At 73.7% G+C, this 54,490-nt stretch carries 56 protein-coding genes (2 of these 56 running past the window's edge); 18 read left to right on the top strand and 38 right to left on the bottom strand.

The window, feature by feature from the left end; translation table 11 throughout:
- On the bottom strand, positions 1-472 hold the start of the coding sequence (locus ACWCPN_RS24445; protein WP_451209830.1) for a DUF885 domain-containing protein. The gene continues 1,220 nt to the left of window position 1, outside the view; 472 of the gene's 1,692 nt are visible here — the first part of the coding sequence; it begins with the start codon at positions 470-472; its stop codon lies beyond the left edge, outside the window.
- A gap of 33 nt (positions 473-505) precedes the next feature.
- Positions 506-997, bottom strand: a complete 492-nt coding sequence (locus ACWCPN_RS24440; RefSeq protein WP_199209677.1) for an Lrp/AsnC family transcriptional regulator — start codon at positions 995-997, stop codon at positions 506-508.
- 60 nt (positions 998-1,057) lie between these two features.
- Here ACWCPN_RS24440 and ACWCPN_RS24435 point away from each other — a divergent pair, with 60 nt between their 5' ends.
- Positions 1,058-2,275 (top strand): trans-sulfuration enzyme family protein, encoded by a 1,218-nt coding sequence (locus ACWCPN_RS24435; RefSeq protein ID WP_451209826.1) that lies wholly within the window; start codon positions 1,058-1,060, stop codon positions 2,273-2,275.
- Positions 2,276-2,338: 63 nt separating this feature from the next.
- Here ACWCPN_RS24435 and ACWCPN_RS24430 read toward each other — a convergent pair whose 3' ends face one another.
- From ACWCPN_RS24430 to ACWCPN_RS24410, 5 genes are all read right to left on the bottom strand, one after another.
- A complete protein-coding gene (locus ACWCPN_RS24430; protein WP_451209822.1) occupies positions 2,339-3,775 on the bottom strand; it encodes a GNAT family N-acetyltransferase in 1,437 nt (478 codons plus the stop codon).
- Positions 3,776-3,893: 118 nt separating this feature from the next.
- The gene (locus tag ACWCPN_RS24425; RefSeq protein WP_451209819.1) at positions 3,894-6,590 is read right to left on the bottom strand and encodes a DUF7824 domain-containing protein; all 2,697 of its coding nucleotides are present in this window, start codon (positions 6,588-6,590) and stop codon (positions 3,894-3,896) included.
- Positions 6,587-8,002 carry an SWIM zinc finger family protein gene (locus ACWCPN_RS24420; RefSeq protein ID WP_451209815.1) on the bottom strand — a complete coding sequence of 472 codons (1,416 nt, stop codon included), beginning with the start codon at positions 8,000-8,002 and terminating at the stop codon, positions 6,587-6,589. Before ACWCPN_RS24420 ends, ACWCPN_RS24425 begins: the two co-directional genes overlap by 4 nt.
- Positions 8,003-8,162: 160 nt before the next feature.
- Entirely contained in the window at positions 8,163-9,749 is a 1,587-nt protein-coding gene (locus ACWCPN_RS24415; protein ID WP_451209812.1) for an alkaline phosphatase D family protein, read from the bottom strand.
- A gap of 116 nt (positions 9,750-9,865) precedes the next feature.
- Positions 9,866-10,696, bottom strand: a complete 831-nt coding sequence (locus ACWCPN_RS24410) for an alpha/beta fold hydrolase (RefSeq protein ID WP_392293845.1) — start codon at positions 10,694-10,696, stop codon at positions 9,866-9,868.
- A 331-nt stretch (positions 10,697-11,027) separates the two neighbouring features.
- Between ACWCPN_RS24410 and ACWCPN_RS24405 the strand changes: the two genes are divergently transcribed.
- Positions 11,028-11,786, top strand: a complete 759-nt coding sequence (locus ACWCPN_RS24405) for a GntR family transcriptional regulator (protein WP_451209808.1) — start codon at positions 11,028-11,030, stop codon at positions 11,784-11,786.
- Between the two features lie 99 nt (positions 11,787-11,885).
- Here the strand turns inward: ACWCPN_RS24405 and ACWCPN_RS24400 are convergent, their stop codons facing one another.
- The 3 genes from ACWCPN_RS24400 to ACWCPN_RS24390 form a co-directional block, all read right to left on the bottom strand.
- Entirely contained in the window at positions 11,886-13,043 is a 1,158-nt protein-coding gene (locus ACWCPN_RS24400; RefSeq protein ID WP_392293843.1) for an ROK family transcriptional regulator, read from the bottom strand.
- 101 nt (positions 13,044-13,144) lie between these two features.
- Positions 13,145-13,798 (bottom strand): response regulator, encoded by a 654-nt coding sequence (locus ACWCPN_RS24395; RefSeq protein WP_451209805.1) that lies wholly within the window; start codon positions 13,796-13,798, stop codon positions 13,145-13,147.
- A 14-nt stretch (positions 13,799-13,812) separates the two neighbouring features.
- Positions 13,813-14,967 (bottom strand): sensor histidine kinase, encoded by a 1,155-nt coding sequence (locus ACWCPN_RS24390; RefSeq protein ID WP_451209802.1) that lies wholly within the window; start codon positions 14,965-14,967, stop codon positions 13,813-13,815.
- A gap of 107 nt (positions 14,968-15,074) precedes the next feature.
- On the opposite strand from ACWCPN_RS24390, the gene ACWCPN_RS24385 reads away from it, so the two are divergent.
- The 3 genes from ACWCPN_RS24385 to ACWCPN_RS24375 are packed head-to-tail and all read left to right on the top strand — an operon-like array spanning position 15,075 to position 17,190.
- The gene (locus ACWCPN_RS24385; protein ID WP_451209799.1) at positions 15,075-15,995 is read left to right on the top strand and encodes an ABC transporter ATP-binding protein; all 921 of its coding nucleotides are present in this window, start codon (positions 15,075-15,077) and stop codon (positions 15,993-15,995) included.
- A gap of 2 nt (positions 15,996-15,997) precedes the next feature.
- On the top strand, positions 15,998-16,708 hold the full coding sequence (locus ACWCPN_RS24380) for an ABC transporter permease (RefSeq protein WP_451209797.1): 711 nt from the start codon (positions 15,998-16,000) through the stop codon (positions 16,706-16,708).
- A 41-nt stretch (positions 16,709-16,749) separates the two neighbouring features.
- Positions 16,750-17,190: a hypothetical protein gene (locus tag ACWCPN_RS24375; RefSeq protein WP_451209794.1), complete on the top strand. Its 441-nt coding sequence runs from the start codon at positions 16,750-16,752 to the stop codon at positions 17,188-17,190.
- Positions 17,191-17,194: 4 nt separating this feature from the next.
- Here the strand turns inward: ACWCPN_RS24375 and mug are convergent, their stop codons facing one another.
- The 13 genes from mug to bioB all read right to left on the bottom strand — a co-directional run bounded on the left by mug (position 17,195) and on the right by bioB (position 31,976).
- Positions 17,195-17,746: a G/U mismatch-specific DNA glycosylase gene (gene mug / locus ACWCPN_RS24370; RefSeq protein WP_451209966.1), complete on the bottom strand. Its 552-nt coding sequence runs from the start codon at positions 17,744-17,746 to the stop codon at positions 17,195-17,197.
- A complete protein-coding gene (purB, locus tag ACWCPN_RS24365) occupies positions 17,743-19,185 on the bottom strand; it encodes an adenylosuccinate lyase (protein WP_199209665.1) in 1,443 nt (480 codons plus the stop codon). The genes mug and purB overlap by 4 nt, the downstream gene beginning before the upstream one ends.
- A gap of 138 nt (positions 19,186-19,323) precedes the next feature.
- Entirely contained in the window at positions 19,324-20,106 is a 783-nt protein-coding gene (locus ACWCPN_RS24360; protein ID WP_451209791.1) for an SGNH/GDSL hydrolase family protein, read from the bottom strand.
- Positions 20,107-20,197: 91 nt separating this feature from the next.
- Positions 20,198-21,211, bottom strand: coding sequence for a hemolysin family protein (locus tag ACWCPN_RS24355; protein ID WP_451209788.1), 1,014 nt, complete (start codon positions 21,209-21,211; stop codon positions 20,198-20,200).
- Positions 21,208-22,551: a hemolysin family protein gene (locus ACWCPN_RS24350; RefSeq protein WP_451209785.1), complete on the bottom strand. Its 1,344-nt coding sequence runs from the start codon at positions 22,549-22,551 to the stop codon at positions 21,208-21,210. Before ACWCPN_RS24350 ends, ACWCPN_RS24355 begins: the two co-directional genes overlap by 4 nt.
- Before the next feature lie 216 nt (positions 22,552-22,767).
- Positions 22,768-23,193, bottom strand: coding sequence for a GNAT family N-acetyltransferase (locus ACWCPN_RS24345; protein WP_451209782.1), 426 nt, complete (start codon positions 23,191-23,193; stop codon positions 22,768-22,770).
- 44 nt (positions 23,194-23,237) lie between these two features.
- Positions 23,238-24,125: an LLM class F420-dependent oxidoreductase gene (locus ACWCPN_RS24340; protein WP_451209779.1), complete on the bottom strand. Its 888-nt coding sequence runs from the start codon at positions 24,123-24,125 to the stop codon at positions 23,238-23,240.
- Positions 24,126-24,326: 201 nt separating this feature from the next.
- The gene (locus tag ACWCPN_RS24335) at positions 24,327-26,894 is read right to left on the bottom strand and encodes an ABC transporter permease (RefSeq protein ID WP_451209776.1); all 2,568 of its coding nucleotides are present in this window, start codon (positions 26,892-26,894) and stop codon (positions 24,327-24,329) included.
- A gap of 4 nt (positions 26,895-26,898) precedes the next feature.
- Positions 26,899-27,711, bottom strand: coding sequence for an ABC transporter ATP-binding protein (locus ACWCPN_RS24330; protein WP_451209773.1), 813 nt, complete (start codon positions 27,709-27,711; stop codon positions 26,899-26,901).
- A 235-nt stretch (positions 27,712-27,946) separates the two neighbouring features.
- Entirely contained in the window at positions 27,947-28,645 is a 699-nt protein-coding gene (locus ACWCPN_RS24325; RefSeq protein WP_451209770.1) for a class I SAM-dependent methyltransferase, read from the bottom strand.
- Positions 28,646-28,752: 107 nt separating this feature from the next.
- Positions 28,753-29,469, bottom strand: a complete 717-nt coding sequence (bioD, locus tag ACWCPN_RS24320; protein WP_451209767.1) for a dethiobiotin synthase — start codon at positions 29,467-29,469, stop codon at positions 28,753-28,755.
- A 1-nt stretch (position 29,470) separates the two neighbouring features.
- Positions 29,471-30,760, bottom strand: coding sequence for an adenosylmethionine--8-amino-7-oxononanoate transaminase (locus tag ACWCPN_RS24315; protein WP_451209764.1), 1,290 nt, complete (start codon positions 30,758-30,760; stop codon positions 29,471-29,473).
- The gene (gene bioB, locus ACWCPN_RS24310; protein WP_451209760.1) at positions 30,753-31,976 is read right to left on the bottom strand and encodes a biotin synthase BioB; all 1,224 of its coding nucleotides are present in this window, start codon (positions 31,974-31,976) and stop codon (positions 30,753-30,755) included. The genes ACWCPN_RS24315 and bioB overlap by 8 nt, the downstream gene beginning before the upstream one ends.
- Positions 31,977-32,123: 147 nt before the next feature.
- Here bioB and ACWCPN_RS24305 point away from each other — a divergent pair, with 147 nt between their 5' ends.
- Complete coding sequence (locus ACWCPN_RS24305) at positions 32,124-33,251, top strand: 8-amino-7-oxononanoate synthase (RefSeq protein WP_451209757.1); 1,128 nt, start codon at positions 32,124-32,126, stop codon at positions 33,249-33,251.
- A gap of 95 nt (positions 33,252-33,346) precedes the next feature.
- Here ACWCPN_RS24305 and ACWCPN_RS24300 read toward each other — a convergent pair whose 3' ends face one another.
- Together ACWCPN_RS24300 and ACWCPN_RS24295 are read right to left on the bottom strand one after the other, a co-directional pair.
- Positions 33,347-33,571 (bottom strand): DUF397 domain-containing protein, encoded by a 225-nt coding sequence (locus ACWCPN_RS24300; protein ID WP_199209657.1) that lies wholly within the window; start codon positions 33,569-33,571, stop codon positions 33,347-33,349.
- A 9-nt stretch (positions 33,572-33,580) separates the two neighbouring features.
- On the bottom strand, positions 33,581-34,441 hold the full coding sequence (locus ACWCPN_RS24295) for a helix-turn-helix domain-containing protein (RefSeq protein ID WP_451209753.1): 861 nt from the start codon (positions 34,439-34,441) through the stop codon (positions 33,581-33,583).
- Positions 34,442-34,652: 211 nt separating this feature from the next.
- On the opposite strand from ACWCPN_RS24295, the gene ACWCPN_RS24290 reads away from it, so the two are divergent.
- Positions 34,653-35,111 (top strand): ATP-binding protein, encoded by a 459-nt coding sequence (locus tag ACWCPN_RS24290; protein ID WP_451209750.1) that lies wholly within the window; start codon positions 34,653-34,655, stop codon positions 35,109-35,111.
- Positions 35,112-35,301: 190 nt separating this feature from the next.
- Here the strand turns inward: ACWCPN_RS24290 and ACWCPN_RS24285 are convergent, their stop codons facing one another.
- The 3 genes from ACWCPN_RS24285 to ACWCPN_RS24275 all read right to left on the bottom strand — a co-directional run bounded on the left by ACWCPN_RS24285 (position 35,302) and on the right by ACWCPN_RS24275 (position 37,296).
- Positions 35,302-35,775, bottom strand: a complete 474-nt coding sequence (locus ACWCPN_RS24285) for a C40 family peptidase (protein WP_451209747.1) — start codon at positions 35,773-35,775, stop codon at positions 35,302-35,304.
- Positions 35,776-36,341: 566 nt separating this feature from the next.
- The gene (locus ACWCPN_RS24280) at positions 36,342-36,650 is read right to left on the bottom strand and encodes a hypothetical protein (protein ID WP_351668636.1); all 309 of its coding nucleotides are present in this window, start codon (positions 36,648-36,650) and stop codon (positions 36,342-36,344) included.
- 7 nt (positions 36,651-36,657) lie between these two features.
- Entirely contained in the window at positions 36,658-37,296 is a 639-nt protein-coding gene (locus ACWCPN_RS24275; protein WP_451209743.1) for an ATP-dependent Clp protease proteolytic subunit, read from the bottom strand.
- 86 nt (positions 37,297-37,382) lie between these two features.
- Here ACWCPN_RS24275 and ACWCPN_RS24270 point away from each other — a divergent pair, with 86 nt between their 5' ends.
- The 8 genes from ACWCPN_RS24270 to ACWCPN_RS24235 all read left to right on the top strand — a co-directional run bounded on the left by ACWCPN_RS24270 (position 37,383) and on the right by ACWCPN_RS24235 (position 44,168).
- A complete protein-coding gene (locus ACWCPN_RS24270) occupies positions 37,383-37,661 on the top strand; it encodes a type II toxin-antitoxin system Phd/YefM family antitoxin (RefSeq protein ID WP_392293827.1) in 279 nt (92 codons plus the stop codon).
- Between the two features lie 250 nt (positions 37,662-37,911).
- Positions 37,912-38,214: an urease subunit gamma gene (locus tag ACWCPN_RS24265; protein ID WP_451209739.1), complete on the top strand. Its 303-nt coding sequence runs from the start codon at positions 37,912-37,914 to the stop codon at positions 38,212-38,214.
- A gap of 11 nt (positions 38,215-38,225) precedes the next feature.
- Entirely contained in the window at positions 38,226-38,537 is a 312-nt protein-coding gene (locus tag ACWCPN_RS24260) for an urease subunit beta (RefSeq protein ID WP_451209736.1), read from the top strand.
- The gene (locus tag ACWCPN_RS24255; protein ID WP_451209733.1) at positions 38,530-40,251 is read left to right on the top strand and encodes an urease subunit alpha; all 1,722 of its coding nucleotides are present in this window, start codon (positions 38,530-38,532) and stop codon (positions 40,249-40,251) included. The genes ACWCPN_RS24260 and ACWCPN_RS24255 overlap by 8 nt, the downstream gene beginning before the upstream one ends.
- On the top strand, positions 40,251-40,925 hold the full coding sequence (locus ACWCPN_RS24250; protein WP_451209729.1) for an urease accessory protein UreF: 675 nt from the start codon (positions 40,251-40,253) through the stop codon (positions 40,923-40,925). The genes ACWCPN_RS24255 and ACWCPN_RS24250 overlap by 1 nt, the downstream gene beginning before the upstream one ends.
- An 81-nt stretch (positions 40,926-41,006) precedes the next feature.
- On the top strand, positions 41,007-41,684 hold the full coding sequence (ureG, locus tag ACWCPN_RS24245) for an urease accessory protein UreG (protein WP_451209726.1): 678 nt from the start codon (positions 41,007-41,009) through the stop codon (positions 41,682-41,684).
- Complete coding sequence (locus tag ACWCPN_RS24240; protein WP_451209963.1) at positions 41,681-42,439, top strand: urease accessory protein UreD; 759 nt, start codon at positions 41,681-41,683, stop codon at positions 42,437-42,439. Before ureG ends, ACWCPN_RS24240 begins: the two co-directional genes overlap by 4 nt.
- A 121-nt stretch (positions 42,440-42,560) precedes the next feature.
- On the top strand, positions 42,561-44,168 hold the full coding sequence (locus tag ACWCPN_RS24235) for an alpha/beta hydrolase (RefSeq protein WP_451209722.1): 1,608 nt from the start codon (positions 42,561-42,563) through the stop codon (positions 44,166-44,168).
- 52 nt (positions 44,169-44,220) lie between these two features.
- Here ACWCPN_RS24235 and ACWCPN_RS24230 read toward each other — a convergent pair whose 3' ends face one another.
- From ACWCPN_RS24230 to ACWCPN_RS24215, 4 genes are all read right to left on the bottom strand, one after another.
- Positions 44,221-45,237 carry an NAD-dependent epimerase/dehydratase family protein gene (locus ACWCPN_RS24230; RefSeq protein ID WP_451209960.1) on the bottom strand — a complete coding sequence of 339 codons (1,017 nt, stop codon included), beginning with the start codon at positions 45,235-45,237 and terminating at the stop codon, positions 44,221-44,223.
- Between the two features lie 70 nt (positions 45,238-45,307).
- A complete protein-coding gene (locus ACWCPN_RS24225; protein ID WP_199209645.1) occupies positions 45,308-46,027 on the bottom strand; it encodes a lysophospholipid acyltransferase family protein in 720 nt (239 codons plus the stop codon).
- A gap of 333 nt (positions 46,028-46,360) precedes the next feature.
- Positions 46,361-47,464: a sensor histidine kinase gene (locus ACWCPN_RS24220; protein ID WP_451209718.1), complete on the bottom strand. Its 1,104-nt coding sequence runs from the start codon at positions 47,462-47,464 to the stop codon at positions 46,361-46,363.
- Entirely contained in the window at positions 47,461-48,114 is a 654-nt protein-coding gene (locus ACWCPN_RS24215; RefSeq protein WP_451209715.1) for a response regulator, read from the bottom strand. The genes ACWCPN_RS24220 and ACWCPN_RS24215 overlap by 4 nt, the downstream gene beginning before the upstream one ends.
- Before the next feature lie 249 nt (positions 48,115-48,363).
- On the opposite strand from ACWCPN_RS24215, the gene ACWCPN_RS24210 reads away from it, so the two are divergent.
- The 3 genes from ACWCPN_RS24210 to ACWCPN_RS24200 all read left to right on the top strand — a co-directional run bounded on the left by ACWCPN_RS24210 (position 48,364) and on the right by ACWCPN_RS24200 (position 50,263).
- Positions 48,364-49,080 (top strand): histidine phosphatase family protein, encoded by a 717-nt coding sequence (locus ACWCPN_RS24210; RefSeq protein WP_451209712.1) that lies wholly within the window; start codon positions 48,364-48,366, stop codon positions 49,078-49,080.
- Positions 49,081-49,160: 80 nt separating this feature from the next.
- Entirely contained in the window at positions 49,161-49,556 is a 396-nt protein-coding gene (locus ACWCPN_RS24205) for a DUF6153 family protein (protein ID WP_451209709.1), read from the top strand.
- Positions 49,557-49,636: 80 nt separating this feature from the next.
- Positions 49,637-50,263 (top strand): DUF305 domain-containing protein, encoded by a 627-nt coding sequence (locus ACWCPN_RS24200; protein ID WP_451209706.1) that lies wholly within the window; start codon positions 49,637-49,639, stop codon positions 50,261-50,263.
- A 42-nt stretch (positions 50,264-50,305) separates the two neighbouring features.
- Here the strand turns inward: ACWCPN_RS24200 and rocD are convergent, their stop codons facing one another.
- From rocD to ACWCPN_RS24170, 6 genes are all read right to left on the bottom strand, one after another.
- A complete protein-coding gene (gene rocD / locus ACWCPN_RS24195) occupies positions 50,306-51,523 on the bottom strand; it encodes an ornithine--oxo-acid transaminase (RefSeq protein ID WP_392293819.1) in 1,218 nt (405 codons plus the stop codon).
- Positions 51,523-52,332, bottom strand: a complete 810-nt coding sequence (gene ddaH / locus ACWCPN_RS24190) for a dimethylargininase (RefSeq protein WP_199209639.1) — start codon at positions 52,330-52,332, stop codon at positions 51,523-51,525. The genes rocD and ddaH overlap by 1 nt, the downstream gene beginning before the upstream one ends.
- A gap of 164 nt (positions 52,333-52,496) precedes the next feature.
- Positions 52,497-52,982: an Lrp/AsnC family transcriptional regulator gene (locus ACWCPN_RS24185; RefSeq protein ID WP_451209702.1), complete on the bottom strand. Its 486-nt coding sequence runs from the start codon at positions 52,980-52,982 to the stop codon at positions 52,497-52,499.
- 54 nt (positions 52,983-53,036) lie between these two features.
- Positions 53,037-53,204 (bottom strand): hypothetical protein, encoded by a 168-nt coding sequence (locus ACWCPN_RS24180; RefSeq protein WP_199209637.1) that lies wholly within the window; start codon positions 53,202-53,204, stop codon positions 53,037-53,039.
- Between the two features lie 71 nt (positions 53,205-53,275).
- Positions 53,276-54,226 (bottom strand): cytochrome c oxidase assembly protein, encoded by a 951-nt coding sequence (locus ACWCPN_RS24175; RefSeq protein WP_199209636.1) that lies wholly within the window; start codon positions 54,224-54,226, stop codon positions 53,276-53,278.
- Positions 54,227-54,332: 106 nt separating this feature from the next.
- A protein-coding gene (locus ACWCPN_RS24170) for a 6-phosphofructokinase (protein ID WP_199209635.1) crosses the window boundary here: on the bottom strand, positions 54,333-54,490 show its 3' end. Its footprint extends 868 nt past the window's final position; only the last 158 of its 1,026 coding nucleotides appear in the window; the start codon falls outside the window, past its right edge — the gene reads right to left on this strand; its stop codon occupies positions 54,333-54,335.

Raw genomic sequence — 54,490 nt, 5'->3', positions numbered from 1 at the left:
ACAGCTTGCGCTCCAGACCCAGCTCCAGGGACTCCCGGTAGCCCGCGACCGCGGCCGGCACCGCGCGCAGCCGCTGCGCGATCGCCGCCCAGTCCTCCTCGGTCTGCGCCGGCATCACCGTGAACACGTCCCGCACCGAGTGCCCCGGCGTGCTCATGTTGCCGACGGCGCGCAGGTGTTCGTCGGCCTCGTGCACGGCCAGTTCGGCGGTCAGCCGCTCCCGCAGCAGCCGGCCGCAGCGACGCTCCACGTCACTGTCCGCACCGGGCCGCCGCTCGGCCTCGTCGAGCCGCGCGAGCGTCGTCCGCATCAGCTCCGCCAGGGCCTCCTGGCCGGCCGGGGAGAAGTCGGGCAGCCTGGTCGAACTCTCCTTCACACCGAGGTAGGTACCGGTGACCGGGTCGAGGGCGATGAGGTCGTCCACGTATGCGTCGGCGACCTGACGGGGCAGCGGGATCTGGGTCTCAGACATGGCGCCCATCCTCATACGCGGACAGTGTCTGCGTCACCCATGTATCCCGGATTCAGCCGGGGGCAGAAGGGGCCCGCAGTCCCACTGCTGGAAGATCAGCCGGGTCTCCACCCGGGCCACCTCCCGCCGCGCGGTGAACCCGTCCAGCACCAGCCGCTGCAGATCGGCCATGTCCGCCACGGCCACGTGCACCAGGTAGTCGTCGGGACCGGTCAGATGGAACACCGTCCGCGACTCGGGCAGCGCGCGGATCCGTTCCACGAACGGTCCCACCAGCTCCCGGCGGTGCGGCCGCACCTGCACCAGCAGCAGCGCCTCCAGGCCGCGCCCCAGCCTGGCCGGGTCGAGCCGGAGCTGGTGGCCGAGGATCACGCCCGCGCGGCGCAGCCGGGTCACCCGGTCAAGACACGTCGACGGAGCCACCCCGATCTGGGCGGCGAGATCGCGGTAGGTGGTCCGGGCGTCGTTCTGCAGCAGCCGCAGCAGATGAAGATCCACCGGATCCAGTGCGACGGATTCGGCCATGTGCCGAACGTAGCACGGTGTCTCACTCCCAGGGCCCGTCCGGTGTTCAACCTTCCGCCCATGGACACAGCGAGCACGGGTGCCTACGACGACGTACGCACCGCATCGAGAGCACTGGCCACCGAGGCCGTGCACGCCGGCCGCGACGATCTCGCCCGCCAGGGGCTGCACGCCCCGCCGATCGACCTGTCCACCACCTACCCCTCGTTCGACAGCCGCGGCGAGGCCGCCCGCATCGACGCCTTCGCCACCGACGGCGCCGACCCCGAGGGCCCGCCGATCTACGGCCGCCTCGGCAACCCGACCGTGGCCCGCTTCGAGACCGCCCTCGCCCGGCTGGAGGGCACCGAGTCCGCCGTCGCCTTCGCCAGCGGGATGGCCGCGCTCAGCGCGGTCCTTCTCGCGCGGTCCGCGACGGGCCTGCGTCATGTGGTCGCGGTACGCCCGCTGTACGGCTGCAGCGACCACCTGCTGACCGCCGGGCTCCTGGGCACCGAGGTCACCTGGACCGACCCGGCCGGGATCGCCGACGCGCTGCGCCCCGACACCGGTCTCGTGATGGTCGAGTCACCGGCCAACCCGACCCTCGCCGAGGTCGACCTGCGGGCGGTCGCCCACTCCTGCGGCTCGGTCCCGCTGCTCGCCGACAACACCTTCGCCACACCGGTGCTGCAGCGTCCCGCCGAACACGGCGCACGGCTGGTGCTGCACAGCGCCACCAAGTACCTCGGCGGCCACGGCGACGTCCTGGCCGGTGTGGTGGCCTGTGACGAGGAGTTCGCCGGACAGCTCCGGAAGATACGTTTCGCCACGGGCGGTGTCCTGCATCCGCTGGCGGGCTACCTGCTGCTGCGGGGCCTGTCCACGCTGCCGGTCCGGGTCCGGGCCGCCTCCGCGAGCGCCACCGAACTGGCCGGCCGGCTCGCCGCCGACCCGCGGGTGGCCCGCGTCCACTATCCGAAGCTGGGCGGCGCGATGGTCGCCTTCGAGGTGCACGGCGACCCGCACGAGGTGATCGCCCGGGTCGGCCTGATCACTCCGGCGGTCAGCCTCGGCAGCGTCGACAGCCTCATCCAGCACCCCGCGTCCATCAGCCACCGCATCGTCGACGCCGACGACCGGCGCGGCGCCGGGGTGAGCGACCGGCTGCTGCGGATGTCCGTGGGCCTGGAGGACGTCGACGACCTGTGGGCGGACCTGGACCAGGCGCTGGGGGAGCGGGCCCGCACGCCGGTCCCGCTGCGGGACGCCGTCCCCCTCCAGGAGTCCGTGGTCTGAACGGGCTCGCACCGACGACGGCGGCCCGGTACGGGGGTCCGGGCCGCCGTTCCCGCCGCGGCCTCAGTCGCGGCGGGCCGCCTCGCCGAGCCGCTCCCCGCGGCCCTCGTGCGACGTCCGGGCCGCGACGGCGGCTGAGCCGAGCCGTGCCGTGACCACCAGGGTGCCCTCCTCGATCTGGTAGTCCAGGGGCAGCCCGAGGCCGCGCATCGCGGCGACCATCCCGGTGTTGGAGGCCTGCGTCACGGCGTACACGCTCTCGCAGCCGGCCTCCGCGGCCATCGCCACCAGGCGGCCGAGCAGTTCGGCGCCGATGCCGCGCCGCTGCCAGGCGTCCTCGACCAGCAGCGCGACCTCGGTCTCGTCGCCGTCCCACAGCAGGTGGCCGAGGCCGACGACGCGTCCGGAGGCGGTCTGCGCGGCCAGCGTCCGGCCGAAACGGGGACTGAGCAGGTGGTTCAGATAGCGGTCGGCGTCCCCGGCCGGCCCGTGGTAGCGCAGGCCGAGGGTGTGCCGTGAGCACCGCTCGTGCATGGCCCTGGCCGCGGCGAGATCGCCGGTGTCCACCCGGCGCACGGTGATGTCGGCGCCCTCGGGCAGCGTCAGCACGTCGTGGCCGTCCGGGATCCGGGGACCGAGCCGGCTGTCCAGCTCCACCAGCGCCCTGGCCCGCGCGAACTCGGCCGGGGTGAACGGCAGATACGCCCGCTCCACGGTGAGTACACCGCCCTCGGGCGCCCGCAGCCGCATGACGGTGTCCTCCAGAACCCCCTCCTCGGGCACCGGCTCCGGCCCGCGGCCCCCGCCGAAGGGCCTGGCGGGCAGCGAACGGATGGTGCACCGGCCGAGCAACTGCCTGAGGGCCAGCGGCAGTTCCGCGGTGTCCAGCGCGGTGCGCGCCGCGAGGGCCAGGACCCGGGTCGGGGCGTCCACCAGATCGTGGGCGTCCGCCCGCTCGAGCCAGGTGGACGTGCCGCCGGCCAGCGACACCGTCCGGGTGAGCTCGGTCGCTGCGAGCGCCTCGGGCGCCCGCAGCAGGAACTCGTCCACGGTGCCCTCGGCCAGCGGGTGGGTCTGCAGGCTCAGGATGTCGACACGCTGTCCGGCCAGCGCCGTGCACAGCGCGGCCAGCGAGCCGGGTTCGTCCCGCACGGTGGTCCGCATCCGCCACAGCGTGCTCACCCGGGCCGTGTCCGGTGCCGACGCGTCCCGGTCCTGCGAGGGCCCGGCCGGCCGCACCTCGGCGGCCGGCCGGGCACCGGTATCCCCGCTCGGCGGCGCGTGCCCGTGGCGGCGTGCCCACCAGGTGTGGAAGCCCGCCGTCGCGGCCAGCACGACCGCCGAGATCACCAGCAGCGCGGGACCGTCGGGGCCGTGTCCGACCAGGTTGGCCACCCCGTCCGCCACCGCCACCGCGGTGAACAGGGCGGCGAGTTCGACGAGGTCCCGCCGCCAGTGGTGCACGGGCCGGCCGTGCTTCGTCCGGGTCACTCGAGACATGTCTGAAGTCATGCAGCCACTGTGAAGGAACGGTGTTGCGTGATCACGAACGATGTGTGACCGATGGGTAAAGCATGCTTCCGTCCTTTTTGTTGGACTTTCCAGTACTGCGGCCGGCTCAGGCGGCCGCTTCCACGGCCAGGGCGTCCCGCAGCCGCCGCGCCTCCGTGACGAGACGGGAGGAACCGCCGCGCGCGGCGGTCTCCGCCAGATGCGGCAGCTCCCCGCCCGCCCCGGACCGCTCGGCGCACTCCGCCGCCACCGCCAGCAGGTCCCCGAGGCCCCGCGCCGCCACGGCGGCCGCCTCGGGGCGCGCGGCCGCGAGTCCGGCCAGCGGAACGGGCAGGGCGTGCCGGAGCATCCGCCATGTCGTCGCCTCGGCGCCCGTCGACGCCGCCGTCCGCGCCGAGTCGGCCAGCCGCCGCGCCTTCACGGCTCCGCTCCCCACCAGTTCGCCCAGGTCCGTGCCCAGCCGGACCGTGTCGAGCTGTCCCCGCGCGGCCAGCGCCAGCAGGGCGTCCACCGCGGCCAGCCGGTCCTCCTGATGCCGTGCGCCGAGCCCGTACGCCACGCACAGGTGCACTGCGTCGCCGGCCTCGCCGTCCGCCTCGGCCAGCAGCGGCAGGACGCTCGCGCCCCGGCCGTCCTCCACCGCCGTGGCCGCGAGGTCGGGCAGCAGCCGTGCCGCGACCAGCTCGCGCCGCTCCGGCAGCACGGCGAGCCAGTGCGGGCGTATCGAGTCGTCCCAGTGGTGGCAGTGCCGTCGCTCGGTGAACGCGGACACCGGACGGGCGAGCCAGTGGAACTCCGGCGGGAAACCGCGCCGCAGCTCGGGGACTTCGGCCGTCTCCACCAGGATCTTCGGACCCCTGGTCCGCCGGCCGGCCGCCTCCGGGGCGGTGGCGCCGGTACGCAGCCAGCGGGCGAGCCGCGTCGCGGAGGACTCGGTGCCGGCGCCCAGCCAGCGGGCGAGCCGGGCGCCCTCCCGGGTCCCCAGCGTCCTCGCCCGGACCGCCGCCGCCCGGGCCGCGGCCTCGTCGTCCCTGCGCACCCGCAGCAAGGCCTGGCCGAAGTCGGTCGGGCACACCCGCGCGTCCAGACGCCGGTACTCGGCGAGGCGGTCCACCAGCTCGCCGGGCTCCAGCAGCCCCGTGCTCCAGGTGGGCGTGGCGAGCAGCAGCGGAAGCGGCTCCGCGCGCAGACGGTGGGCCAGCGCGTGCAGCCGGGCGTCGAAGACCCGGGCGAGACCGCTGTGCGCGCAGCCGTGCGCGCTCGGCGGGCGTCTCACGGCATTGAGGAGATCGGAGGTGCGGACCCGGTCGTGCAGGACCGCGAGGAGCAGATCGAGGCCCTCCCGGGCGCTGCTGTGGCCGAAGCGGGTGTCGACGGGCAGGTGGTCCACGCCCTGCCGGTTCGCGGCGGCCCACCAGCGCTGCGAGACCACCGGCACGAGGGCCTCGCGCAGAGCGTCCGCGTCCCGGTACGCGTGGCGCGCCAGGCCGTCCAGGGCCCGCTCGAACGTGGCGACGTCCCCGCCCGAGGCGAGCAGCGCGCCCAGCTCCTCGGCCAGTTCCTCGGCCGTCGCCGGCGCGGGTGCGAGCCCGACCGGCTCGGGCACGGGCGGCAGCACCTCCTCGTACGCCGCCCGCGGCTCCACCGCGATGTCCAGCAGGGCCGCCGCCCGGGTGCGCAACGCCGGCGTCAACTGATCCGCTGCGGAGCAGAGTTCGTCCCGCGCCTCGGGGCCGTCCAGCTTCCCCAGGTGCCGTTCGACCAGTTTGAGCGCCCGTTCCTGCATCTGGACGTCCTCGTGGCCGAAGGTCCGCGCCACGACGGGCAGCAGCTCCGCCACGGCGCCCGGGTCACGCGTGAGGACCTTGCCGAGCAGCACGAGCTGGGCGCGGACCAGCTTCCTCTCGACCCGGAACAGCAGCCCCTCGGAGGCTTCGGCGAGCTGGCGCACGGTCAGCCCGTCGTCCAGCGCCAGCGCACCGAGGACCGTCTGCGCGTGCGCGGCGACGGGGGAGGCCGCGTCACGCGCGAGCGCCGTCCAGTCGGCGATCCGGGCCCGCTCCTCCTCCCGGGTGAGACCCAGCCCGGTCAGGACTGGCAGCAGGATCCGGTGGTCGGTGCCGCCGGCGCCGCGCAGCAGCCGGGACACACAGGCGTCGAGGAGGAGCGCGCGGTCCAGCAGTCCCTCCCGGGCCAGCGCCGCGAGCGCGCTCGGCCAGGAGTCCGGCCCGTCGCCGAGCAGCCAGCGGATCTCGGTCAGATCCGGGAGGGCGAAGAGACCGGCGACCAGCGGGGCGAGGTTCGGCTCGCGGCGCAGGCGGTCGAGGACCCGGCCTCCGCGCCGGCCGCCGCCGATGTGCCGGACCCAGCCGGTCACGTAGGCGTCCGTCGCCGGCACCTCGCACCCCGACCGGCTCACCAGCCCTGCCATCAGCTCGTACGGCACGTCCGCCGACACGGGACGCCGCGCCAGCCGGTGCGCGACATCGGCCAGCCAGCCGGCGCCCCGGGTCTCCAGGGCGCGCAACAGGGCGTCGGTGGGCGCGTGCCGCCGGCGCATGTCGCTCGCCCCGATCCAGGCGGCGGCCGCGGCGGCGCCCGTGTGGCAGGCGGCCCCGGCCAGGTGCAGAGCCGGGCGGACCCCCTCCGAGCGGCTGTCCCACGGAGAGAACTCCCGCAACTCCGCGCGCAGCGCCTTCAGTCCGGGCAGGCACGCGCGCCGCTCGGCGACCGTCAGGCCCCGCACCACGCGCAGCGTCTCCGCCGTGTTCCCGGCCCGTACCGCCTCCATCAGCGCACTCATCGCACACCCCCGTCGATTCCCGCCGGGGCCGGCTCCACCGCGGCGCCCCGCCGCACCATCCGCACCGCCAGGGCGTGCTTGCACGGTCCGCGCCCGCCCCGGTACTTCGCCCACCACAGGCAGCTGCAGCTGAGCACCCCCGCCTCGTCCCGCACGCGGTGCGCGTGACCGTCCTCGGCGGTCACCGTGGCCACGGTGCCGTCCCGGGTCACCGCCCCGGCCGCCACCAGCGCCCGCGCCGAGCGCAGCCGTGGGTTGTGCCGTTCGACGCGCCCGGCGTCGTAGGGCAGCTCCCGGTGGAAGTAGGCGGCCTCCGCCGTGTCGTAGCCGACGCGGCCCGAGGTGCCGAGGCGGACCAGGGCGGCGCGCACCCGGCCGGGTGCGAGACCCAAGGCCGCCGCGAGGTCGGCCACGTCGATGCGGGGCTCCCACGCCAGCAGGACCGAGATCAGCTCGGCGTCCCCCGCGGTCTCCTCGGTCGCGAGCGCGTCCAGGACGCCGCCCTCGCCGGAGAAGCCGCGGGAGGCGTCCGGCGACAGGGTCAGCGTGAGCCGCATGCCGGGCAGGACGATCTCCCAGGATGCGGCCGCACCGGCCGCCCCCGCCGCGGTGCCGACCGCGGGTCCGTACACCCGCAGGGCCGTCGCGTGCCGCAGCACCCGCCGCAGCGCGGTCAGCCGCTCCGGGCCCGGCAGGCACACGGCGCCCGGCACCGGCCGGGTCGTCGGCCGGAGGCCGCGGCCCACCGGCACCACCCAGCGCGGCCCGCCGGCCGGCCGCCGCCCCCCGCCCGCCCCGGGCAGCCCGCGCAGGAACCGCACCGCCTCGCCGGCCGGGAGCTCCGCCCGCAGGTCGAACCCGGCCGCGATCACCTGGGCCTCGGCGAAGCCCCGCAGCCACCGGTCCGGCAGCGGGACCTTCTTCTCGATCACGCGGCCGGCCGTAGTGGTGACCGCCAACTCCTCCGGACCGACCCGCAGATGCATGGGATCGTCCGAGCCGATCCGGGACAGGGCCTGTCGCAGCGGGTCGTTGACGTCGACGTTCGTCGTGCCGTGCCCCACCGCGCCGCCGTCCAGGCCGGGGGCGAGGACGTCCATCCGGGCGTACACCCCGCCGCAGCCCGAGAAGGACTCGAAGCGCAGCCGGTCCCCGTTGCCGGTCACCACGGGGTCCAGCGAGGCGGGCGACTGCGGCTGGTGGTAGCGCGTCGCGGCCACGTCCGCCACCGCCAGCAGCGCCGCCGCGGCGGCCTGAGGCGCGGTCAGGAAACCGGAGAAGAACCGCGGATGGTCCTCCGCGCCCGTGGGCGTCGCGCCCCGGGACGTTTCCAGGCCGAGGCGTCGCCCGTGCGCCGCGGACTCGAGCGCGGAGGGTCGCCGATAGGCCACGGCCTGCAGTGATCGCGTCATGGGAGAAACCGTAGAGGCGACCACTGACAACCGGTCCGGCCTGCGAGAACGCCCTCCGGACGGGAGTTGGCGGGGACCCGGGACGTGCCGCGCTCCGGGGGATGACGCCGGTGCGCGGCACGGCATCGAGGGTACGGGACCCGAGGGCGCCGGCCGGGCCCTACTGACCGACCCGGCCCGGCTGCAGCGTCCGCGTGAAGAGCACCGTGCCGTCCTGCTCGCGCAGCCGTACCGTCAGTTCCCCGCTGCCGCCGTCGATGTCGACCTCGCCGAAGAACTGGTAGCCGCCGGCCGGTGAGACGTTCGACGCGGCCGGCGCCTTCACGAACACCCGCTCCGGGCCGAAGGTGCCGTCCAGCGCGCTTGCCGGGAAGGCGCCGGCGTTCAGCGGGCCCGAGACGAACTCCCAGAACGGCTCGAAGTCGGTGAACGCCGCCCGCGACGGCTGGTAGTGCTGCGCCGAGGTGTGGTGCACGTCCGCCGTGAGCCACACCGTGCCGGTGATCCGGCGGTGCTTGACGAAGCGCAGCAGCTCCGCGATCTGCAGCTCCCGGCCCAGCGGCGCCCCGGGGTCGCCCTGCGCGACCGCCTCGAAGTTCGGCCTGCTCTCCGTGGTGTCGGGCACCACGAGACCGAGCGGCATGTCCGCGGCGATCACCTTCCACACCGCCCGCGACCGTGCCAGCTCCCGCTTCAGCCAGTCGAGCTGCTCACGGCCGAGGATGCCCTGCGGGTCCGAGGTCTGGTCGTCGGGCGAGTTGGCGTCGCGGTAGGTGCGCATGTCCAGCACGAACACGTCCAGCAGCGGCCCTTGGCGCAGCACCCGGTGGACCCGGCCCTCCTTCGCGCCCGGCCGCAGTGTGGAGAGCGGGAAGTACTCGCTGAACGCCCGCCGGGCGCGCGCCGCCAGCACGTCGATGCTCTTCTCGGTGTACCGGGTGTCCGAGGAGGCGATCACCTCGCCCGGGTACCAGTTGTTGCGCACCTCGTGGTCGTCCCACTGCACGATCGACGGCACCTGGGCGTTGAACCGCCTGAGGCTGTCGTCCAGCAGGTTGTAGCGGAAGTTGCCCCGGTACTCGGCGAGGGTCTCGGCGACCTTCGCCTTCTCCTCGGTGGTGACGTTCCGCCAGGTGCCGCCGTCGGGCAGGGCCTGGGTGGCGGCGACGGGGCCGTCGGCGTAGATGGTGTCGCCGCTGCACAGGAAGAAGTCCGGGTCCAGCTTCGCCATCGCGTCGAAGATCCGGTAGCCGCCCAGGTCGGGGTTGATGCCCCAGCCCTGCCCGGCCAGGTCGCCCGACCACAGGAAGCGCACACCGTCCCGGCGGTGCCGGGAGGCGGTGCGGAAGGTGCCGGTCACCGGCTCGCCGGTGCGGCGCGGGTCGTCGGGGTCGGCGAGCAGCACCCGGTAGTGGATCTGCTCGCCGGAGGGCAGGCCGTGCAGCCGGGTGGTGCCGGTGAAGTCCGTGCCGGCGCCCAGCAGCGGGCCGTGCCACCGGCGCGGGTTCCGGAACGACTCGGTGGCCGCGGTCTCCAGGATCATCCGGGCCGGCCGGTCCGAACGCACCCAGACCAGGCCGGAGTCGGCGGTCACGTCGCCCGTCTGCACGCCCCAGTCCGCCGAGGGACGCCCGGAGCGGGCGAAGGCGGGGGCCGCGCCGAGGCCGACGGGCAGGGTCAGGGCCGCCGACGCGGCCAGGGAGCCGCGCAGCACGCCGCGGCGGCCGGGGAAGGGACGGTGGGACATGGCTGTGCCTCCAGGGACGGGATCCGGCCAGTGTGCGGAGCCACACCTACTGGGGCGTCGCGGCGCGCGCGCGAACCGCAGGTGAACAATGGGCCGTCCCCGGGGCGTTCGGCCGGTCAGCGGCTGCCGTCGAGGATGACGCGGGCGACCAGCGCCGGGTCGTCGTTCATCGGGACGTGCCCGCAGCCGGGCAGCCGTACGAGACGGGCGTGCGGGATGATCGTCTTGGCGCGGACACCCTGGCGGCGCACCAGGAGCCGGTCCTGGGTGCCCCAGGCGACGGTGACCGGCAGTCCCGGCAGATCGTCCGTGAACCGGACGGTGACACCCGCCCGCAGGGTCGCGCCGAAGCCGGTGGCGCCGGCCAGCGCGAGCGTCTCGGCGACCACGGCCTCGGGGGAACGGCGGCCGGGGCGGCGGTAGATGGTGCTGGTCAGCGCGGTGCGCCCGGCCGCGGAGCGCGACAGCCGTTCCACCAGGGGCAGCGGCAGACGCTGGGCCACGCCCCGCATGGTCTGCAGCATCGCGAAGGCGTAGCGGCGTTCGGCCTGCGTCCAGAACCCGGCGGGGGAGAGGGCGGTGACGGACCGCACGAGCCTCTCGCGGCCCAGCTCCAGGGCCAGCAGGCCGCCCAGCGAGTTGCCGGCCACGTGCGGTCGGTCGAGTTCCAGCTCCTCGAACAGGGCCGCGAGCACGGCGTTGGTCGTGGGCAGGTCGTAGGTCAGGCCGCCCGGCAGGCCGGGGGACGCGCCGAAGCCCGGCAGGTCCACCGCGATCACCTCGCGCTCGGTGGCGAGGATGTCGACCACCGGGTCCCAGGCCTGCCGGTGGTGGCCGATGCCGTGCAGCAGGACCAGTGGCGCACCGCGTCCCACGCGCGCGTAGGAGACGGTCACGTCCCTCGGGCCGTGCGGGGTGGGGACCGGGAAGGTGGCGGTGGCGGACATGGAGTGCTCCTCGTCTGGTCTGCTGACGGACGCCGTAGACAGCTTGTCAGCAATTGCTACCGACGGGTAGCCCCTTGCTCGCCCCCGAGTTCCGCGGCGCTGACCGCCCCGGGCACCGCGGCGCGACCGGCTCCTCCGGATCGTCGCACCCGCCCACCTGTGCGAACGCCGCATGAACGCTGCGCGCCGCCGCCCCTGTGTGTTCCCTCAGGGACCGAGGATTGGTCTTGACCAAGGGGGTGGGCCGCCTTATGGTCGCAGACAAGTGCAACAACCTTTAATAAACAAGGGCGCTAAAAACCGCCGGACCACGGCACTTGCGGAGGACAGGGTGGGGACCACGCAGCTGGAACCGGTGCCGGAACCGAAGTACTGGCACCTCAAGACCGTGCTCAGTGAGGCACTCGACTCGGAGTTCTCGGTCGGCGAGATCCTGCCCAACGAGCGCGATCTGGCCGCCCGCTTCGGCGTTGCCCGTGCCACGCTCCGCCAGGCCCTCGAACAACTGGAGCTGGAGGGCCGGCTGCAGCGCCGGCGCGGCGTCGGTACGACCGTGGCGCCCCCGCGCGTGGGCGTGGCCGTGGGCAGCCGGCAGCACTCCTGGCCCGGCTCCGCCGACGACGCCTGGCAGCCCGTGGACTGCGTCCGCTCCGCGCCGCCCGCCGCGGTGGCCGCCGCCCTGGAGACCGCCGCCGGTGAGCCGGTGCACGTCGTGCGCCGCTCGCGGATGTCGGGCGGCCAGCGCGTCGCCACCGAACTGCTCCACGTCCCCGACGCCGCGGTGCCCGACCTGACCGCGATCGACGCCGCCGGCGCGGCACGCGCGCGTGCGGTGCTCCGCGAGCTGCAGCGCCTGGAGCTCGAGGGCCAGGACCGTGCCGTCGAGCTGGGCTCGGCCCGCGCGGACGACGCCAAGGACCTCGACCGGCTGCCCGGCGCGCCCGTCCTCGTCGTCACCACGCGTTTCTTCGCCGAGGGCCGCACCGCCGCGCTCTCCGTGGCGACCTACCGCGCGGACACCTGCCGGCTGACCTTCGGCGACTCGCCCGACGTGGAGATACACCACGACCCCGAGCGGCGCGCCTCCTGAACCACGCACGCCCGCCCGCGCCCCGGACTTGCACCGGGGCGCGGGCGGGCGTTCTCCGCGCCGGCCGTCGCCGCGCCCACGACGAGCACGCGGCCGGTCTCAACGCCGCGCGGTGACCGTTCCCTCCACCGCGAACAGCTCCGCCTCGACGTGGTCGAGGGCCAGCCGCAGCGCGCCCGTGGCCACGGCCGCCCCGCCCAGCGCGGACAGCGCCACCCTGGGCGGGCGCAGGCAGTAGCGCGCGAGCTCGCGGCGCAGCGGATCGAGCACACCGTCCAGGCCGGCCGCCCAGCCGCCGATCACCACCAGCTCGGGATCGAGGGCCAGCACCAGCGCGGCCACGTCGTGGACGAGCCGCTGGATGAACCGTTCGACCGCCGCCCCGGCCCGCTGGTCGCCCTCCCGGGCCAGCGCGAACACCTCGGCGACCGCCTGCTCGTCCAGCGGGTGCAGCGGCTCGTCGGTGGTGGACAGCAGGGTCTCCGGGGTCACCTCCCGGCCCAGCAGATGCAGCGCGCCGATCTCCCCGGCCGCCCCGCCGTACCCCCGGTGCAGCCGCCCGCCGATCAGCGCGCCCGCGCCCGGGCTGAGCCCGGCCAGGACGAACACCAGGTCGTCGGTCTCCGTCGCCGCGCCCTTCCAGTGCTCGGCGACGGCCGCCGCGTTGGCGTCGTTCTCCACCAGCACCGGGCACCTGAAGGAACGGCTCAGCCGTTCGCCGAGCCGCAGGCCCGTCCAGCCCGGCAGCGCCGTGCCCAGCCGTACCGTCCCGTCCGCCTCCACGATCCCGGGAGAGGCCACACCGACCGCCCGCAGCGAGCCGCGCGCCACCCCGGCCCGGCGCAGCAGTTCGGCGACCGCCCCGCGCAGCCGGTCCAGCCGCTCGTCCGCCGGCGCCGTCTCGGCCACCTCCTTGGCCTGCGTGCCCAGCACCCGCCCGTCCAGGTCGGACAGGAGGGCGGCGACCCGGTGCGGACCGATCTCCAGGCCCAGCAGGTGTCCCGCCTCGGCCCGGAACCGGAACCGGCGGGCGGGCCGCCCCTGACGGCGCGCGGTGCCCTCGTCGGCGGCCTTCTCGACCACCAGACCGGCCTCGATGAGCCCCTCGACGACGCCCTCGACCGTCGGCCGGGACAGACCGGTGACCCGGGTGACCTCGGTGAGCGTCGCGCAGTCCGTGGCCCGCAACGCGTGCAGCACCACCGCGGAGTTGATCCTTCGCAGCAGCGAGGGATCGCCGCCGGTAAGCTGCCCCACCGTCCGTCCTCCCAGCTCGCGGGCGTGTTGGGCGGATCGTACTCGGCCCGGCCCACCCCTGCGAGTGCCGGGCCCCGCCGGCCCGGCGGCCGCCGCCGGGGTCAGCCCGGCGAGACGAACCCCGACTCGTACGCGGCGATCACCGCCTGGGTGCGGTCCCGCGCCCCCAGCTTGGCCAGCACGGCGCTCACGTGCGACTTCACCGTCTCCGCCCCGACCACCAGCCGGGCGGCGATCTCCGCGTTCGACAGCCCCCGCGCCATCAGCCGCAGCACCTCCGCCTCCCGCTCCGTCAGACTGGCCCCGGTCAGCGGTGTGCCGGCCGCGCGCCGCTCCCCGAACCGGTCGGCGAGGCGCCGCACCGACGCCGGGAACAGCAGCGACTCGCCGTCCGCCACCAGCCGCACCGCGTGGACGATCTCGGCCGGCCGGGACCGCTTCAGCAGGAACCCGTCGGCGCCGGCCCGCAGTGCCTCGTACACGAACTCGTCGTCCTCGAAGGTGGTCACCACGATGATCTTGGGCGGTGCGTCCACCGTGCGCAGCACCGCGCGCGTGGCCTCGATCCCGTCCATCAGCGGCATCCGGACGTCCATCGCGACCACGTCCGGCCGCAGCCGGCGCACGAGCGGGATGACCGCCGCCCCGTCGGCTGCCTCACCCACCACGCGGATGTCGGGCTGCGACTCCAGCACGGCGCGCAGACCCGCGCGCACCAGGGGCTCGTCGTCGACCAGGAGTACGGTGACCGGCATTCGGCCAGCGTAGATCAACCGAGCGGAAGCTCCGCACGCACCTGCCAGTCGCCCTCGTCGGGGCCCGTGCGGGCACTGCCCCCGAGCAGCGCGGCCCGCTCCCGCATCCCGCGCAGCCCGCTGCCCCGTCCGGACACGGGCAGCGCGGCCGGCAGCGGGTTGCGGACCTCCAGGGTGAGCGCGTCCCCGCGCACGGCCACCCGGACCCGCACCGGCACGGCCCCGGCATGCCGCAGCACGTTGGTGAGCGCCTCCTGCAGGATCCGGTACCCCTCGCGCGAGACCGGCCCCGGTACGGCCGCCACCGGGCCGGTCACCTCGGCGTCGACCTTGGCGCCGGAGGCGCGGGCCGACTCCAGCAGCCGGTCGGCGTCGGCCAGGGTGGGCCGGGCGCTCGCCGGCCGCTCCGACTCGCGCAGCACCCCGAGCACCCGCTCCAGATCGTCGAGTGCGGCCCGGCCGGTCTCCTCGATGGCCTCCAGGGCCCGGTCGGTGAACTCCGGATCACCCGCGGCCCGCGCCGCCCCCGCCTGCACCACCGCCACCGTCAGGGCGTGCCCGATGGAGTCGTGCAACTCCCGTGCGATCCTGGCGCGTTCCAGCAGCCGTTCGGTGCGCTCCTCCAGCGCGGCGAGCCGCTCGGCGGCGGACGGCCCGAGGAACCGGCGGGCCCACGCGGTGATCAGCTCACCGAGTCCGACGACGGCCCCGTACAGGACGAGCAGCGGCACCGGCGCCAGCAGCGCCCACGCCCGGCCGGGCGGCAGCAGGTCCAGCACGGGCACCCCGGAAGGAGCGTGCCCCCAGGCGCACTTCGCCAGCTCGTACGCCGCGATCGGCATCCACACCGTGCAGAGCGCCGTCACCCAGCCGAGGAGCACCCGCAGCTCCAGCCACAGCACCGTGCGGCCACGGTCCCGCCAACTCGTCGACGGGGTGGCGGAGATGCCGGGATCCTGCGCGCCGGGTGTCAGCAGCAGCCGGCCCTGGACGCCCTCGCCCACGCGCACGGCTGGCACGAGGCCGACCGCGACGAGCACGAGCGCGGGCACCCAGGGCCTCGACTCGTCGACCAGCATCCACACGCTCTGCAGCAGCATGGGAACCCACAGATGCAGCAGGCGTGTGTACGTCGTCCCGCGCGACAGCGGGCGCAGGAAGCGGACCATGGGCCCATCCTCGCAGGGGCCCCGGCGGCGAACCTCCCCCGCACGGGGGAGAGGCTCTCCACCGGCGGGGGAGGATCCGGCGCCCGTTCCCCGCGAGGCTGTTCGCCATGACCAGCATCGACGTACGAGACCTCACCAAGGAGTACGCCGGCCGGCGCGCCGTGGACCGGCTCACCTTCGGCGTCCGGCCCGGCCGCGTCACCGGCTTCCTGGGGCCCAACGGCGCCGGCAAGTCCACCACCATGCGGCTCGTCCTCGGCCTCGACCGGCCCACCTCCGGGACCGCCACGATCGGCGGCCGCGCCTACGCCGAACTCCCCGACCCGCTGCGCCGGGTGGGCGCCCTCCTGGACGCCGGGGCCGCGCACGGCTCCCGGACCGCGCGCGACCATCTGCGGGCCCTGGCGGTGAGCAACCGCATCCCGGCCCACCGGGTGGACACCGTCCTGGAGCGGACCGGGCTCGCCGCGGTGGCCCGCCGCCGGGTGCGGACGTACTCCCTGGGCATGCGCCAGCGGCTCGGTATCGCCGCCGCCCTCCTCGGCGACCCGGAGGTGGTCCTGCTGGACGAGCCCGCCAACGGCCTGGACCCGGAGGGCATCATCTGGATCCGCACCCTGCTGCGCGGCCTCGCGGACGAGGGCCGTACGGTCCTCGTCTCCAGCCATCTGATGAACGAGACGGCCGCCTTCGCCGACCACCTGGTGATCCTCGGCCGGGGCCGTCTCCTCGCCGACACACCGGTCCAGGAGTTCATCCACGCGCGCGTGCGCCCCGCGGTCAGGATCCGCACCACCGACGCCGGCGCGCTCGGCGGCCTGCTCACCCGCCACGGCCACGACGCCTCCCAGGACGAGGACGGCGTCTGGACCGTGCGGCACGCGCGCGTGGACGACATCGGCCGCCTGGTCTCGGAGGCGGGCGTGCCCGTGCTGGAACTGTCCGCCCAGGAGGCCACTCTCGAAGAGGCCTACCTCGATCTGACGGCCGCCGAGGCCGAGTTCACCGCCCAGCCCCAGGAGGTCTGACCATGCCGTTCACCCCGGTTCTGCACGCGGAGTGGATCAAGATCCGCACCCTGCGCTCGCTCGTCGGCAGCCTGGCCGCCGTCCTCCTCGCCACCGTCGCGTTCTCCGCGCTCGCCTCCGCCGACGCGGACGGCACCGATCCGCTGTTCTCCGTGTTCTTCGGCGTCAACTTCGGGCAGATCGCCGCGATCGCCTTCGGCACGACGGCCGTCTCCTCCGAGTTCCGGGGCGGTGCGCTGCGGCTGACGCTGGCGGCCGTACCGGACCGGCGGCGATGGTTCGCCGCGAAGGTGACGGCGATCGCCCTGCCGGTGCTGGCGACGGGTCTGCTCACCGGCCTCGTGACCCTGCTGGTGGGCAAGGCAGTCCTCGGCGGGTCCGGCCCCGCCTGGACCGAGGGGCTGCGCGGCGCCGTGGGCTGCGGCCTCCAGCTCACGCTGATGGCCCTGTTCGCCGCGGGACTCACGACCGTGCTGCGCAGCGGCGTCGCGACGCTCTCCGTGCTGATCCCGTTCCTGCTGATCGTGTCCTTCGTCATCGGCGACATGTCCTCGGGCGTGGCCGACCTGCTGCCCGACCGGGCCGGCCAGGTCGCCCTGCACAGCACCCATGACGGAGCGCTCGGCCCCTGGACCGGACTCGGGGTGGCGGGGCTCTGGGCGGCGGCCGCCCTCTGCGCGGGGGCGTGGAGTGTGCGGCACAGGGACGCCTGACGGCACGCCAATTGTCAGTGGGGCCGGTTTTACTGGAGCACATGGACATCGCGAACTGTCTCGCTCTGATCGAGCGGCTGTGCGCACGGGACTTCCCGGCGGAGCACGGCAGGACGGACGTCGGGTCGGGAGGGCCCGGTTACCTGATAGCCGAAATACAGACCAGCGGCGACTTCCACGAGGACGGCGGCGCCGGGTGGGAGACGGTGGAGGCGCAGTACGAGGCCGACCGGGACGCGCTCGGCGAGCGCCTCGCCGAGCGGTGGGGGCCGGCGGACGTGTTCAGCCTGGCCGGCGTGTTCCTGCGGACCGCGGAGGGGCAGGAGGCGGCCGAGCCCTGGGGCACGCTGGCCTCGCACGTACCGGATCTGCACCTGTGGCGGGCGGAGCCGGACCGCTGGGTCGCCCTGGGGGTGTCCCAGTGGGACGGCGAACTGCCCTTCCAGCTCCTGGCGGTGGTCACGGAGACGGACCCGCCCTGACCCGTCAGTCCCGCTCCTCCGCCGCCTTCCGCAGCCGCGCGAACTCCTCCGCCATCGTCGCCGCGGTCCAGTGCGCGTTCAGCCCGCTGGGGTTGGGCAGCACCCACACCCGGGTGTCGCCGATGGCGCCCTCCTGCGGACCCACCCCTGCCCTGCGGTCGCCGAAGGCGGCCCGGTACGCCGTCACGCCGACCACCGCGAGCCACTTCGGCCTCAGCCGCGTCACCCTGGCCGTCAGCGACCGGCCGCCCGCCACGTACTCCTCGGCGCTCAGCTCGTCGGCGCGAGCGGTCGCCCGTGCCACGACATTGGTGACACCGAGCCCGTACGTCAGCAGTTCCCGCTGCTCGGCGGGCTTCAGAAGCCTCGGCGTGAAGCCGGACAGGTGCAGCACCGGCCAGAACCGGTTGCCCGGGCGGGCGAAGTGATGCCCCGTCGCCGCGGACATCAGACCGGGGTTGATGCCGCAGAAGAGCACCCGGAGGCCGTCCGCGACCACGTCCGGGACGAGACGGTCGCGGGCGGCCTCCAGTTCCGCCGGGGTGAAGCGGGTCAGAGGATCGCTCCCGGGGTGTAACCCGCGGCCTCGGGGTGCTGCTTGACGATCTCCTCGATCCGGCCGACGACCACGCCGACCTGGGCGGCGGCCGCACCGGTGAAGGACAGCTTGTCGGCCATCAGCGCGGCCAGTTCGTCGCGTCCCAGCGGCAGCCGCTCGTCGGCGGCGAGCTTGTCGAGCAGGTCGTTGCGCTCGGCACCCTGCTCGCGCATCGCGAGTGCGGTGGCCACGGCGTTCTCCTTGATGGCCTCGTGCCCGACCTCACGGCCCACACCCGCCCGCACGGCGCCCATGAGCACCTTGGTGGTGGCGAGGAACGGCAGGTACCGGTCCAGCTCGCGGGCGACGACGGCCGGGAAGGCACCGAACTCGTCGAGCACGGTCAGGAAGGTCTCCAGCAGGCCGTCCAGCGCGAAGAACGCGTCGGGGAGGGCCACCCGGCGCACCACCGAGCAGGAGACGTCGCCCTCGTTCCACTGGTCGCCCGCCAGCTCGCCGGTCATCGAGGCGTAGCCGCGCAGGATCACCATCAGGCCGTTGACGCGCTCGCAGGAGCGGGTGTTCATCTTGTGCGGCATGGCCGAGGAGCCCACCTGGCCCGGCTTGAAGCCCTCGGTGACGAGCTCGTGCCCGGCCATCAGCCGGATCGTCTTCGCCAGCGAGGACGGCGCCGCGGCGAGCTGCACCAGCGCGGTCACGACCTCGTAGTCCAGCGAGCGCGGGTACACCTGGCCGACCGAGGTGAACGCCTGCGAGAAGCCCAGGTGCCGCGCGATGCGGTCCTCCAGCTCGGCGAGCTTGGCCGCGTCGCCGCCGAGCAGGTCCAGCATGTCCTGGGCGGTGCCGACCGGGCCCTTGATGCCGCGCAGCGGGTAGCGGCCCAGCAGCTCCTCGACGCGGCCGTGGGCGACCAGCAGCTCGTCGGCGGCGGTGGCGAACCGCTTGCCGAGGGTGGTGGCCTGCGCGGCCACGTTGTGCGAGCGGCCGGCCATGACCAGCTCGGCGTACTCGCCCGCCAGCTTGCCGAGCCGGGCGAGGACGGCCACGGTGCGGTCGCGCACCAGCTCCAGGGAGAGCCGGATCTGAAGCTGCTCGACGTTCTCGGTGAGGTCGCGGGAGGTCATCCCCTTGTGCACGTGCTCGTGCCCGGCGAGGTCGTTGAACTCCTCGATCCGCGCCTTCACGTCGTGCCGGGTGACCTTCTCGCGCTCGGCGATCGAGGCCAGGTCGACGGTGTCGAGGACGCGCTCGTAGTCGGCGATCGCCTCGTCCGGCACCTCGATGCCGAGGTCCTTCTGGGCCCGCAGCACGGCGAGCCAGAGCTGCCGCTCCAGCCTCACCTTCTGCTCGGGGGACCAGAGCGTGGCGAGCTCGGCGGAGGCGTAGCGTCCGGCGAGGACGTTCGGGATGCGGGGCTTGGCGGGAGCGGAAGTCACGTGTCCAGATTCTACTGGCGGTTCGTGCAGGCCAGCGCCACGGCCCCGTTCGGCGGAAGCTACGAGAGCCACGTCACGTGGAGGAGGTGGCCGCCCGTCGCCGGAACGCGGCCCGGCCCCTCGGCGAGCGCCGGCGGCCTATCCCTCGTACGGAAGCAGTTCGGGACGCTTGGCCGGGCGGCCGTCGCCGGAGGAGCGGCCGGTCAGGCGGCGGCCGATCCACGGCAGCAGGTGCTGCTGGGCGAAGCGCGCGTCGGCGATCCGCCGGTGCATCCAGCCGGGCGGCAGCGTGGCCGGCACCGGGACGCGCCACTCGGTGTCCTCGGGCTCGTGACCGAGCGCCTGCCACACGGCCTCGGCGACCCGGCGGTGTCCCTCGCCCGTCAGGTGCAGCCGGTCCACGTCCCACAGCCGGGGGTCCGCCAGCGACGGCGCCCCGTACAGATCGACCACCAGCGCGCCGTGCTCGGCGGCGAGCTCGTCGATGCAGGCGTACAGCTCCTCCATGCGCGGCCGGAACCGCTCCAGCACCGGGCCCTGCCGGCCGGGGCTGCGCATCAGCACGAGCTGTTCGCAGTTCGGCGCCAGCCGCTCCACGGCCTCCGTCAGCAGATCCCGTACCCGGCCCATGTCGCACTTGGGGCGCAGCGTGTCGTTGAGCCCGCCGACCAGGGTGATCACGTCCGCGCCCATCGCGGCCGCCACCTCGACCTGCTCGTCGACGATCTGCTTGATGAGCTTGCCGCGCACGGCGAGGTTGGCGTACCGGAACCCGGGGGTGCGGGCGGCCATCCGCGCGGCGAGCAGATCGGCCCAGCCCCGGTAGGAGCCGTCGGGCAGCAGGTCCGACATGCCCTCGGTGAACGAGTCGCCGAGTGCGACCAGGCTGGTGTACGCGGGAGGTATGGAATTCGTGTGCATGGCGTCAGCGATGGTAACCCGGCTCCATACCCGTCGGTCGGTCGCCCTCGGCCCGCCCGAGGCGGGCCGAGGGCGACCGGGCGGGACGGGCTCAGGCGGGCTGTCCGAACAGCTCACGCAGGACGTCCTCCATGGTCACGAGGCCCGCCAGCCGGCCGTCGTCGCCGAGCACGCCCGCCACGTGCGTTCGGCTGCCGCGCATGGCGGTGAGCACGTCGTCCAGCGGTGTGCTCTCGCGTACGCGCGCGATGGGCCGCATGTCCCGCAGCCGGAACGGCAGGTCCCGGGGCAGGGCGTCCAGCGCGTCCTTGACGTGCAGATAGCCGACGATCCGGCGGCCCTCGTCGACCACGGGGAACCGGGAGAAGCCGGACTCGGCCGACAGCCGCTCCAGCTGCTCGGCGGTGACGCCCACGCGCGCGTAGACCACCCGCCGGAGCGGGACGACGACGTCCCGGACCGGGCGGCGGCCCAGCTCCAGGGCGTCGTGCAGCCGCTCCTGCGCCCGGTCGTCGATCAGCCCCGCCTCGCTCGCGTCCTTGACGATCTCGGCGAGCTCGGTGTCCGTGAAGGTCGCCGACACCTCGCCCTTGGCCTCCACCCTGAGCAGCTTCAGCAGCCCGTTCGCGAAGGCGTTGATCGCGAAGATCACCGGGCGCAGCGCCCGGGAGAGCGCGACCAGCGGCGGGCCGAGGAGCAGCGCGCTGCGCACGGGCTCGGCGAGCGAGATGTTCTTGGGCACCATCTCGCCCAGCAGCATGTGCAGATAGGTCGCCAGGGTCAGCGCGATCACGAACGACACGGCGTGGCCCACGCCCGGGGACACGCCGACCGCGTGGAAGACCGGCTCCAGCAGATGCGCGATCGCCGGCTCGGCGACCACACCGAGGACCAGCGTGCACAGCGTGATGCCGAGCTGGGCCGCGGCCAGCAGCGCGGACACGTGCTCCAGGCCCCACAGCACGCTCTTCGCGCGCCGGTCGCCCTCCTGGGCGAGCGGTTCGACCTGTGAGCGGCGCACCGAGATCAGCGCGAACTCGGCGCCCACGAAGAAGGCGTTGACGACCAGGGTGGCCAGGCCGATCAGCAGTTGCACGGCGGTCATCGCGCCCCCTCCGTCCGGCGGTCGTGCTCCTCGTCGTCCAGCGGCGCGTGCAGCAGCACCCGGGCGGCGCGGCGCCCCGAGGCGTCCACCACGTCCAGCCGCCAGCCGGCCACCTCGACGGTGTCCCCGACGCTGGGTATGCGGCCCAGCTCGGTGGCGACGAGGCCGGCCAGCGTCTCGTAGGGCCCCTCGGGCGCCCGCAGGCCCACCCGGGCGAGCTGGTCGGTGCGGGCGGCGCCGTCCGCGGAGTACAGGGCCCGGCCCTCGGTGTCCGCCCCGGCGGGGGCCAGGTCGGGTGTCTCGTGCGGATCGTGCTCGTCCCGCACCTCGCCGACGACCTCCTCGACGATGTCCTCCAGCGTGGCGACACCAGCCGTACCGCCGTACTCGTCGATGACGACGGCCATGGTGCGCCTGCCGGAGAGCCGGTCCAGCAGCCGGTCGACGGTGAGGGATTCCGGCACCATCAGGGGTTCGCGCATCACCTGGCCTACGGAGCGGCGGGTGCGCTGGTCGGCGGGCATGGCCAGGACGTCCTTGATGTGGGCGACGCCCACGACGGAGTCGAGGCTGCCCCGGTAGACGGGGAACCGGGACAGGCCCGTCGCCCGGGTCGCGTTGGCCACGTCCTCGCAGGTCGCCTGTGCGTCGAGGGCGACGACCTGGACGCGCGGGGTCATCACGTTCTCCGCGGTCAGGTCGGCCAGGTTCAGGGTGCGGACGAACAGCTCGGCGGTGTCCGCCTCGAGCGCGCCCGCCTTCGCGGAATGCCGGGCGAGAGCCGCCAGCTCCTGCGGCCCGCGTGCGGAGGCCAGCTCCTCCGCGGGCTCGACACCGATCCGGCGCACCACCCGGTTGGCCATGTTGTTCAGGTGCGTGATGAAGGGGCGGAAGGCGGCGCTGAACCAGCGCTGCGCGTTGCCCACCCGTTTGGCCACGGCCAGCGGCGAGGAGATCGCCCAGTTCTTCGGCACCAGTTCGCCGACGACCATCAGGAACACCGTGGACAGGGCCGTGCCCACCACGAGCGCGACGGAACTCGCCGTGCTGGCGGACAGGCCCAGCGCCTCGAACGGGCCGGCCAGGAGCTTGGCGACGGACGGCTCGGCGAGCATGCCGACCACCAGGTTGGTGACGGTGATGCCGAGCTGCGCGCCGGAGAGCTGGAAGGTCAGGTTGCGTACGGCCTTGAGGGCGCCGGCGGCGCCCCGCTCGCCCCGCTCGGCGGCCCGTTCGAGCTCCCCGCGCTCGACGGTGGTCAGCGAGAACTCGGCCGCCACGAACGCGCCGCAGGCCACGGCGAGCAGGATGGCCACCAGGAGGAGCAGCACTTCGGTCATCGGGTCACCCCCGTCCCATGATCGGGCAGGGCGCGGCGGAACGCGCGGTGTCGCGGACTGGGAGGATCGCCCATGGGCGGACTCTCACAACCTTTCATGGAGGACCGAGTGCTCCGTCAATGGTAAAGGATGAGCAAAGAGTCCTCGGGATCCATCCACGAGCGGCGGGACGCCGGTCCGCACGGGGACGGAATCCGGCCCGCGAGCGCCCGCGGGTCAGTCCGCGAGCGGCTTCACCCAGCGCCGCCAGCGCTCCTCGGGGCCGTAGCCCGAGGCCCGCCACGCCTGGTGCGCGCTCTCGTTGCGGACCAGCACCATCGCGTCCGCGCGCCGCCCGCCGAGCTCCGCGAAGCGCTCCTCGGCGGCGGCCAGCAGCGCCGAGCCGATGCCCTGGCGCCGGCGCCCGGGGGACACCGCGAGCCGGTACAGATGGCAGCGCCAGCCGTCGAACCCCGCGATCACCGTGCCGACCAGTTCGCCCGCCAGCTCGGCGAGGATCAGCGCCTCGGGATCGCGGGCGACGAGCCGCTCCACTCCGTCGCGGTCGTCACTGATGCTGGTGCCCTCGGCGGCCGTCCTCCAGAACGCGAGAACGGCGTCCAGGTCGGCGGGCAGGGCGGGGCGCAGGCGAAGTCCGGTCATGCGAAGACCCCATCACACGACGGCACTTCCGCCCCGGAATTCCATCATGCGGACTCCTCGCGCAACCGGGCCAGCACCGGGGCGAACGCCTCCATCGACGGCTCCAGGACCGTCAGGTACGAGAACCCGAACCGCTCGCGCTGCGCCCGCACCCGCTCCACGAGGTGATCGAGCGGGCCGACCAGCACGATGGGCAGGGCCAGTGCCTCCTCCAGGGTGAGCTGCGGCCGGCGCTCGAGCAGGGGCCCGAGGACGGGCTCGGGGTCGTCGGTGACGGCGACGATCTGGATCAGCAGGTTCAGCTCGGCCTCCACGGCCCGGCCCGACGCGTGGTCCCGGTAGCGGGCCACCCGCTCGTCCAGTTCGCCGGCCGTCAGCGGCTCCAGCGTCCCTGGGGTGCGCCCCGGCCGGGCCCCGGTGAACGCCGCGATGTCCGCGTGCTCGGCGGTCAGCCGCAGCATCCGGTCCCCGTTGGCGCCGATCAGCAGGGGCACCCGGCGCTGCTCGGGCTTCGGCAGGTGCTCCGGCGAGCCGAGCAGCCGGTCCAGCTCCAGGACCGTGCGCCGCAGGTGGTCCACCCGCTCGCCCGGGGAGCCGTAGGGCAGTCCGGCCGCCTGGTGCTCGGCCTCGACGTAACCGGTGCCGAGGCCGAGTTCGAGGCGCCCGCCGGTCAGCGCGTCGGTGGTCGCGACCTCACGGGCCAGCAGCGCGGGGTTCCAGAAGCCCGCGTTGAGCACGAAGGTGCCGAGGCGCGGCCGCTCGGTCGCCTCGGCGGCCGCCACCAGCGCGGGGAACGGCGCGACCATGCCGAGGTGGTCGGGGACCAGGATCACGTCGTACCCCAGCTCCTCGGCGCGGCGGCACGAGGCCCGCCACTCGGCGGACGGCGAGGGCGTGAGCAGGTTGACCCCGAAGCGGAACGGGCGCGGCATGAACTCTCCTCGACGGCGGATGACTTGAGTCCGGCGGCACGATTCCATCACGCCCGTCCGCGCCATGGGGAAGCCCGCGCGGCCGGACGAGGGAGCCCATGCGGCGCCGCCGCCGGGATCGCCCGCCGCACGGACCCGCGCCGCGCGCCGACCCCCGCGCACCCCGCCCGAGCCTGCGCCGTGCCGCGACGGCGAGCGGTGTCACTCGTGCGCGATGGCCGCCAAGACGTTCATCCGGGACGCCCGCAGCGCCGGCAGCAGGGCCGCCACGACGCCGACGACCGCCGCGCCGATCACGACCGCGACGACGGTGCCCCACGGGACGGCGAGCACGGTCATCCCCTGCAGGGCCAGCACCCGCTGCATGCACACACCCCACACCAGACCGAGCCCCAGTCCCAGCACCGCCCCGAACACCGCGATCACCACCGACTCCAGCCGGATCATCCGGCGCAGCTGCCGCCGGCCCAGACCGATCGCGCGCAGCAGCCCGATCTCCCGGGTGCGCTCCACCACCGACAGGGCGAGGGTGTTGACCACGCCGAGCACCGCGATGACGATCGCGAGCCCGAGCAGCGCGTACACGAGGTACAGCAGCACGGCGATCTGGTCGTGCACGAGCTGCTTGTAGTCGGCCTGGTCGCGCACCTGAACCTGCGGGAACGGCTCGAGCGACTTCTCCAGGGCCGAGCGCAGCTCCCGGGCGCCCGTACCAGGGGCCGCGTTGACGTAGAGCGCGGAGTCCTCGCCGTCCGGCACGTGCTCGCTGAGGGTCGCGAGGCCCAGGAAGACACCGCCCTGCGAACCGAAGGCCTGCGAGCCCTCCTGGTCGGTGAGGGCCCCCACGGTCAGCTCCGCGCGGCGCCCGCCCTGGAACTCGACCGGGAGCACGGTGCCGATCCGCACCCGGTGGTCCTCGGCGAACCCGGCGTCCATGGCGAGGTGCCCGGCCGCCAGCGCCGCCGCCGAGCCGCCCCGGGCGTAGGTGAGATGGGCGACGTCGTCGAGCCGGGGGTCGTACCCGGCGGCCGTGGTCCCGACGCGCTTGCCGTCGGGCAGCCGCAGGGCGATCGGGGCGATCCGCTGCCGCACGACGAGCCCGGCGCCCGGGGTACCGGTCACGGCGTCCGTGACGTCCTTGTTGAACGGCCTGAACTCGGTGCCCTGCACGATGTAGTCGGCGCCGAGCGTCCTGTCGATCTGCCGGTCGAACGACGCCGACATCGACGCGCTCGCCACGGACATGCCGCCGACCAGGGCCAGACCCACCATCAGCGCGGCGGCGGTGGCGCCCGTGCGGCGCGGATTGCGCAGCGCGTTGCGCTGGCTCATCCGGCCGACCGGCCCGAACAGCGCGGGGAAGGCCCCGCCGAGGACCCGGATCACCGGCCTGACCAGCAGCGGGCCCGCGATCACGGTGGCGATCAGCGTCAGCACCACCCCGAGGCCCAGCAACGAGGCCGCCGGGGCGGTCCGTCCGGAGGCCGCGCAGCCGGCCAGCGCGGCCGCGCCGGCCGCCCCGACCGCGCACCCGACGACGGCCCGGGTCCGCAGCGGCCTGCCCACACCGGCGACCTCGGCGTCCGCCAGCGCCGCCATCGGGGAGACGGCCGCCGCCCGGCGCGCGGGCAGATACGCGGCGACGAACGTGACGCCGACGCCGACCACGTACGCGGCGACCGGGGTGCCCCAGCCGATGACCATCTCGGCCGCCTTCAGGTTCGTCCCGAACGCGGCCATCAGCCGGATGAGACCGAACGCCAGGCCGATCCCGGCGGCGAGACCGAGCGTGGAGCCGGCCACTCCGAGCAGCACCGCCTCCGTGAGCACCGACCGCCGCACCTGCCGCCGGTCCGCGCCCAGCGCCCGCAGCAGCCCCAGTTCCCGGGTGCGCTGGGCGATCAGCATGGAGAAGGTGTTGACGATCAGGAAGACACCGACGAGCACGGCGACGCCCGCGAAGCCCAGCATCACGTACTTGATCACGTCGAGGAAGCCGCCGAGGTCGGCCGCCGCGGACCTGGCCTGCTCGTCCGCCGTCCTCAGGTCGTACGTGCCGGTGCCGATCGCGGCGCCGACCCGGCGCTTGAGCTCCCTGTCGGTCACGCCCTTCGCCGCGTCCACCGAGATGCCGGTGGCCCGGTCCGCGGAGCCGAGCAGCGCGCGTCCGGCGACCGCGGGGTCCAGGAACACCCGGGCGGCACCCGGGTTGGTGGTGGTGAAGGTGGCGATGCCCACGACCCGGACCCGGAACGAACCCGGCTGCGCCTGCACCGTCAGCGGGTCACCGATCCGCACGTGCCTCTTGCCCGCGGTGTCCGCGTCGAGCAGTGCCTCGCCCGCGCCGTGCGGGGCGTGACCGGAGGTCAGCTTCACCGGGCTGTGCCGGGTGACGTACCAGGAGCCGGCCAGCGTCGGTGCGCCGGTGGCCGGCCCCACGGACCGGTTGCGGCTGTCGACGACCACCACGTTCCGCACCGAGACGTCCGCGTACGCGGCGGCCACGCCGTCCACCTTCGCGATCCGGTCCCTCAGGCTCGCCGGGAGGGTCTGGACCACGCCCCCGGGCACGGCGGACTTCAGGTCCTCCCTCGGTTCCACGGTCACGTCCGCCGCGGTGGAGGCGAAGAGCCGGTCGAAGGTGCGGCCGACGGTGTCGGAGAAGATCAGGCTGCCCGCCACGAACGCCACGGACAGCACGACGGCCAGCGCGGACAGCGCGAGCCGGCCCTTGTGGGCGAGGAAACCGCGCAGGGTCGCCCTGAGCATCGGGTCAGCCCTCGGAGGCGGTGACGTCGTCGCCGAGCCGGCCGCGCACCACGTCGAACGCCTTCATGCGCTCCAGCACGGCGTCCGCCGTCGGACGCGCCATCTCGTCCACGATCCGCCCGTCGGCGAGGAAGAGCACCAGGTCGGAGTGGGCGGCCGCGCCCGGGTCGTGGGTGACCATGACGACCGTCTGTCCGAGATCGTCCACGGCGCTGCGCAGAAAGCCCAGCACCTCGAGCCCGGCCCGCGAGTCCAGGTTGCCCGTCGGCTCGTCGGCGAAGATCAGCTCGGGCCGGGAGGCCAGCGCCCGCGCGCACGCCACCCGCTGCTGCTGACCGCCGGAGAGCTGAGCGGGCCGGTGGGAGAGGCGGTCGCGCAGCCCGAGGGTGTCGATGACCTGGTCCAGCCAGGCCGGGTCGGGCCTGCGGCCCGCGATGTCCATGGGCAGCGTGATGTTCTCGGCCGCGGTCAGCGTCGGGATCAGGTTGAACGACTGGAACATGAATCCGATCCGGTCCCGCCGGAGCCGGGTCAGCTCCCGGTCCTTCAGGCCGGTGATCTCGGTGTCGCCGAGCCGGACCTGACCGGCGGACACGTTGTCCAGGCCCGCCAGACAGTGCATCAGCGTGGACTTGCCCGAGCCCGAGGGGCCCATCACGGCGGTGAAGCGGCCGCGGGCGATGTCCACGTCCACCGAGTCGAGGGCGAGTACCGCGGTCTCGCCCGAGCCGTACGCCTTGGTCAGCCCTCGCGCGCGGGCAGCGATCCCGCCGTCCGGTGTCAGGCCCGGCGCGTGCTCCGCAGCAGGTGTGGACAAGACCGCCTCCCGGTCGTCGACTCCCTCGTCCCGACCGAGCCTAGTGTGACCGGCCCCACAGCCGGTATCCCTCCTGGGGTCGACGACACGCACACCGTGTAAGGGGCACCGTCCCCTGGTCGGTCCAGCGGGCCGCCTCCGCGGGTGCCGGCCGGCCCGCGCCCGGCGGCCGTCGCCGTGCCGGTGCCCGGCCCGCTCCCGCGCGCCCGGCGGAGGCGCGGGAGCGGGGCGTGCGTCACGGTCGGCGCCCGGCCGGTTCCCCGGGCCGCCAGGCCGTGCCCAGCGCGCAGTACGAGGTGGGCAGCCTCGGTCCCCGCTCCGGCAGCAGCACCCGCCGCTGCGGGCCGAGTTCGAACCCGGCGTCACGCAGCCCGGCCACCGGGTCACGGGCCAGGTGGCAGCCGCCGCTCATCGCGGGCCAGAGCGTGCGGTCCAGGGTGCGCTGGGTCAGCACCATCATCCGGCCCCCGCCCCGGCCGTGCTCGAAGAACCGCACCTCGCCACCCGGTCTGAGCACCCGCCGCACCTCGCTGAGCGCCCGTGCCACGTCCCGCACGCTGCACAGCACCAGCGACAGCACGGCCGCGTCGAAGGCCTCGCTCTTCACCGGCAGCGCCTCCGCGACCCCCGGCACCACGTCGACCGGCACCGGGACCCGCAGGGCCGACTCCAGGGCCAGTTTCCGCAGCAGCGGCTCGGGTTCGATCGCGACGACCTCCGCGACCGCCGCCGGGTAGTGCCCGAAGTTCAGCCCGTTCCCGGCACCGATCTCGATCACCCGCCCGGACAGCCCGGCGAGCAGCCGCTCGCGTATCCCGGCCATCCCGAGCCGGGTCTCGGCGCCCACGCTGAGCCGGGCGTAGTAACGGGCGAAGAGCGGGTGGTGGACGGGACTCCGCGCCACCGTGCCGGAACCGGCCGACGACAACCGCATGGCAACCTCCCGGACAGGGCCTACGGTGATTGTCCCCCGGAGAGCCCCGGCACACCCCGCCATGTCCATGGTCATGAGCGGCGGGACGAGGTGTGCGGGGCCGTCCCTCAGGGTGCCTGGCGGACGCGGAACGCCTCCGCGTCCCACGTCCCGTCCAGCCGCGCGCCCAGCCAGCCCGGCGCGGCGGCCCGGAAGGCGGCGGGCGGCAGCGCACCCGCCCCGGCGGGCAGCGCGCCGAGCAGCGGGGCGTCCGCGACCTCCGGCAGGTCCGCGACGTTGCAACGGCAGGCCAGGTCCGGCTCGGCGGGCCAGCTCCCGATCACGACCCCGGCGAAGTCCAGCTCGCGGGACCGCAGTTCACGCGCCGTCAGCTCGGTGGTGTTGAGCGTGCCGAGGCCGGCCGAGGCGACGACCAGCACCGGCGCGTTCAGCAGCCGGGCCGTGTCGGCGAGCGTTCCGCCCGCCGCGTCGAACCGGACGAGCAGCCCGCCCGCCCCCTCGACCAGCACCAGATCGTGCTCGGTGGCCAGCTTGGCCGCGGCCTCGGCCACCTCGTGCGGATGCACCGGTGCCATCCCGGCCCGCCGGGCCGCCGTCCCCGGTGCCAACGGCTCCGGGAACCGGGCGAGTTCGCCGGCCGTGACCGGTCCGGCCAGCCGGGCGACCTCATCCGCGTCGCCGCGCTCGTCCGGCCGTACACCCGTCTGCGCGGCCTTCAGCACCGCCACCGAACGCCCGGCCGCGAGCGCCGTGGCGGCGACGGCCGCGGTGGTGACGGTCTTGCCGACCTCCGTGCCCGTGCCCGTGATCACCAGTACCGGCATCTCATCCCTCCCGTGCCGCGGCGCACACCGCGCGCGCGATCCGCGCCACGTCCTCGTCCGAGGTGACGTACGGCGGCATCGTGTAGACCAGGTCGCGGAACGGGCGCAGCCACACGCCCTCCCGCACGGCGGCCCGGGTGGCCGCGGTCATGTCGACCTCGTGGTCGAGCTGCACCACGCCGATGGCGCCCAGGACGCGGACGTCCTTCACCCCCGGCAGGGCGGCGGCGGGCGCCAGGCCGGCGCGCAGGCCCGCCTCGATCCGCCGGACCTCCGAACGCCAGTCCTGCCCGAGCAGCAGGCCGATCGAGGCACAGGCCACGGCGGCCGCCAGCGGGTTGCCCATGAACGTCGGCCCGTGGGCCAGCACCGGCACCTCGCCCCGCGAGATGCCGTCCGCCACCCGTGCGGTGCACAGCGTGGCCGCCATGGTGAGGTAGCCGCCGGTCAGCGCCTTGCCCACGCACATCACGTCCGGGGTGACGCCCGCGTGGTCCGCCGCGAACAGCTCGCCGGTGCGCCCGAATCCGGTGGCGATCTCGTCGAACACCAGCAGTACGCCGTGCTCGTCGCACGCCTCGCGCAGCACCCGCAGATACGCGGGGGAGTGGAACCGCATCCCGCCGGCCCCCTGCACCACCGGTTCCACGATCACCGCGGCCAGCTCGTCGGCGTGCCGCCCGATCAGCTCGCGCAGCCCGAGCGCGTACGCCTCCTCGTACTCGGCGGGCGGCGCGTCCGCGAACACCTGACGAGGCAGCACACCGGTCCACAGGTCGTGCATCCCGCCGTCCGGGTCGCACACCGACATCGGGTTCCAGGTGTCCCCGTGATAGCCGCCGCGCCAGGTCAGCAGCCTCCGCTTGGCCGGGCGGCCGAGCGAGCGCCAGTACTGCAGGCACATCTTCACCGCGACCTCGACCGACACCGAACCGGAGTCGGCGAGGAACACGTGCTCGAGTCCCTCCGGCGATATGTCGACAAGGAGCTTCGCCAGCCGTACGGCGGGCTCGTGGGTGAGCCCGCCGAACATGACGTGGCTCATCCGCCCGAGCTGCTCACGCGCCGCCTCGTTCAGGACGGGGTGGTTGTAGCCGTGGATCGCGGACCACCACGAGGACATGCCGTCGACCAGCTCGGCGGAACCGTCGGCCGGGCGCAGCCTGACCCCGCTCGCCGACTCCACGACGAGCGGTTCGCCGCGCCCGGGCATCGGACCGTAGGGATGCCACACGTGGCGCCGGTCCAGTTCCAGCAGCTCGGGCACGCTCAGGCCGGGCAGGTCAGGCATTGGGCGCGAGGTCCGTCCCGGCGCCCCGGCGGCGCACGGCGACCAGGTCGGTGCGGGCCTCGGCCGCCGCGGGCTCCGGCGCGGGCGCCGTACCGCAGACACCGCCGCCCTCGTGCGATCCGCAGCCGGCCTCCGCGTGCGAACCGCAGCCCGCCTCGGCCCGCGACCCGCACCCGGCGCTCTCGTGGGAGCCGCAGCCGCCCGCGGCCGCCGCCCGGTGCTCCGGCAGGGTCACCTGCTCGGCGCCCTCCACCTCGAACCCGGCGTCCGCGATCATCTCCAGGTCGGCCTTGCCCGCCTGGCCCTCACTGGTCAGGTAGTCGCCCAGGAAGATGGAGTTGGCCAGGTTCAGGGCCAGGGGCTGCAGGGTGCGCAGGTGGACCTCGCGGCCGCCCGCGATGCGCACCTCGGCGTCCGGGCAGACGAACCGGACCATCGCGAGGATGCGCAGGCAGCGCTGCGGAGTGAGGTTCCACTCCTTGGCCAGCGGGGTTCCCTCGAACGGGATCAGGAAGTTCACCGGAACGGAGTCCGGGTCGAGCTCGCGCAGCGAGAAGACGACGTCCACCAGGTCCTCGTCGCTCTCACCCATACCGGCGATCAGCCCGGAGCAGGCGGACAGTCCGGCCGCGTGCGCCTTGTTCACCGTGTCCACCCGGTCGGCGTACGTGTGGGTGGTGGTGATGTCCCCGTACGTGGCTTCGGAGGTGTTCAGGTTGTGGTTGTAGGCGTCCGCGCCGGCCTCGCGCAGCCGCTCGGCCTGGCCGTCGGAGAGCAGGCCGAGACAGGCGCACACCTCCACGTTCTCGTGCTGGTCCTTGATGGTCCGGATGGTCTCGGAGACCCGGTCCACGTCCCGGTCCGTCGGGCCGCGCCCCGACGCCACCAGGCACACCCGCTTGGCGCCGCCCGCCAGGCCCGCGGCGGCGGCCTCCGAGGCCTCGCCGGGCTTGAGCCAGGTGTACTTGAGGATGCCGGCGGTCGAGCCGAGCCGCTGGGAGCAGTACGAGCAGTCCTCCGGGCACAGGCCGGACTTGAGGTTGACCAGGTAGTTGAGTTTCACGCGCCGGCCGAACCAGTGCCGGCGCACCTTGCCGGCCGCGGCCACCACATCGAGCAGGTCGTCGTCGGAGGTGGCGAGCACGGCGAGAGCCTCGTCGCGGGTCGGCGACTCGCGCCGAAGCCCCTTGTCCACCAGCGTGTTCAGCAGATCCATGAGGCACGATCCTGTCCTACGGGACCGCCTCGGGCCAAGGAGAGTTTGCACAACGGAGACGGTTCACCGTGTGGGTATTGCCACACCCTGGGTGGGCGGCCGTGCGGCTAGTGTCTGTCCGCTACCTACAAAAGCCCCGGAGGACCCATGGCGTTCGGCTGGATCGACGAGCAGGCCGAGGCGCGCCGTCGCGCCGGACTCGTCCGGACCCTGCGCCCGCGCCCGGCCGACTCGCCGCTGCTGGACCTGGCGAGCAACGACTACCTCGGTCTCGCCCACCATCTTGAGGTCGCCGAGGGCGCCGCCGGGGCCGCCCGGACCTGGGGCGGCGGGTCCACCGGGTCCCGGCTGGTCACCGGCACCACGGAGCTGCACACCGAGCTGGAGCGGGAACTGGCGGACTTCTGCGGTTTCGAGGCGGCCCTGGTCTTCTCCTCCGGCTACGCCGCCAACCTGGCCGCGGTCACCGCGCTCGGCCCGCACGGCTCGCTGATCGTGTCCGACGCGGGCAACCACGCCTCGCTCATCGACGGCTGCCGGCTCGCCCGGGGCACCACCCAGGTGGTCGGGCACGCCGACCCGGAGGCCGCGGACAAGGCGCTCGGCACGCACCGGGGACCGGCGATCGTCGTCTCCGACACGGTGTTCTCCGTCGACGGCGACGCGGCGCCGCTGGCCGCCCTGGCCCAGGCGTGCCGAGAGCACGGCGCGGGCCTGGTCGTGGACGACGCGCACGGGCTCGGGGTGCTGGGCGACGGCGGCCGGGGCGCCGCGCACGCCGCCGGGCTCGCGGGCGACGGGGACGTGGTCGTCACGGCCACGCTGTCGAAGTCGCTGGGCAGCCAGGGCGGGGTGGTGCTCGGGCCCGCCCGGGTCGTCGCCCATCTGGTCAACGCGGCCCGCACGTTCATCTTCGACACCGGTCTCGCCCCCGCGGCCGTGGGCGCCGCGCTCGCGGCGCTGCGGCTGCTGCGGCGCGAGCCGGCGCGGGCGGAGCGCGCCCGCGCGGTCGCCGCCGAACTGCACGCACGGCTGACCGCCGCGGGCCTGGAGGCGGTGCGACCGGACGCCGCGGTGGTCTCCGTGCGGGCTCCGTCCCCGGAGCAGGCCGTGCGCTGGGCGGCCGACTGCCGTACGGCAGGTCTGGCCGTGGGCTGTTTCCGTCCTCCTTCCGTGCCCGACGGCATCTCGCGGCTGCGGCTGACCGCCCGCGCGGACCTCTCCGGGGCCGAGATCGAACGCGCTGTACGTGTGATTCGCGAGACGCGACCATGAGTCGGCGTGACACGGCCGCGTATCTGGCGAAAGTGATCGGATGTGATCAGGCGGGGTCGGTCCGCTGATCGGTGGTCAGGTCGGGTTCGACCCGGTCACCGTAGGGTGGCCACGAAGCCCGCCCAGCTCTCGGGGGAGAAGAGCAGCGCGGGTCCGGCGGTGGCCTTGGAGTCGCGCACGGCGAGCAGTCCGGCCCACGGGCCGGAGCGCGGCCGGGCCGTCTCCACGCAGTTGTTCGCTCCCGTGCTGTAGCTGCTGCGCAGCCACCGCACGTCGTGCAGATCGGTACTGGCTGGGACGTTCCGAGGCAGAGCTGTCATGGTGCCTCCTTACGCGCCGTCACCTATCCCGGCGATGTAGTCCGACGATTCCTCGGGCGAAAGGGCGTGGAACTGAAGGGTGTCGAAGGCCTCGGCGTAGGCCATGAGGTCTTCTTTCCGTTCCAGATAGAGGCTACTCGTCAACTGGTCGAGAACAACAACGTCCAGATCAGAAGTGCTCGGAAATGAGAAAATAACGAAAGGCCCGGTGAGGCCGACATGCGCCCCCGCGGTGAACGGCAGTACCTGGAGCCGTACTTGGGGCAGACGCGCGGCCTCCACCAGGCGTTCCCGTTGCCGCGCCATCACCTCCGGACCGCCGACCTCGCGCCTGAGCACCGCCTCGTCCAGCACCGCGGTCAGCTCCAGCGGCGGCTCGGACCGGAGCACGTCCTGCCTCGCCAGCCGCACCTCCACCAGCGCGTCCAGCCGTTCCTCGTCGACGCCCTCCACCGCCGCCCGGGTGACCGCGCGCGCGTATTCGGGCGTCTGCAGAAGGCCGGGAACCACCGTGGTCTCCAGGGTGCGCATCCCGCTCGCCTGCGACTCCAGACTGATGAAGTCGCGGTAGGTGGGCGGCAGTACGCCCCGGTAGGCGTGCCACCAGCGGTTGCGGCCGCCCGCGTCCTCCGAGCCGGTCAGCATCAGCAGCATGTCGCGCAGCTGCCGGTCGTGGACCTCGTAGGCGTCCAGGAGCAACCGCACGTCGGCCGGCCGCACCCCGCTGGCGCCGGTCTCGATGCGGCTCACCTTCGACTGGTGCCAGCCCACCAGGAGGGCCGCCTCGCCACTGGTGAGCCCGGCCCCGGTGCGCAGCGCGCGCAGTTCGGCGCCCAGCTTGCGGCGCCGCACCGCGGGACCGTTCTGCATGGGAACTCCTTACTCCTTCCGGGCCGCCCGGATACGGTCTCGCGTCGCAGAGTTCACCGCTTCGGGCGACAGATATATGCATATCTTGGTGGATCGCTCCCCCGACCGGCCCGGTGGTGGCAGTCTGGCGAAGAAGCACCAGTCCGGGACCGTACTCGAACCATCCGCTCCTCGTCGGACTGCGGTCCCGTGGGAAAGGGACGACGTCGCCATGGCAGACCACCTGGAAGCATCCGTCACTCTGCCGAGCGATCCCGCCTCGGTCTCCGCGGCCCGCTCCTACGTTGCGGGCACCCTCGCGGAGTGGGGCCTGCCGTCGGACACCGACATGGCCGACACCGTGCGGCTCATCGTCTCGGAACTCGCCACCAACGCCGTGCAGCACACCTTCGGTCAATCACCCACCTTCACGGTCGACATCGCGCTGGACCGTGACGAACACCTGCGCATCGGCGTCACGGACAGTCATCCGCGCTTTCCGAAGAGACTGCCCGCCGCCGTCCAGCAGGACAACGGGCGCGGCATGGTCATCATCCGCTGGCTCACCGCCGAGTGCGGCGGCAGACTCCGCGTCCGCCCCACCCGCGAGGGCGGCAAGACGGTGTCGATCGAACTGCCGTGGAGCCTCCGGGCGGAGCCGCTCACCGCGGCCGGGCAGCAGGAGCCCTAGACGAGGTACTCCGGAGGCCGGGTGACCGGGCCACGCGCGCGGCTGCGCGGACGGCTCTCACGGCCCGTCACGGAGCCGGACGCGGCTGCGCCGCCCCGGGCCCGCCCGTGTGCTTCAGGCGGGCGCCGGGACGGCGCCGACGGTCAGGGGGGCGGCCCTGCTGCTGGAGCCGCTCCGGGGTCGGACGGGGTCAGCTCACCCGGCCGTACCAGACGCTCCGGGTCCAGATCTTCTCGAGCCGCACCACGGCCCCGGTCTTCGGGGCGTGCCAGATCTTGCCCTTCCCGGCGTAGATGCCGACGTGGTAGACGCTGGATCCAGAATGGAAGAAGACCAGGTCACCGGCCCTGCGGTGACCGGCGGAGATATGACGGGTCTTGTTGTACTGCTGGGCCGCCGTGCGCGGCAGCTTCTTGCCCGCCTTCTTGAACGAGTAGAGCGTCAGCCCCGAGCAGTCGAAGCGGCGCGGACCGGTTGCCCCGTACTGGTAAGGAGCGCCCTTCTTGGACGCGGCGATGTGCAGGGCCCTGGTCGCCATGGTGGCGGCCGAGGCCTCGCCGGCCAGGCCGGGCACGGCGATGGAGCCGCCCACCGCGGCGAGCGTGAGAGCCGAGGCCGTACCGGCTCGGGCCATCATCGACGGGACACGATTCAGCGCAGTCATGCGCAACCCTTCGTCAGCCGCCTGTGAAGGATGACCTGTCGGATTCGGGCTGGCGAAGTGGCCCGGCCGCGTTGCCGCGGCTTCACCCCAAGGGCTGCTCGGCACGACCGTCCGTCTGCGACGAACGTCCGTCCCGGCGACCCGTCTTGATTGGGTCCTCCACTCCTGCCGATCCACTTCTGTCGACCGGTCATCCGGGCGGCGGCAGGACTCGGCGTCCGCACGGATCGCCCCGCCGCGGTGGCGGGGTCTTGTCGTCAGACAGGGATCTTCACTCACAGGTGTCCGAAAATCCCAACGGAATCGGGGATTTGTGGCGTTACTCACCACTCACCCGTTCGGGTGGACAATGCTCTGTTCGAGTCGTCGTCAACTCCCGCGCGTAGCCCCGGACCTGGGGCGGAGCACCTCGGCGCACCTCTCCGGTCCGCCGATCGCGCAAGTCGGGACGTCAGAAAAAAAGCCCGGAGATACGCCGGCCGGGGGTACGTCGTTCGGCCCGTTTCAACTCGGCGCGGGGCGGACCGTCGACGAAGAGGTCCGCCCCGCGGGAGCCGGTGTCCGGGTCAGCCCACCCCGTCGGGCGGGAGCACGACGCGCGCGGTACGGCGCTCGCCGTCGAGCACCCGCAGCGCCCGTGCCAGCGTGTCCCCGTGCAGCTCCGTCTCGCCCCGCCGGTGCATCAGGGCGAGCGCGTCGCGCAGCTCGGCCGCCTTGCGCACCAGGGCCTGCGCCGCGCGCAGCCCGCTGTAGGTGTCGCCCGGCCGCGCCGGGTTGATCCGGCCGAGCAGGTCGGCCGCCTCCAGATAACGGTCGATCAGCTCGCCCTCGGCCCTGGTCAGCGCCGGCAGCGGCGGAAGCTCCGGTGGCAGCATCGGCGGGTCACTCCGCCCGCTCGGCGCCGGGACCGGCCTTGCGGCTCGGCACGACACCGTCCACCAGGCCGTACGCCAGCGCGCCCGGCGCGTCCAGCACCAGGTCCCGCTCCAGGTCCTGGGCGACCTGTTGCGGCGCGTGCCCGGTGTGCCGGACCAGCATCTCCTCCATCAGCGCCCGCATCCGGGTCAGCTCCCCGGCCTGGATGAGGAGGTCGCTCGGCTGCCCCTGGGCCGGTTCGGCCAGCGCGGGCTGCTCGAGCACCACGCGCGCCCCCGGCAGGATGAACCGCTTGCCCGGCGTGCCGGCCGCGAGCAGGACCGCGGCGGCGGAGGCGGCCTGGCCCAGGCAGTAGGTCTCCACGTCGCAGTGGACGTAGCGCATCGTGTCGTAGACGGCCGTCATGGCGCCGAACGAGCCGCCCGGGCAGTTGAGGTACAGCGTGATGTCCCGGTCCGGCGCCGCGTGTTCGAGGTGCATGAACTGGGTGATCACATCGGTCGCCGCGGTGTCGTCGAGCGGTGTCCCGAGGAAGACCACCCGGCTCTCGAACAGCTTCGAGTAGGGATCGAGCGTGCGGTGCCCGCCGGTGCCGGTGCGTTCGGTGAACTCGGGCAGGACGTGGCGGGCGAACGGTCGTGCCATGGGCGTACCCCTCCTCGCGACGAGGCCTCTGGCGGCCCCGCGTCTGTACAAAATGTACAGGAAGTACGTGACGTTATGATGGGGGCATGGCCTACGAGATTCCGGTGACGCAAGCCAGGGCTGAGTTCGCCGACCTGATCAACCGGGTGGTGTACGGCGGCGAGCGCGTCGTCGTGACGCGGCACGGCAAGCCGCTCGTCGCACTGGTCTCGGCCGCCGATCTGGAGCACCTGGACGCCCTGGAGCAGCCGGCCGATGAGGAGGTCGTCAGCTCCGTGTCCAAAGTCCGCGAAGCCGCGCCCGCGGCTCAGGAGCGGCAGCGGTTCGGCATCGCCGCCGAGCACCGGGGTCCCGGCGTCTCCTAGTCCCGGCGTGCCGAGGGCCCTTCGGCGGCCGCGTATGGGGCGGCCCATCGCGTGGTCATGGGCCGATCAAAGGCTGGTTAACGTCGCTGAAACTCCGGCGAACTAGCCTGCCGATCCACGCCACCAGGGGTTTTTCTGCCCGTGTTGATCACCATCGGGGCAATTTGTCTGTGTGTTACATCTGTCCCCGTCGCGGTGGCTGCGGCAACCGGACCCCGCACGGTCCGGAGCGAGGACTGTGAGGTGGGACGTGCAACTGACCCCGCACGAGCAAGAGCGGCTGCTGATCCATGTGGCGGCCGACGTCGCCGAGAAGCGCCGGGCCCGCGGACTGCGGCTCAACCACCCCGAGGCGGTCGCCCTCATCACCTCGCACATCCTCGAAGGCGCACGGGACGGCCGTACCGTCGCCGAGCTGATGTCGTCCGGCCGGGGGCTGCTCACCCGGGACGACGTCATGGACGGTATCCCGGAGATGATCCACGACGTCCAGGTGGAGGCCACCTTCCCGGACGGCACGAAGCTCGTCACCGTGCACGAGCCGATCGTCTGAGGGGGCCAGCGATGATTCCCGGAGAAGTCCTGTTCGCGGACGCCCCCGTCGTCTGCAACGAGGGCCGCGAGGTCACCCGCCTGACCGTCCTCAACGCCGCCGACCGGCCGGTCCAGGTCGGCTCCCACTACCACTTCGCCGAGGCCAACCCCGGCCTGGAGTTCGACCGTGCCGCCGCGCACGGCAAGCGGCTGAACGTCGCCGCCGGCACCGCCGTGCGCTTCGAACCCGGCATCCCCGTGGACGTGGAACTCGTGCCCCTGGCCGGCGCCCGGGTCGTGCCCGGACTGCGCGGCGCGACCGGAGGTGCCCTGGATGCCTGAGATCTCCCGCGCCGCGTACGCCGACCTGTTCGGCCCCACCACCGGCGACCGCGTCCGGCTGGCCGACACCGATCTGCTGATCGAGATCGAGGAGGACCGCTCCGGCGGGCCCGGACTCGCCGGGGACGAGGCGGTCTTCGGCGGTGGCAAGGTCATCCGCGAGTCCATGGGCCAGTCCCGGGCCACCCGCGCCGAGGGCACCCCCGACACCGTCGTCACCGGAGTGGTCGTCGTCGACCACTGGGGCGTCGTCAAGGCCGACGTCGGCATCCGCGACGGCCGGATCACCGGTATCGGCAAGGCCGGCAACCCGGACACCATGGACGGCGTCCACCCCGACCTGGTGATCGGCCCGGAGACCGAGATCATCGCCGGCAACGGGCGGATCCTCACCGCGGGCGCGATCGACGCCCATGTGCACTTCATCTGCCCGCAGGTCGCCGACGAGGCCCTGGCCGCCGGCATCACCACCCTGGTCGGCGGCGGCACCGGCCCCGCCGAGGGCTCCAAGGCGACCACCGTGACGCCCGGCCCCTGGCACCTGGCCCGGATGTTCGCGGCGATGGAGCAGTACCCGCTCAACATCGGCCTGCTGGGCAAGGGCAACACGGTCTCGCACGAGGCGATGCTCTCCCAGATCCGCGGCGGCGCCCTCGGTCTCAAGCTGCACGAGGACTGGGGTTCCACCCCGGCCGTCATCGACGCCTCGCTGACCGTGGCCGACCGGACCGGCATCCAGGTGGCCATCCACACCGACACCCTGAACGAGGCCGGATTCGTCGGCGACACGCTCGCCGCGATCGCCGGGCGGGGGATCCACGCGTACCACACCGAGGGCGCGGGCGGCGGGCACGCGCCGGACATCATGACGGTGGTCTCCGAGCCGCACGTGCTGCCGAGCTCGACGAACCCGACCCGGCCCTTCACCGTCAACACCGCCGAGGAACACCTCGACATGCTGATGGTCTGCCACCACCTGAACCCGGCGGTCCCGGAGGACCTGGCCTTCGCCGAGTCCCGCATCCGGCCGTCCACCATCGGCGCCGAGGACGTCCTGCACGACCTGGGCGCGATCTCCATCATCTCCTCGGACTCGCAGGCCATGGGCCGGGTCGGCGAGGTCGTACTGCGCACCTGGCAGACCGCCCACGTCATGAAGCGGCGGCGCGGCGCGCTGCCCGGCGACGGCCGGGCGGACAACCACCGGGTGCGGCGCTACGTCGCCAAGTACACGATCAACCCGGCGCTCGCCCAGGGCCTCGCCCGGGAGATCGGGTCGGTGGAGACCGGCAAGCTCGCCGACCTGGTGCTGTGGGAGCCGGCGTTCTTCGGCGTCAAGCCGCTCCTCGTCATCAAGGGCGGCCAGATCGCGTACGCGCAGATGGGCGACGCCAACGCCTCCATCCCCACCCCGCAGCCCGTCCTGCCCCGCCCGATGTACGGGGCGATCGGACGGGCACCGGCCGGGAACTCGTTCAACTTCGTGGCACCGCTCGCCATCGAGGACGGGCTGCCGGAGCGGCTCGGGCTCGGCAAGCGGCTCGTCGCCATCGACTCGACGCGATCGGTCACCAAGGCCGACATGCGGGAGAACGACGCGCGACCGCGGGTGCGGGTCGATCCGGACAGCTTCGCCGTGCACATCGACGGTGAGCTGGTCGAGGCGGTTCCGGCCGCCGAACTGCCCATGGCCCAGCGTTACTTCCTCTTCTGATGTCCAGGGCAGCACTGCTCGTCCTGGCCGACGGCCGCTTCCCCGCCGGAGGGCACGCGCACTCCGGCGGGGCGGAGGCCGCCGTCAAGGCGGGCCGGATCACCTCCGCCGCCGGCCTGGAGGACTTCTGCCGCGGACGGCTGCACACCGCCGGGCTGGTCGCGGGCGCGCTCGCGGCGGCCACCGCCCTGGGCGTCGAACCGCGGGAACTGGACGCGGCCGCCGACGCCCGCACCCCCTCACCCGCGCTGCGAGCGGCCGCGCGGCGGCTCGGGCGGCAGTTGCTGCGGGCCGCCCGTGCCTGCTGGCCCGGCGAGGAACTCGACGCGCTGGCACGTGAGTTCCCCAAGGGCGCGCACCAGCCGGTCGTGCTCGGCCTCGCCGCCCGCGCGGCCGGTCTCGAACCCGCCGACGCGGCCTACTGCGCGGCGTACGAGAGCGTCAGCGGCCCGGCGACGGCGACGGTGCGGCTGCTGAGCCTCGACCCGTTCGACGCGACCGGTGTGCTGGCGCGGCTGGCGCCGGAGCTGGACCGGGTCGTGGACCGCGCGGTGGCGGCCGCGCGGAGGGTTCCCGACGGGGGCGTGGACGAGCTGCCGGCCGGGTCGGGACCGCTGCTGGAGACGGGCGCCGAGTGGCACGCGGCCTGGCCCGTGCGCCTGTTCGCGTCCTGAGGAACCGCCACCCGCAACCGCCGCCGCGTCAGACGGGGACGCCGTCTCCCCCGGGCGAGGCGTCCCAGACAGGAGCCCTGTATGCACCTCGACCACACCCACCACGGTCCCGCCGCCATGAGCGCCGACGCCCACCGGCCCGACGGGGCCCGGCGCGCTCTGCGCATCGGGCTCGGCGGTCCCGTCGGGTCCGGGAAGACCGCCACGGTCGCCGCGCTCTGCCGGGCGCTGCGCGCGGAGTTGTCCCTGGCCGTCGTGACCAACGACATCTACACCCGGGAGGACGCCGAGTTCCTGCTCCGGGAGGCCGTGCTGCCGCCGGAGCGGATCACGGCGGTGGAGACCGGCGCCTGCCCGCACACCGCGATCCGCGACGACATCTCCGCCAACCTGGAGGCGGTGGAGGACCTGGAGGACGCCGTCGGGCCGCTGGACCTGATCCTCGTTGAGTCCGGCGGGGACAACCTCACCGCCACCTTCTCCAAGGGTCTCGTCGACGCGCAGATCTTCGTGATCGACGTGGCCGGCGGCGACGACATCCCGCGCAAGGGCGGACCCGGGGTCACCACCGCCGACCTGCTCGTCGTCAACAAGACCGACCTGGCGCCGTACGTCGGCTCCGACCTGGCCCGGATGGCCGCCGACGCCAAGGCGCAGCGGGCCGAACTCCCGGTGATCCTGCAGTCGTTGCGCGAGGACGCGGGAGTCTCGGACGTGGCCGCGTGGGTGCGGGGGCGGCTGGCCGCGTGGACGGCGTGACGGCGGCCGGCGTCCGGGCGGACGCGCGAATCGTCGCCCGGAGCGACGGTCGGGGCGGCACCGCCCTGCCCGTACTGGACGGCGGGGGCCCGCTCGCGCTTCGCCGTGTCCGGGCGAGCGGCGACGAGGCACGGGTGATGGTCGTCGGCGCGATGAGCGGCCCGCTCGGCGGCGACCGCTTCCGGGTGCGGGCGCGCTTGGAGGAGGGTGCCCGGCTGCACGTCGGCTCGGCCGCCGCCACCATCGCGCTGCCGGGCCAGCACAAGGGCGAGGCGAGGTACGACGTACGGCTCGACGTGGCCGGGGGCGCCCGGCTCGACTGGCTTCCAGAACAGCTCATTTCGGCCGGTGGCAGCGATCTGCACGTCACCACGCGGGCCGAACTCGCCCCCGGGGCGCGGCTCGTGCTGCGCGAGGAGCAGGTGCTCGGAAGGACGGGGGAGGAGCCCGGGCGGCTGACCAGCCGGCTCACCGTGCGGCTCGCCGGCCGGGCCCTGCTGGACCAGGAGCTGAGCTGCGGACCCGGCGCGCCGGGCGGCTGGGACGGCCCGGCCGTGCTCGGCGGCCGTCGAGCCGTGGGACAACTGGTGGTCGTACGCCCTGAGTTCGGGGAACGGCCGCCCGCCGCGCGGGTGCTGGGGGAGTGCGCTGCGCTGATGCCGCTCGCCGGACCGGCGGTGCTCGTCAGCGCCGTCGCGCCCGACGCGCTGAAACTGCGGCGGCTGCTCGACGAGGCGCTCGCCCTGCTCACCTAGGTGTTCCGCTCAGGAGACGCACTGATCCGTTTATCGGATTGGTAAAGAAGGTCTGCCTCCTCTGTTCTCAGGTGGCTCACAGCCGCGAGGATCCCCGTCTGACCACTCGCAGCGATGTGCAATGGGAGCCCACTTGAGGGACAACAGACCGAAGAGCCGCCTGCTGGCGCTCGGTTCGGCCGGAGCGCTCGTCACGGCGACCCTGATAGCCGGCGCGGTGTCGGCGCCCGCGGCCAGCGCCGACAGCCGCCACGGACGGGACCGCGAGGCCGTCGGCGCCGAGATCGCCGCCGCTCGCGCCGCCAAGGCCGGCATCGACTGGCGGGACTGCCCCGCCGACTGGGGGCTGGAGAAGCCCATCCAGTGCGGCTGGGTCTCCGTGCCGCTCGACTACAGCAAGCCCAACGGCAAGCAGATCGAGCTCGCCGTCGACCGCATCAAGAACACGGGGACCGAGAAGGAGCGCCAGGGCGCGCTCGTCTACAACCCGGGCGGCCCCGGTGGGTCCGGCCTGCGTTTCCCGCGCCGGGTCACCACCAAGAGCGCCGTCTGGGCGAACGCGGCGAAGGCCTACGACTTCGTGGGCTTCGACCCGCGCGGCGTCGGCCACTCCGCGCCCATCTCCTGCGTGGACCCGCAGGAGTTCGCCAAGGCGCCCAAGGCCGACCCGGTGCCGGACACCGAGGCCGACAAGACCGCTCAGCGCAAGCTCGCCCGCGCGTACGCGCAGGGCTGCGCCGAGCGCAGCGGCACCATGCTGCCGCACATGACCACGCCGAACACCGCCCGCGACCTGGACGTCATCCGCGCCGCGCTCGGTGAGCGCAAGCTCAACTACCTCGGCGTCTCCTACGGCACCTACCTCGGCGCCGTCTACGGCACCCTCTTCCCGGGCCACCTGCGCCGCATGATCGTGGACAGCGTGGTGAACCCGTCGAAGCGGAGCATCTGGTACCAGGCCAACCTGGACCAGGACGTCGCCTTCGAGGGCCGCTGGAAGGACTGGGAGGACTGGGTCGCCGCCAACGACGCCGCCTTCCACCTGGGTACCACCCGCGCCGCCGTCCAGGCCAAGTGGCTGGAGCTGCGCGCCACCGCCAAGAAGAGCCCCCTCGGCGGGGTCGTCGGCCCGGCCGAGCTGATCTCGTTCTTCCAGAGCGCCCCGTACTACGACTCCTCGTGGGTGCCGGTCGCCTCGGTGTTCAGCAAGTACGTCGCCGGTGACACCCAGGCCCTCGTCGACGCCGCCGCGCCGGACATGGCGGACACGGCCGGAAACGCCGCGTCGGAGAACAGCAACGCGGTCTACACCGCCGTCGAGTGCGCCGACGCCAAGTGGCCCACCAGCTGGAGCAAGTGGGACCGGGACAACACCCGGCTCCACCGGGACCACCCGTTCATGACCTGGGCCAACGCCTGGATGAACCTGCCCTGCGCCACCTGGCCGGCCAAGCAGCACACGCCCGTCGAGGTGGGCACCCACCGGGGTCTTCCGCAGGTGCTGATCGTCCAGTCGACGCATGACGCCGCGACCCCCTACCAGGGCGCCGTCGAACTGCACAAGCGCTTCAAGGGCTCCCGTCTCATCACCGAGCGGGACGCCGGCTCCCACGGTGTGACGGGCCTGGTCAACCCCTGCATCAACGACCGGGTCGACGCCTATCTCCTCGGCGGCAAGCTGGACTCCGCCGACGTGACCTGCGCGCCGCACGCGACGCCCAAGCCGTAACGGGCGCGGTTCGGACCACGAGGGGCGGCCGGGCTTCCCGGCCGCCCCTTCGTCATGCCCCGGCCGACCAGGCGTCCTCGGCCGCGTAGTCGAAGGCACCGGGGTACGCCCGGGCCATGACCGGGAAGCGTTCCCGCCAGTCCCCGTCGCCCAGCGCGGCCGTCAGCCACTCCACCGTCTCCGGCAGGCTGTCCCGGTACGACACCACCGGCCGGTAGCCCAACTCCCGTTCGGCGGCGGACATGTCGAAGACCACCGGCAGCGGCATCGACCACGGGCTCCCGCCCACGGTTCCGCCGGGCGGCGGACCGTCCAGCAGCGTCGTCTCCGTGCGGACGCCCATGACCGCGTCGATCGCCGCCCCGATCTCCGCCGCCGTCGGCGCCTCGCCGTCACAGGCGTTCAGCACCCGCGATCCCGGCCGGGCCGCCGCCAGCCGCACCAGTTCGGCGATGTTCCGGGCGCCCGCCGGATGGAAGCGGCTCTCCCCGCGGTACGCGAGCACCCGCCGGCGCCTGCCGTCCAGGTTGCGCTTCACGAAGTACAGCTCGCGGGGGAGCGGGCTGTGCGGACCGTGCACCGCGCCCGCCCGCAGTACCGTCGTCGGCAACGTCGCCTCGGCGAGGCGGAGTTCGTGTTCCAGGGCCGCCTTGCGGGTGGAGTAGGTCGCCGCGCCCGGCGCCACCCCCGGCTGGGACTCGGGGACCGGCACCGGATACTCGGGGAAGCCGCCCGGCTCGCCGGAGGTGTCGAAGCCCCGCCCCGCGCCGTCCTCGTACACCGACACGCTGGAGACGACGACCGCGGAGCCGATCCGGTCGGCGAGGGACGTCAACTGCCGTGCGTGCGCGGCGTCGTACGCCACCACGTCGACCACCAGGTCGCAACCGCCGCCCACCACGGCGGCGAGAGCGCCGTCGTCCGAGCGGTCCAGCCGCGCCACGCGCACGCCGCCGTCCCACGTCTCGTCCCGGCCGCCGCCCCGGGAGGCGGCCGTCACCTCCCAGCCGTCCCGTGCCAGCGCCGCCACCACCGGGCGGCCGATCTGTCCGCTCGCCCCGATCACCAGTGCCCTCTTCATGCGGCGAGCCTAGGTACGGAGCACCCCCGGTTCCGAGCCGTTCTGCCGAGGGCAGAGATCAACCGCGTGGCGTCCGGGGGAACTTGCGCTCCTTCTTCGCGTCCGCCTGCTCCGCCTTGACGACGGCCGCGTACTGGTCGACGTACTCCTGCTCGGACAGGGAGAGGATCGCGTACATGATCTCGTCGGTGACGGCCCGCAGCACGGCCTTCTCCTTCTCCATGCCGGCGTAGCGCGAGAAGTCGAGAGCCTCGCCGAAGCGGATCGTGACGCGGCGGACGTGGGGGACGACCTTGCCCGGCGGCTGTGCCTCGAAGGTGCCGATCATCGCGCAGGGCACGACCGGCACCCCGGCCCTCAGCGCCATGACCGCGACCCCGACCTTGCCCTTGTACAGCCGGCCGTCGTGCGACCGGGTCCCCTCCGGGTAGATGCCGAGCAGCTCGCCCTTGCCCAGCACCCCGAGCCCCTCGCGGATCGCGGCCTGCCCCGCCTCCTTGCCCGAGCGGTCCACCGGGATCTGCCCGGCGCTGCGGAAGAAGAACGCGGTGAGCCGGCCCTTCACGCCCGGACCGGTGAAGTACTCGGCCTTGGCGAGGAAGGTGATGCGCCGCTTGAGGATCGCGGGCATCAGGAAGTGGTCCGAGAAGGACAGATGATTCCCCGCGACGATCGCCGGACCCGACGCCGGCACATGTTCGAGGCCCTCGATCCGGGGCCGGAAGACCAGCCTGAGCAGCGGGCCCAGAAGGACGTACTTGAGCAGGTAGTAGAACAACGGGTCGCTCCTCACTCCTGGCGGACTGGCTCAACCACCGCGTTCTTCCACGTCATTCGGCCCGTCGTGGGATGTCAGTGTAGGTGCAGGCGCGGCCCTCCGGCACCGGTCCGGACCGTGTCGGGTCCGGTCCTGACCGGCTGCCCCGAACGGGTGCCGCCCGAACGCCACGGGGACCGCGAGCCGGCCCCGCCCGGCCCGGAGGACCCGCCCGCTTCCACGTCCGCGGCCGAGGGGGCACGGCGCTCATGGCCCACGCCCCGCGCGGCCCGGACGCCATGACCCGTGCGGGCGGCCGGCCGCGGCGCCGGACGGCCATGCCGGGCGTGGCGTTCAGGGCGCGCCCGTCGCGGGCAGCTCCAGACGCAGCTCGTAGCCGCCGTCCGTCGTCGGTCCGGACGTGATGGTGCCGCCGAGCAGTGAGGCGCGCTGGCCCAGGCTGACGAGGCCGTAGTGCGAGCTGGGCAGCGGGAGTCCGGGGCGGGTCGGCGCGGAGTTCGTCACCGTGACGTGAACGGTGCCGTCCTCGTGGCCCAGGCAGACGGTCGCGGCGGCGCCCGGTGCGTGCTTGCGGATGTTGGTCAGCGCCTCCTGGATGGTGCGGTAGACGGCGCGCTGCACGGTCGGCGGCAGGTCCTCCGGGAGATCCATGCGCAGTTTTGTCTCGATGCCGCTGCCCGCGACGAGCTGCCGGAGGTCGGCCAGGGACGGCTGCGGAGTCAGCTCGGTCGGGCGGCCGCCGGAGGCCCGCAGGACGTTGACCATGTGCCGCAGCTCGTCCAGGGTCTGGACGCTCAGCCGCCGGATCGTGGCCGCCGCCTCCTTGGCCTCCGGGTCCCGGCTGCCCACCTGCAACGCGCCCGCCCGTACCGCGATCAGGCTCACCTGGTGGGAGACGACGTCGTGCATCTCGCGGGCGAGCTGCGCGCGTTCCTTGGACAGCGCCGCCTGCGCGGTCAGCAGCTGCTCGTGGTCGCGCGCCTCGGAGATCTCCGTGAGCCGCAGCGACAGGTCGCGCCGGGTCTGGACGAGCTGGCCGAGGAACACGGGAGCGGCGGCCATCGCCGCGGTGTAGGTCAGGGTGATCAGGGTCGAGGTGCCCAGCAGGTCTATCGCCGGCGACGGCCACCGGGTGACGTCGCTGAACGTGAGCGCCAGGCCGCACAGGACCAGCAGGACACGGCGGCGGGTGAGCGAGGCCAGGGTGTACAGCGCGGCCAGCGCGGCGAAGACGGCGTCGGAGAGCAGGACGGACGGCAGGGTGAGCAGGAACGTCAGCAGCGGCAGACGGCGGCGCAGCAGCAGCGCGAAGGCGGCGATCAGTGCGAAGGTCATGCGCAGCGGCTCGTCGCTGTCGAAGTGCACCCAGACGTCGAACAGCGAGCAGACGACGACGGCGGCGTCCAGCAGCGGCGCGGGCGGACGGCGGGCTGTCATCCCTCCCCCCTCTCCAGGAGGCCGGCCCGTTGGGCCAGCAGGGCGGCCTGGACACGGCCGCCCACCTCCAGTTTGGTGAGGATGGCGCTGACATGGTCCTTGACCGTCCCCGTGCTCAGGTGCATCCGGGAGGCGATGTCACCGTTGGACAGCCCCTCCGCGACCAGAAGCAGGACATGGCGCTCACGCTCGGTCAGCCGTTCGATGGTGCGCGCGGCGGCCTCCTGCGAGCCGGCGCCCAGGAAGCCGTCCACGACCGTCCGGGTCACCTTGGACGACAGGACGGTGCCGCCGTCGGCCAGGGCCCGCACCAGGAAGGGCAGCTCCTCGGGGTCGGTGTCCTTGAGCAGGAAGCCCGCCGCGCCCGAGCGCAGGGCCGTCTCCACGTACTCGTCCATGTCGAACGTGGTCAGCATGGCCACGACCGGGGGCCGCGGCAGCCGGCGGATCTCCGCCAGCACCGTCAGCCCGTCCACGTCCGGCATCCGGATGTCCAGCAGGACGACGTCGGGCCCCGTCTCCCGCAGGGCGGCGAGCGCCTGGCCGCCGGGCACCGCCGCCACGACCTCGATGTCGTCCGCGGCGTCGAGGATGTGCTGGAAGCCCGTACGGATGAGGGCCTCGTCGTCGACCACCAGTACCCGGATCACGTGCGCTCCACTCGCTGCCGGCTTCCAGTCTGATCCGTACCGCGCCGAGTGGCGCGCCGTGACCGCCCGGCGCCGGTTTCAGCCGGGCGGCGGGGCCGTCCCAGCCGGTCGGCGGGGCGGTTCCGGACATTCGCCGGATGGTGGGGAGCCGTGGCGGCCACGGAACCTGGTACGCATGAGCCCGGAGCCGGTCCGCGCCCGGTCCGCCCCGACCGAGTGCCGTGCCGGTGCACCAAGGAGGTCAGTCGCATGACGATCCGCCTCACGTTCCTGAGCACGAGCGGCGGGGAGCCCACCCCCGGCACTCGTTTCGGTGACTTCTCACCGACCGAACGCGAACTGGACGAGGCACGCGCCGCCCGGGCGGACCTCCCTTCCCACACCCGGGCCGTGCGCGCGCCGTCCCTGCGCTGCCGGCGGACCGCCGAGGCCCTGGGCCTGGCGGCGGCGAGCGAGCCCGCGCTGCGCGACCTCGACCTCGGTGCGTGGCGCGGCCGGACGGTCGACGAGATCGTCGCCACCGACCCTCACGCCTTCACCGCCTGGCTGACGGACCCGGACGCCGCACCACACGGCGGCGAGTCGGTACGCCGGTTCTGCCGGCGCACCGCGAACTGGCTCGACGCGGTCGCCGACGAGCCGGGCCACGTACTGGCCGTCACCGAACCGGCCGTCGTCCGGGCCGCGCTGGTGCACGCCCTGGCCGCGCCGGCGAGAGCGTTCTGGCGCCTCGACGTACCGCCCCTGTCCCCGGTGTCCCTCACCTGGCAGCGCGGTCACTGGGACGTCAGTACCGGCTCCGCCGCCTTCGAGGCGACCCGGCGATGCACCGTGATCCACCGGAACCCGCGCCGGCACTCCGCCCAGGAGGCCGTTGACGTCCTCGTCCCGGCCACCGGGAACTGGACCGACCCTCTGCGGTACCCCCGGGGCGACGGAGCCGGCTACGCGTCCACGCGCCCGTAACGGCGCCCCCTCGCCGGCCGTCGCGGCCGTGGGGCGAGTCCCGGCGCCGCTCGCGCCGCCCGCCCCGTACGATGTCCGCGATGCCCCGCAACCAGCAGCGCGCCCCGAGACCGCCCCGGCGGTCCCGTCGTGCGCTGCTCGTGCTGGCGGTACTGGCCGGCCTGCTGGGCATGCACGCCCTGGCGCCCGGCGGCGGCACCGGGCACCCGGCACGGGCCCACGCCGAGTCCCGTACGGTCGCCGTCATGGCCCAGGACGCCTGTCCGGACGGCCACTGCGGCGGCGACCACCTGCACCACGCCGACCCGGCCTGCGCGTCCGGCGCCGTCAAGGACGGCCCCCGGCCGCCCGCTCCGGTCCCCGGCCCGGTGACCTCCCCGGTGCCGGCCGGCGCGTGCGGCTCCCGCGCCGTCACCGCACCGGACGGCGCCCGCGCACCGCCCACCCTGGCCGAACTGCAACTCCTGCGGATCTAGAGGCACCCGACGACCGCCGGCAACGGCGGCCGTCCACCCACGCGTGCCCGAAAGACCTTCCGACAGCAGGAGATCCCAGCATGACCATCCGTACCCTGACGCGCCGCGCCGTCCTTCTCGCCGCCACCGCGGCCGCCTCGCTGGCCCTCGCCGCCTGCGGTGGCGGCGACGACGGCGCGGCCCACGCGGGACACGGCGGTTCGGCGTCGCCCGCCGCGTCCGCCACGGCCGGCACCCACAACGCCCAGGACGTCACCTTCGCCCAGGGCATGATCCCGCACCACCGGCAGGCCCTGGAGATGGCGAAGCTCGCCGACGGCCGGGCCTCCTCGGCCCGGGTGAAGGACCTCGCCGCCCGGATCGAGAAGGCACAGGACCCGGAGATCCGCACCATGAGCGGCTGGCTGACCGCCTGGGGCGAGCAGGTGCCCATGGCCGGCATGGGCCACTCGGGGCACGCCGGCATGACCGGCATGACCGGGATGATGAGCGACGACGACATGGCGGCCCTGAAGAAGGCCACCGGCGCGGACTTCGACAGGAGGTTCCTGTCCCTGATGGTGGAGCACCACCGGGGCGCCGTCGAGATGGCCGGCACCGAGAAGTCCGGGGGAGCCTACGGCCCCGCCCGGACCATGGCCGGCGACATCGTCCGGGCGCAGAACGCCGAGATCCGGGAGATGAAGCGGATCCTCGGCGGGAGCTGACGCGGAGCGGGGGGCCGGCACCGGTCCGGCCCCCCGCTGCCCTCAGCCCAGCACCTTCTCCAGGGAGCCCAGCGCCGAGCGCAGCTCCTCGGCGGTGATGGTCAGCGGGGGCGCCAGCCGGATCGTGGAGCCGTGGGTGTCCTTGACCAGGACGCCCTCCCGCATGAGCCGCTCGCTGATCTCACGGCCGGTGCCGATCGCCGGGTCGACGTCGACGCCCGCCCACAGGCCGCGAGCCCGGAAGCCGGTCACGCCCTTGCCGACCAGCTCGGTCAGGCCGCCCCGCAGCACCAGGCCCAGCTCGGCCGCCCGGCTCTGGTACTCGCCCGTCTCCAGCAGCCCGACGACCGCCGTGCCGACCGCCGCGGCCAGCGGATTGCCGCCGAACGTGGAGCCGTGCTCACCCGGGTGCAGCACGCCCAGCACCTCGCGCCGGGCCACCACCGCCGACACCGGCACGATGCCGCCGCCCAGTGCCTTGCCCAGGAGCAGCACGTCGGGGACGACGCCCTCGTGCTCGACGGCGAGGGTGCGGCCGGTGCGGCCGAGGCCCGACTGGATCTCGTCCGCGATGAACAGGCAGCCCTCGCGGCGGGTCAGCTCACGGACACCGGTCAGATAGCCCTCGTCCGGGATGACGACCCCGGCCTCGCCCTGGATCGGTTCGATCAGTACCGCGGCCGTCGTCTCGTCGACCGCCGCCTCCAGCGCGGCCAGGTCGTTGTACGGCACGACCCGGAAGCCGGGCGTGAAGGGGCCGAAGCCCGCGCGGGCCGACTCGTCCGTGGAGAAGCTGACGATCGTCGTCGTACGGCCGTGGAAGTTCTCGGCCGCCACCACGATCGTGGCCCGGTCGGCGGGGACGCCCTTGACGTCGTACGCCCACTTGCGGGCCACCTTGATGCCGCTCTCCACGGCCTCGGCGCCCGTGTTCATGGGCAGCACCATGTCGAGCCCGGTCAGTGCGGCGAGCCGCTCCGCGAACTCGGCCAGCCGGTCGTTGTGGAAGGCGCGGGAGGTCAGGGTCAGCCGGTCGAGCTGCCGGTGCGCGGCCTCGATCAGCTCCGGGTGCCGGTGGCCGAAGTTGAGGGCCGAGTAACCGGCCAGCATGTCGAGGTAGCGGCGGCCCTCGACGTCCTCCACCCAGGTGCCCTCGGCCCGGGCGACGACCACGGGCAGCGGGTGGTAGTTGTGCGCGAGTACCGGTTCCTCCGCCCGGATCAGGTCCTCGGACGTACGGGTGCGCGCGGGTGCGGTCATCAGCGGATCTCCTGGGTGCAGCACTTGATGCCACCGCCGGCCTTGTGGAACTCGGACAGGTCGACGGGGACGGGAACGTAGCCGTGGCCGTCCAGGCGCTCGGCCAGCGCCTCGGCCTGCGGGGCGATGAAGACGTGCCTGCCGTCGGACACGGAGTTCAGGCCGAAGGCCATCGCGTCGTCGCGCGTGGCGAGCACGGCGTCCGGGTACAGGCGCCGCAGCACCTCCCGGCTGCCCGGGGAGAACGCCTCCGGGTAGTAGACGATGTTGTCGTCGTCCAGGACGAACAGCGCCGTGTCCAGGTGGTAGAAGTACGGGTCCACCAGCGTCAGGCCGATCACCGGGTGGCCGAGGAACTCCTGGGCCTCGCGGTGGGCCTCGCGGGTGGTGCGGAAGCCGGTGCCGGCCAGTACGTAGCGGCCCGTCCACACCAGGTCGCCCTCACCCTCGGTGACCGACTCGGGGCGGTGGACGTCGAACCCGGCCGCCTTGAACCAGGTGTCGTAGTGGACCGACTCGGGTCGCCGCTCCGCGGCGTGGAACAGGGACCCGAAGACCCGCCCGCCGACCACGAACGCGGCGTTGGCGGAGAAGACCATGTCGGGCAGGCCCGGGACCGGATCGACCGCGTCCACGGTGTGGCCGTGGCCGCGGTAGGCGCCGATCAGGGCCTGCCACTGCTCCCGGGCCAGGTCCACGTCGACCGGCTTGTCGGGATGCATCCACGGATTGATCGCGTACTGCACGGCGAAGTGTCTGGGTTCGCAGACGAGGAAGCGCCGATGGCGCGGCACACGGCTCTCGGGCACAGAGGGTTCCCTCCGCTTTCCTGTGTGTCACTGAAGGATGACACCACGGTAGAAAGCGACGGAGACGGACGACAAGAAACAAAGGCTGCGCACATGTGCAGCATCGCTGCGTCCGCGTGAAGGCGAACGCATCATCGCTGCGCGAGAACGGGTTTGGCACGCACTCATTCCGGCGCGGCCTGGGTCGCGCCCGCCTCGGGGCTCTCGGGGAGCAGATGGGAGAGCACCATCACGCTGATCGTCTTCCGGATGAACGGCTCGGCGCGGATCCGCTCCAGCACCTCCTCGAAGTGCTCCACGTCCCGCGCCCGTACGTGCAGCAGCGCGTCCGCCCCGCCGGTCACCGTCATGGCCGCCGCGATCTCCGGATGGTTGCGGACGACCTCCGCCAGGCGCCGTGGCGGGGCCGCGCCCTCGCAGTACACCTCGACGTACGCCTCCGTGCGCCAGCCCAGCGCCGAGGGCTGCACGGTCGCCGTGAAGCCGGTGATCACCCCGGTCTCCCGCAGCCGGTCCACGCGCCGCTTGACCGCCGTGGACGACAGCCCGACCGCCGCGCCGATCTCGGCGAAGCTGGTCCTGGCGTTCGCCATCAGCGCGGTGATGATCTTCCGGTCGAGGTCGTCGAACGACGCGGTCCTGCTGTTCATGCGGGCACTGTAATCAGCCGTGCCCGCGACCGGGACCCGCGCCCGCGACCGCGCCTACGACTGGGTGACGATCATCGCGAGTGTCAGCAGCCCGAGGACCACCCAGCCGAACCACAGCCAGCCGTTGCTGCCGAGCGCGACGGTGTACGCCGTCACGACGACGAGCCCGCCGACCGTCATCGCCCCCATGGCCTTGGTGGAACCGTTCGTGGAACCGGGCATCGCGACACCCTCCTCATGGTCCGTCCACCACCATGGTGCCCCGGGTTCCGCCCGGAAGGCATACCGCGTGCTCAGCCCTCGCGCGCGTTGAGGGAGGCCAGATAGGCGTTGTACGCCTCCAGCTCCTTGTCGCCGTCCCGGTCCGCGGCCCGGTCCTTGCGCCTGGCCTGCCGCTGCTCGGAGCCGTACCACTGGAACAACAGCGCGATCAGCACCAGCACGGACGGGATCTCGCTGAACGCCCAGGCGATGCCGCCGGCCGCGTTCTGGTCGGCGAGCGCGTCGATGCCGAGCGAGGCCGGCGGGTCCCGGAACGTCGCCACCATCGGCGTGGACCCCATCATCAGCGCGATGCCGAAGAAGGCGTGGAACGGCATGCCCGCGAACAGCTCCAGCATCCGCATCAGGTAGCCCGGCCGGTGCGGGCCGGGGTCCACGCCGATGATCGGCCAGAAGAAGACGACGCCTACGGCGAGGAAGTGCACCATCATCGCGACGTGCCCGGTCCGGGAGCCCATGAGGAAGTCGAACAGCGGGGTGAAGTACAGGGCGTACAGGCTCGCGATGAACAGCGGGATGGTGAACACCGGGTGCGTGATCACGCGCATGTAGCGGCTGTGCAGCAGCGCCAGCAGCAGCTCACGCGGGCCCTTGCGGCCCCGGCCGGCGGTCGGCAGCGCGCGCAGCGCCAGGGTCACCGGGGCGCCGAGCAGCACCAGGATCGGCGACAGCATGCTGATCACCATGTGCTGCACCATGTGCACGCTGAACATGACCATGCCGTAGTCGTTCAGCCGGGTGCACATCATCAGGGCGATGGTGAGGACGCCGACGACGTAGGACACGGTCCGGCCGGCCGGCCAGGAGTCCCCGCGCCGCCGCAGCCGCACGACACCCCACCCGTACAGGGCCAGCCCGGCCAGGCAGGCGACGAGGAAGAACGGGTCGGCCGACCAGTGCAGACCCCGCGCCAGCGTGAACGGCGGCAGGTCCATCGTCATGCCATGGCCGCTGTGATCCATCCGCCGGCTCCTGATTCGTGGGGGTTGTACGCGTCTGTCCGCCCACAAGAGTAGAACCGCCCCCGGTCGTCGCCGTGACCGGGGGCGGGTGGTCCGGAGCGGACGACTACAGGACGCACTCCGCCTCGTCGTACCGCTCGGCGGGCACCGTCTTCAGGGTCTCCACGGCCTCGGCCAGCGACACCATCACGATGTCGGTGCCGCGCAGCGCCGTCATCCGCCCGAACTCGCCCCGGTGCACGGCCTCCACCGCGTGCCATCCGA

The sequence above is a fragment of the Streptomyces sp. NPDC002386 genome (assembly GCF_053593175.1).
The sequence above is the reverse complement of the archived record's forward strand: the minus strand, read 5'-3'. Positions and strand labels throughout refer to the sequence as shown.

Excerpts from the sequence above, each read along its gene's own strand:
- ACWCPN_RS24300 (WP_199209657.1), bottom strand. The coding sequence starts at position 33,571 with ATGACAGCTCTGCCTCGGAACGTCCCAGCCAGTACCGATCTGCACGAC.
- ACWCPN_RS24425 (WP_451209819.1), bottom strand. The coding sequence starts at position 6,590 with ATGAGTGCGCTGATGGAGGCGGTACGGGCCGGGAACACGGCGGAGACG.
- ACWCPN_RS24385 (WP_451209799.1), top strand. The coding sequence starts at position 15,075 with ATGACCAGCATCGACGTACGAGACCTCACCAAGGAGTACGCCGGCCGG.
- ACWCPN_RS24205 (WP_451209709.1), top strand. The coding sequence starts at position 49,161 with ATGCCCCGCAACCAGCAGCGCGCCCCGAGACCGCCCCGGCGGTCCCGT.
- ACWCPN_RS24360 (WP_451209791.1), bottom strand. The coding sequence starts at position 20,106 with ATGCACACGAATTCCATACCTCCCGCGTACACCAGCCTGGTCGCACTC.
- ACWCPN_RS24290 (WP_451209750.1), top strand. The coding sequence starts at position 34,653 with ATGGCAGACCACCTGGAAGCATCCGTCACTCTGCCGAGCGATCCCGCC.
- ACWCPN_RS24305 (WP_451209757.1), top strand. The coding sequence starts at position 32,124 with ATGGCGTTCGGCTGGATCGACGAGCAGGCCGAGGCGCGCCGTCGCGCC.
- ACWCPN_RS24390 (WP_451209802.1), bottom strand. The coding sequence starts at position 14,967 with ATGGTCCGCTTCCTGCGCCCGCTGTCGCGCGGGACGACGTACACACGC.
- ACWCPN_RS24235 (WP_451209722.1), top strand. The coding sequence starts at position 42,561 with ATGGGAGCCCACTTGAGGGACAACAGACCGAAGAGCCGCCTGCTGGCG.
- ACWCPN_RS24220 (WP_451209718.1), bottom strand. The coding sequence starts at position 47,464 with ATGACAGCCCGCCGTCCGCCCGCGCCGCTGCTGGACGCCGCCGTCGTC.
- ACWCPN_RS24375 (WP_451209794.1), top strand. The coding sequence starts at position 16,750 with ATGGACATCGCGAACTGTCTCGCTCTGATCGAGCGGCTGTGCGCACGG.
- ACWCPN_RS24280 (WP_351668636.1), bottom strand. The coding sequence starts at position 36,650 with ATGCTGCCACCGGAGCTTCCGCCGCTGCCGGCGCTGACCAGGGCCGAG.
- bioD (WP_451209767.1), bottom strand. The coding sequence starts at position 29,469 with ATGCCGGTACTGGTGATCACGGGCACGGGCACGGAGGTCGGCAAGACC.
- ACWCPN_RS24345 (WP_451209782.1), bottom strand. The coding sequence starts at position 23,193 with ATGACCGGACTTCGCCTGCGCCCCGCCCTGCCCGCCGACCTGGACGCC.
- ACWCPN_RS24180 (WP_199209637.1), bottom strand. The coding sequence starts at position 53,204 with ATGCCCGGTTCCACGAACGGTTCCACCAAGGCCATGGGGGCGATGACG.
- ACWCPN_RS24380 (WP_451209797.1), top strand. The coding sequence starts at position 15,998 with ATGCCGTTCACCCCGGTTCTGCACGCGGAGTGGATCAAGATCCGCACC.
- ACWCPN_RS24315 (WP_451209764.1), bottom strand. The coding sequence starts at position 30,760 with ATGCCTGACCTGCCCGGCCTGAGCGTGCCCGAGCTGCTGGAACTGGAC.
- ACWCPN_RS24420 (WP_451209815.1), bottom strand. The coding sequence starts at position 8,002 with ATGACGCGATCACTGCAGGCCGTGGCCTATCGGCGACCCTCCGCGCTC.
- ACWCPN_RS24430 (WP_451209822.1), bottom strand. The coding sequence starts at position 3,775 with ATGTCTCGAGTGACCCGGACGAAGCACGGCCGGCCCGTGCACCACTGG.
- ureG (WP_451209726.1), top strand. The coding sequence starts at position 41,007 with ATGCACCTCGACCACACCCACCACGGTCCCGCCGCCATGAGCGCCGAC.
- ACWCPN_RS24250 (WP_451209729.1), top strand. The coding sequence starts at position 40,251 with ATGTCCAGGGCAGCACTGCTCGTCCTGGCCGACGGCCGCTTCCCCGCC.
- ACWCPN_RS24295 (WP_451209753.1), bottom strand. The coding sequence starts at position 34,441 with ATGCAGAACGGTCCCGCGGTGCGGCGCCGCAAGCTGGGCGCCGAACTG.
- ACWCPN_RS24210 (WP_451209712.1), top strand. The coding sequence starts at position 48,364 with ATGACGATCCGCCTCACGTTCCTGAGCACGAGCGGCGGGGAGCCCACC.
- ACWCPN_RS24255 (WP_451209733.1), top strand. The coding sequence starts at position 38,530 with ATGCCTGAGATCTCCCGCGCCGCGTACGCCGACCTGTTCGGCCCCACC.
- ACWCPN_RS24185 (WP_451209702.1), bottom strand. The coding sequence starts at position 52,982 with ATGAACAGCAGGACCGCGTCGTTCGACGACCTCGACCGGAAGATCATC.
- ACWCPN_RS24270 (WP_392293827.1), top strand. The coding sequence starts at position 37,383 with ATGGCCTACGAGATTCCGGTGACGCAAGCCAGGGCTGAGTTCGCCGAC.
- ACWCPN_RS24200 (WP_451209706.1), top strand. The coding sequence starts at position 49,637 with ATGACCATCCGTACCCTGACGCGCCGCGCCGTCCTTCTCGCCGCCACC.
- bioB (WP_451209760.1), bottom strand. The coding sequence starts at position 31,976 with ATGGATCTGCTGAACACGCTGGTGGACAAGGGGCTTCGGCGCGAGTCG.
- ACWCPN_RS24260 (WP_451209736.1), top strand. The coding sequence starts at position 38,226 with ATGATTCCCGGAGAAGTCCTGTTCGCGGACGCCCCCGTCGTCTGCAAC.
- ACWCPN_RS24410 (WP_392293845.1), bottom strand. The coding sequence starts at position 10,696 with ATGTCCGCCACCGCCACCTTCCCGGTCCCCACCCCGCACGGCCCGAGG.
- ACWCPN_RS24325 (WP_451209770.1), bottom strand. The coding sequence starts at position 28,645 with ATGCGGTTGTCGTCGGCCGGTTCCGGCACGGTGGCGCGGAGTCCCGTC.
- ACWCPN_RS24440 (WP_199209677.1), bottom strand. The coding sequence starts at position 997 with ATGGCCGAATCCGTCGCACTGGATCCGGTGGATCTTCATCTGCTGCGG.
- rocD (WP_392293819.1), bottom strand. The coding sequence starts at position 51,523 with ATGACCGCACCCGCGCGCACCCGTACGTCCGAGGACCTGATCCGGGCG.
- ACWCPN_RS24175 (WP_199209636.1), bottom strand. The coding sequence starts at position 54,226 with ATGGATCACAGCGGCCATGGCATGACGATGGACCTGCCGCCGTTCACG.
- ACWCPN_RS24435 (WP_451209826.1), top strand. The coding sequence starts at position 1,058 with ATGGACACAGCGAGCACGGGTGCCTACGACGACGTACGCACCGCATCG.
- ACWCPN_RS24350 (WP_451209785.1), bottom strand. The coding sequence starts at position 22,551 with ATGACCGAAGTGCTGCTCCTCCTGGTGGCCATCCTGCTCGCCGTGGCC.
- ACWCPN_RS24340 (WP_451209779.1), bottom strand. The coding sequence starts at position 24,125 with ATGCCGCGCCCGTTCCGCTTCGGGGTCAACCTGCTCACGCCCTCGCCG.
- ACWCPN_RS24275 (WP_451209743.1), bottom strand. The coding sequence starts at position 37,296 with ATGGCACGACCGTTCGCCCGCCACGTCCTGCCCGAGTTCACCGAACGC.
- ACWCPN_RS24395 (WP_451209805.1), bottom strand. The coding sequence starts at position 13,798 with ATGCCGGTCACCGTACTCCTGGTCGACGACGAGCCCCTGGTGCGCGCG.
- ACWCPN_RS24335 (WP_451209776.1), bottom strand. The coding sequence starts at position 26,894 with ATGCTCAGGGCGACCCTGCGCGGTTTCCTCGCCCACAAGGGCCGGCTC.
- ACWCPN_RS24415 (WP_451209812.1), bottom strand. The coding sequence starts at position 9,749 with ATGTCCCACCGTCCCTTCCCCGGCCGCCGCGGCGTGCTGCGCGGCTCC.
- ACWCPN_RS24285 (WP_451209747.1), bottom strand. The coding sequence starts at position 35,775 with ATGACTGCGCTGAATCGTGTCCCGTCGATGATGGCCCGAGCCGGTACG.
- ACWCPN_RS24355 (WP_451209788.1), bottom strand. The coding sequence starts at position 21,211 with ATGACCGCCGTGCAACTGCTGATCGGCCTGGCCACCCTGGTCGTCAAC.